At 67.6% G+C, this 57,671-nt stretch carries 45 protein-coding genes and 3 pseudogenes (1 of these 48 running past the window's edge); 24 read left to right on the top strand and 24 right to left on the bottom strand.

All coding sequences use genetic code 11. The features are described from left to right. On the top strand, positions 1 to 2,485 hold the 3' portion of the coding sequence (gene eccCb / locus DL991_RS10285; protein WP_233598771.1) for a type VII secretion protein EccCb. 1,139 nt of this gene lie to the left of the window's left edge; 2,485 of the gene's 3,624 nt are visible here — the last part of the coding sequence; the start codon falls outside the window, past its left edge; its stop codon occupies positions 2,483 to 2,485. A 614-nt stretch (positions 2,486 to 3,099) separates the two neighbouring features. On the opposite strand, the gene DL991_RS10280 is transcribed toward eccCb, so the two are convergent. Further along, entirely contained in the window at positions 3,100 to 6,132 is a 3,033-nt protein-coding gene (locus tag DL991_RS10280; protein WP_125783374.1) for an RICIN domain-containing protein, read from the bottom strand. 654 nt (positions 6,133 to 6,786) lie between these two features. Between DL991_RS10280 and DL991_RS10275 the strand changes: the two genes are divergently transcribed. The 4 genes and pseudogenes from DL991_RS10275 to DL991_RS43955 all read left to right on the top strand — a co-directional run. Then, positions 6,787 to 7,548, top strand: coding sequence for a hypothetical protein (locus DL991_RS10275; RefSeq protein WP_233598769.1), 762 nt, complete (start codon positions 6,787 to 6,789; stop codon positions 7,546 to 7,548). Between the two features lie 153 nt (positions 7,549 to 7,701). Further along, the gene (locus tag DL991_RS43875; protein WP_305016684.1) at positions 7,702 to 11,958 is read left to right on the top strand and encodes a DNA/RNA non-specific endonuclease; all 4,257 of its coding nucleotides are present in this window, start codon (positions 7,702 to 7,704) and stop codon (positions 11,956 to 11,958) included. 106 nt (positions 11,959 to 12,064) lie between these two features. Continuing rightward, entirely contained in the window at positions 12,065 to 12,622 is a 558-nt protein-coding gene (locus DL991_RS10265; RefSeq protein ID WP_125783370.1) for an SMI1/KNR4 family protein, read from the top strand. Between the two features lie 509 nt (positions 12,623 to 13,131). Further along, positions 13,132 to 13,599 (top strand): annotated as a pseudogene (locus tag DL991_RS43955) (IS30 family transposase); the annotation flags it as partial. A gap of 220 nt (positions 13,600 to 13,819) precedes the next feature. On the opposite strand, the gene DL991_RS42510 reads toward DL991_RS43955, so the two are convergent. Both DL991_RS42510 and DL991_RS10255 read right to left on the bottom strand, forming a co-directional pair. Then, positions 13,820 to 14,062: a hypothetical protein gene (locus DL991_RS42510; protein ID WP_148106359.1), complete on the bottom strand. Its 243-nt coding sequence runs from the start codon at positions 14,060 to 14,062 to the stop codon at positions 13,820 to 13,822. Between the two features lie 321 nt (positions 14,063 to 14,383). Further along, entirely contained in the window at positions 14,384 to 15,892 is a 1,509-nt protein-coding gene (locus DL991_RS10255; RefSeq protein ID WP_125783368.1) for a peptide deformylase, read from the bottom strand. 123 nt (positions 15,893 to 16,015) lie between these two features. Here DL991_RS10255 and DL991_RS10250 point away from each other — a divergent pair, with 123 nt between their 5' ends. The 5 genes from DL991_RS10250 (at position 16,016) to DL991_RS10230 (ending at position 19,923) form a co-directional block, all read left to right on the top strand. Continuing rightward, entirely contained in the window at positions 16,016 to 16,384 is a 369-nt protein-coding gene (locus DL991_RS10250; protein WP_125783366.1) for a hypothetical protein, read from the top strand. A gap of 39 nt (positions 16,385 to 16,423) precedes the next feature. Continuing rightward, complete coding sequence (locus DL991_RS10245) at positions 16,424 to 16,999, top strand: dTDP-4-dehydrorhamnose 3,5-epimerase family protein (protein WP_125783364.1); 576 nt, start codon at positions 16,424 to 16,426, stop codon at positions 16,997 to 16,999. 64 nt (positions 17,000 to 17,063) lie between these two features. After that, positions 17,064 to 18,068 (top strand): dTDP-glucose 4,6-dehydratase, encoded by a 1,005-nt coding sequence (gene rfbB, locus DL991_RS10240; protein ID WP_125783362.1) that lies wholly within the window; start codon positions 17,064 to 17,066, stop codon positions 18,066 to 18,068. Then, a complete protein-coding gene (locus DL991_RS10235) occupies positions 18,065 to 19,276 on the top strand; it encodes a DegT/DnrJ/EryC1/StrS aminotransferase family protein (RefSeq protein WP_125783360.1) in 1,212 nt (403 codons plus the stop codon). The genes rfbB and DL991_RS10235 overlap by 4 nt, the downstream gene beginning before the upstream one ends. After that, the gene (locus DL991_RS10230) at positions 19,273 to 19,923 is read left to right on the top strand and encodes a formyltransferase family protein (protein WP_125783358.1); all 651 of its coding nucleotides are present in this window, start codon (positions 19,273 to 19,275) and stop codon (positions 19,921 to 19,923) included. Before DL991_RS10235 ends, DL991_RS10230 begins: the two co-directional genes overlap by 4 nt. A gap of 20 nt (positions 19,924 to 19,943) precedes the next feature. Here DL991_RS10230 and DL991_RS10225 read toward each other — a convergent pair whose 3' ends face one another. Continuing rightward, positions 19,944 to 21,161 carry a glycosyltransferase gene (locus tag DL991_RS10225; RefSeq protein ID WP_125783356.1) on the bottom strand — a complete coding sequence of 406 codons (1,218 nt, stop codon included), beginning with the start codon at positions 21,159 to 21,161 and terminating at the stop codon, positions 19,944 to 19,946. 293 nt (positions 21,162 to 21,454) lie between these two features. Here DL991_RS10225 and DL991_RS10220 point away from each other — a divergent pair, with 293 nt between their 5' ends. The 4 genes and pseudogenes from DL991_RS10220 to DL991_RS10205 all read left to right on the top strand — a co-directional run bounded on the left by DL991_RS10220 (position 21,455) and on the right by DL991_RS10205 (position 24,690). Beyond that, positions 21,455 to 21,937 (top strand): NUDIX domain-containing protein, encoded by a 483-nt coding sequence (locus tag DL991_RS10220; RefSeq protein WP_158634406.1) that lies wholly within the window; start codon positions 21,455 to 21,457, stop codon positions 21,935 to 21,937. A 240-nt stretch (positions 21,938 to 22,177) separates the two neighbouring features. Next, complete coding sequence (locus tag DL991_RS10215) at positions 22,178 to 22,534, top strand: Lsr2 family protein (protein ID WP_125783352.1); 357 nt, start codon at positions 22,178 to 22,180, stop codon at positions 22,532 to 22,534. Between the two features lie 261 nt (positions 22,535 to 22,795). Next, positions 22,796 to 23,641: an NYN domain-containing protein gene (locus tag DL991_RS10210; RefSeq protein ID WP_199753905.1), complete on the top strand. Its 846-nt coding sequence runs from the start codon at positions 22,796 to 22,798 to the stop codon at positions 23,639 to 23,641. A 226-nt stretch (positions 23,642 to 23,867) separates the two neighbouring features. After that, positions 23,868 to 24,690 (top strand): annotated as a pseudogene (locus DL991_RS10205) (SAM-dependent methyltransferase). A gap of 64 nt (positions 24,691 to 24,754) precedes the next feature. On the opposite strand, the gene DL991_RS10200 reads toward DL991_RS10205, so the two are convergent. Together DL991_RS10200 and DL991_RS10195 are read right to left on the bottom strand one after the other, a co-directional pair. Beyond that, the gene (locus DL991_RS10200) at positions 24,755 to 25,321 is read right to left on the bottom strand and encodes a DUF6624 domain-containing protein (RefSeq protein WP_125783350.1); all 567 of its coding nucleotides are present in this window, start codon (positions 25,319 to 25,321) and stop codon (positions 24,755 to 24,757) included. Next, positions 25,257 to 26,048 (bottom strand): trans-aconitate 2-methyltransferase, encoded by a 792-nt coding sequence (locus DL991_RS10195; RefSeq protein ID WP_199753903.1) that lies wholly within the window; start codon positions 26,046 to 26,048, stop codon positions 25,257 to 25,259. Before DL991_RS10195 ends, DL991_RS10200 begins: the two co-directional genes overlap by 65 nt. A 35-nt stretch (positions 26,049 to 26,083) precedes the next feature. Between DL991_RS10195 and DL991_RS10190 the strand changes: the two genes are divergently transcribed. Next, complete coding sequence (locus DL991_RS10190) at positions 26,084 to 27,523, top strand: hypothetical protein (protein ID WP_125783349.1); 1,440 nt, start codon at positions 26,084 to 26,086, stop codon at positions 27,521 to 27,523. Positions 27,524 to 27,534: 11 nt separating this feature from the next. Here the strand turns inward: DL991_RS10190 and DL991_RS10185 are convergent, their stop codons facing one another. Continuing rightward, entirely contained in the window at positions 27,535 to 28,461 is a 927-nt protein-coding gene (locus DL991_RS10185; RefSeq protein WP_125783347.1) for a hypothetical protein, read from the bottom strand. Between the two features lie 268 nt (positions 28,462 to 28,729). Between DL991_RS10185 and DL991_RS10180 the strand changes: the two genes are divergently transcribed. Beyond that, positions 28,730 to 28,993: a hypothetical protein gene (locus DL991_RS10180; protein ID WP_125783345.1), complete on the top strand. Its 264-nt coding sequence runs from the start codon at positions 28,730 to 28,732 to the stop codon at positions 28,991 to 28,993. Here DL991_RS10180 and DL991_RS10175 read toward each other — a convergent pair whose 3' ends face one another. The 3 genes from DL991_RS10175 to DL991_RS42590 all read right to left on the bottom strand — a co-directional run bounded on the left by DL991_RS10175 (position 28,994) and on the right by DL991_RS42590 (position 32,225). Next, a complete protein-coding gene (locus tag DL991_RS10175) occupies positions 28,994 to 29,515 on the bottom strand; it encodes a hypothetical protein (protein WP_125783343.1) in 522 nt (173 codons plus the stop codon). Positions 29,516 to 29,520: 5 nt separating this feature from the next. After that, positions 29,521 to 30,672, bottom strand: a complete 1,152-nt coding sequence (locus DL991_RS43265) for an acyltransferase (protein ID WP_158634405.1) — start codon at positions 30,670 to 30,672, stop codon at positions 29,521 to 29,523. A gap of 1,406 nt (positions 30,673 to 32,078) precedes the next feature. Next, positions 32,079 to 32,225, bottom strand: a complete 147-nt coding sequence (locus DL991_RS42590; protein WP_158634404.1) for a hypothetical protein — start codon at positions 32,223 to 32,225, stop codon at positions 32,079 to 32,081. Positions 32,226 to 32,411: 186 nt separating this feature from the next. Between DL991_RS42590 and DL991_RS10165 the strand changes: the two genes are divergently transcribed. Continuing rightward, positions 32,412 to 33,416, top strand: a complete 1,005-nt coding sequence (locus DL991_RS10165; protein ID WP_158634403.1) for a hypothetical protein — start codon at positions 32,412 to 32,414, stop codon at positions 33,414 to 33,416. A gap of 107 nt (positions 33,417 to 33,523) precedes the next feature. On the opposite strand, the gene DL991_RS10160 is transcribed toward DL991_RS10165, so the two are convergent. After that, the gene (locus DL991_RS10160; RefSeq protein WP_125783336.1) at positions 33,524 to 35,188 is read right to left on the bottom strand and encodes a hypothetical protein; all 1,665 of its coding nucleotides are present in this window, start codon (positions 35,186 to 35,188) and stop codon (positions 33,524 to 33,526) included. 277 nt (positions 35,189 to 35,465) lie between these two features. Here DL991_RS10160 and DL991_RS10155 point away from each other — a divergent pair, with 277 nt between their 5' ends. Continuing rightward, the gene (locus DL991_RS10155; protein ID WP_255433242.1) at positions 35,466 to 38,861 is read left to right on the top strand and encodes an AAA domain-containing protein; all 3,396 of its coding nucleotides are present in this window, start codon (positions 35,466 to 35,468) and stop codon (positions 38,859 to 38,861) included. Next, positions 38,858 to 40,306: a hypothetical protein gene (locus DL991_RS42585; protein ID WP_158634401.1), complete on the top strand. Its 1,449-nt coding sequence runs from the start codon at positions 38,858 to 38,860 to the stop codon at positions 40,304 to 40,306. The genes DL991_RS10155 and DL991_RS42585 overlap by 4 nt, the downstream gene beginning before the upstream one ends. 192 nt (positions 40,307 to 40,498) lie before the next feature. On the opposite strand, the gene DL991_RS10145 is transcribed toward DL991_RS42585, so the two are convergent. The 6 genes and pseudogenes from DL991_RS10145 to DL991_RS10125 all read right to left on the bottom strand — a co-directional run bounded on the left by DL991_RS10145 (position 40,499) and on the right by DL991_RS10125 (position 45,832). Beyond that, positions 40,499 to 41,596, bottom strand: a complete 1,098-nt coding sequence (locus DL991_RS10145) for a hypothetical protein (protein WP_125783332.1) — start codon at positions 41,594 to 41,596, stop codon at positions 40,499 to 40,501. Positions 41,597 to 41,874: 278 nt separating this feature from the next. Next, entirely contained in the window at positions 41,875 to 42,021 is a 147-nt protein-coding gene (locus tag DL991_RS42580; RefSeq protein WP_158634400.1) for a hypothetical protein, read from the bottom strand. Positions 42,022 to 42,268: 247 nt separating this feature from the next. Beyond that, positions 42,269 to 42,898, bottom strand: a complete 630-nt coding sequence (locus DL991_RS10140; RefSeq protein WP_125783331.1) for a hypothetical protein — start codon at positions 42,896 to 42,898, stop codon at positions 42,269 to 42,271. Between the two features lie 108 nt (positions 42,899 to 43,006). Further along, positions 43,007 to 43,360 (bottom strand): hypothetical protein, encoded by a 354-nt coding sequence (locus DL991_RS10135; RefSeq protein ID WP_125783329.1) that lies wholly within the window; start codon positions 43,358 to 43,360, stop codon positions 43,007 to 43,009. A gap of 121 nt (positions 43,361 to 43,481) precedes the next feature. After that, positions 43,482 to 44,679: pseudogene (locus DL991_RS43720) on the bottom strand (IS110 family transposase). 235 nt (positions 44,680 to 44,914) lie between these two features. Beyond that, the gene (locus tag DL991_RS10125) at positions 44,915 to 45,832 is read right to left on the bottom strand and encodes an NUDIX hydrolase (RefSeq protein ID WP_125783327.1); all 918 of its coding nucleotides are present in this window, start codon (positions 45,830 to 45,832) and stop codon (positions 44,915 to 44,917) included. Between the two features lie 864 nt (positions 45,833 to 46,696). On the opposite strand from DL991_RS10125, the gene DL991_RS10120 reads away from it, so the two are divergent. Both DL991_RS10120 and DL991_RS10115 read left to right on the top strand, forming a co-directional pair. After that, entirely contained in the window at positions 46,697 to 46,936 is a 240-nt protein-coding gene (locus DL991_RS10120; protein WP_125783325.1) for a hypothetical protein, read from the top strand. 216 nt (positions 46,937 to 47,152) lie between these two features. Beyond that, positions 47,153 to 47,359, top strand: coding sequence for a hypothetical protein (locus DL991_RS10115; RefSeq protein ID WP_125783323.1), 207 nt, complete (start codon positions 47,153 to 47,155; stop codon positions 47,357 to 47,359). A gap of 562 nt (positions 47,360 to 47,921) precedes the next feature. Here DL991_RS10115 and DL991_RS10110 read toward each other — a convergent pair. From DL991_RS10110 to DL991_RS10095, 4 genes are all read right to left on the bottom strand, one after another. Further along, positions 47,922 to 48,344 carry a hypothetical protein gene (locus DL991_RS10110; protein WP_158634399.1) on the bottom strand — a complete coding sequence of 141 codons (423 nt, stop codon included), beginning with the start codon at positions 48,342 to 48,344 and terminating at the stop codon, positions 47,922 to 47,924. 91 nt (positions 48,345 to 48,435) lie between these two features. Beyond that, a complete protein-coding gene (locus DL991_RS10105) occupies positions 48,436 to 49,185 on the bottom strand; it encodes a GNAT family N-acetyltransferase (RefSeq protein ID WP_125783319.1) in 750 nt (249 codons plus the stop codon). A gap of 160 nt (positions 49,186 to 49,345) precedes the next feature. Then, complete coding sequence (locus DL991_RS10100; protein ID WP_125783317.1) at positions 49,346 to 49,978, bottom strand: hypothetical protein; 633 nt, start codon at positions 49,976 to 49,978, stop codon at positions 49,346 to 49,348. Further along, positions 49,947 to 50,447, bottom strand: coding sequence for a hypothetical protein (locus DL991_RS10095; RefSeq protein WP_125783315.1), 501 nt, complete (start codon positions 50,445 to 50,447; stop codon positions 49,947 to 49,949). The genes DL991_RS10100 and DL991_RS10095 overlap by 32 nt, the downstream gene beginning before the upstream one ends. Before the next feature lie 710 nt (positions 50,448 to 51,157). Between DL991_RS10095 and DL991_RS10090 the strand changes: the two genes are divergently transcribed. The 3 genes from DL991_RS10090 to DL991_RS10080 all read left to right on the top strand — a co-directional run bounded on the left by DL991_RS10090 (position 51,158) and on the right by DL991_RS10080 (position 53,875). Continuing rightward, complete coding sequence (locus DL991_RS10090; RefSeq protein WP_125783313.1) at positions 51,158 to 51,520, top strand: hypothetical protein; 363 nt, start codon at positions 51,158 to 51,160, stop codon at positions 51,518 to 51,520. Further along, entirely contained in the window at positions 51,517 to 53,085 is a 1,569-nt protein-coding gene (locus DL991_RS10085) for a hypothetical protein (protein ID WP_125783311.1), read from the top strand. The genes DL991_RS10090 and DL991_RS10085 overlap by 4 nt, the downstream gene beginning before the upstream one ends. Positions 53,086 to 53,233: 148 nt before the next feature. After that, positions 53,234 to 53,875: a hypothetical protein gene (locus DL991_RS10080; RefSeq protein ID WP_125783309.1), complete on the top strand. Its 642-nt coding sequence runs from the start codon at positions 53,234 to 53,236 to the stop codon at positions 53,873 to 53,875. Between the two features lie 62 nt (positions 53,876 to 53,937). On the opposite strand, the gene DL991_RS10075 is transcribed toward DL991_RS10080, so the two are convergent. From DL991_RS10075 to DL991_RS10065, 3 genes are all read right to left on the bottom strand, one after another. Continuing rightward, positions 53,938 to 55,005, bottom strand: a complete 1,068-nt coding sequence (locus DL991_RS10075; protein ID WP_125783307.1) for a hypothetical protein — start codon at positions 55,003 to 55,005, stop codon at positions 53,938 to 53,940. Between the two features lie 417 nt (positions 55,006 to 55,422). After that, positions 55,423 to 56,166: a hypothetical protein gene (locus tag DL991_RS10070; protein ID WP_125783305.1), complete on the bottom strand. Its 744-nt coding sequence runs from the start codon at positions 56,164 to 56,166 to the stop codon at positions 55,423 to 55,425. Further along, entirely contained in the window at positions 56,163 to 56,627 is a 465-nt protein-coding gene (locus DL991_RS10065) for a hypothetical protein (protein ID WP_148106358.1), read from the bottom strand. Before DL991_RS10065 ends, DL991_RS10070 begins: the two co-directional genes overlap by 4 nt. Positions 56,628 to 57,671 lie beyond the last annotated feature (1,044 nt).

Raw genomic sequence — 57,671 nt, 5'->3', positions numbered from 1 at the left:
GGTCACGCACTCGCCGAGCTCGCTGAACTTCGCGCTGGTGGACTTCACGGGCGCGGCCACCTTCGCCCGGTTGGACAAGCTGCCGCACACCAGTGCGGTGATCACGAATCTCGCCGAGGAACTACACCTGGTCGACCGGATGACCGACGCGATTAACGGCGAGCTCGTCCGCCGCCAGGAGTTGTTACGCGCGGCCGGGAACTTCTCCTCTTTGTCGGACTACAAGAAGGCGCGTGCCGCCGGTGCCCCGCTGCCCGAGGTGCCAACGCTGCTGGTGATTTGCGACGAGTTCGCTGAACTTCTGTCCGCGAGGCCCGATTTCATCGACATGTTCGTACTAATCGGACGCGTCGGCCGGTCGCTCGGCGTGCACCTTCTGCTCGCTTCGCAGCGGCTGGAAGAGGGCGGGCTACGCGGCTTGGAAACCCATCTGTCATACCGGATCGGGCTACGCACGTTCTCCGAGATGGAAAGTCGGGCCGTGCTCGGCGCGTCGGACGCCTTCAGGCTGCCGAGGACGCCGGGGCACGGTTTCCTCAAGATCGGCGCGGACCCGATGGATCGCTTCCGTGCCGCCTACGTTTCCGGGGTGTACAGGCGCAACGTCGGCGCCGGGCCGGCCACCGCCTCTGGGAGGTCGTCTGCTCTGCATGAAGACACGACCGCTTACCTCGCCACAGAGTTCGGCGTTGACAAGGGGAAGGCTGTGTCGGAGGCGGGTACGGACACAGCTGTCGGCGAAACCCTCCTAGATATCCTGGTCAACCGGTTGGAGGGCCAAGGCGCGCCCGCCCACCAGGTGTGGCTGCGGCCGCTGTCCGACTCATCGACGCTGGACCAGCTGTTGCCCGGCCTGATCACCGACCCGCGGCGTGGGCTAACCACAGGTTCGCCCGAGCTGTCCGGGGCGCTGCAGCCGCTGCTCGGCATGGTGGACCGGCCGTTCGAGCAACGGCGCGACCCGCTGACGCTGGACCTGGCCGGCGCGGCCGGGCACGTACTAGTGCTCGGCGCCCCGCAGACCGGCAAGAGCACCACCCTATGCACCCTGATCACCAGCCTCGCGCTCACCCACACTCCCCGCGAGACGCAGTTCTACTGCCTGGACTTCGGCGGTGGCATCCTCGCCTCCATCGGAGGGCTGCCGCACGTCGGCGGAGTTTGCGGAAGGCGGGACACCGGAGCGGTCCGCCGCACTGTCGCTGAGATCGCCGCGGTGCTGGCGCAGCGGGAGCGGTTGTTCCCCGAACACCGGCTTGGCGGGATCGCCACCTACCGGAGACTGCGCAAAGAGGGGCGGTTTGCTGACCAGCCGCACGGGGACGTCTTCCTGGTGGTCGACGGCTGGCAGACCCTACGTGACGACTTCCCGGAACTCGAGGAGACGGTCGGCGACATCGCCGCCCGCGGCTTGCGCTACGGCGTGCACGTAGTGGCTAGCTGTGCCCGCTCGTTCGACCTGCGGATCAACATCAGGGAGCTGTTCGCCAGCAGGCTCGAGCTGAAGATCGGCGACCCGATCGACTCAATCATCGACCGGCGCGCCGCGATGAGCGTGCCCGCGGACGCCCCGGGGCGCGGGATTTCGCCGAGCGGGCACCAGATGCTGATGGCCTTGCCCCGCATCGACGGGGTGCCGGAAGCCAGCAGTCTCGCCGACGGGCTCGCCGCACTTGTCGCGGAGGCCAAGGCGCGCTGGCCGGGCGAACTCGTGCCGTCCGTGCGGCGGCTGCCCGAAGTCGTCCGTCACGAGGAACTACCCGCCACCGATGAGCTGTCCGGGGACGACGCCGGGCTCGCTGTCGGCATCCACGAACGGGACCTGTCTCCGATGCGGCTGAACTTCGCCGCCGACCCGCATTTCCTCGTGTTCGCCGACGCCCAGAGCGGCAAGACGGCGTTCCTGCGCTTGCTGGCCAAGCGGATCCAGCGTGCCTACCGGCCCGAAGAGGCCCGGATCATCGCGGTCGACTACCGCCGGGGACTGCTCGGCGAAGTCGACGACGAATACCTGCTCGGCTACGGCACCAGCGACAAGCACAGCGGCGGCCTGCTCGCCGAGGCGGCCGAGGCGCTACTCAAGCGGCTGCCCGGCCCGGACGTCACACCCAAGCAGCTCCGAGCCAGGAGCTGGTGGCAGGGACCGGAGATCTTCGTGCTGGTGGACGACTACGACATGGTCGCCACCCACAAGGCGCACCCGCTGTTGCCGTTGCTGCCGCTGGTCGTCTACGGCTCGGACATCGGCCTGCACGTGGTGTTGGCGAGGCGCACCGGCGGGGCCGCGCGCGGACTGTTAGAGCCGGTCCTCAGCAGGCTGCGCGAGGTCGGCACGCCCGGCTTGTTGATGTCCGGCGACCGGGACGAGGGCCCACTGCTGGGCGGCATGCGCCCTCAGGTGCTGCCGCCCGGAAGGGGCTGGCTGATCGACCGCCAGAGGCAGAGGGACCTCGTCCAACTCGCCTGGCAGCAACCGAACGAATAGCCAACACACAGCCGATTGCAGTCGTAATCGATTCGACGAAAGCGCGGTCGTCAATGAGGAGTCGCCGACTGGTGAGCTCGCATAGCTCAACTGTCGTGTATTCCCCGTCGCAGTCAACGGGAGTGATCGCCGAGTGCGTAGCGGGCCCACGTGCGCCGCCGACCTCGGCGAGCAGTTCAGCTCGGTTTCCGCTCGCTCTGGGAATCTCGCACGCGGTCACGCTGACCGCCGCACGAGCCGGTTTGACTGGCGACGCCCGCAGCTCCCGCCGCCGACGCGCTCGCGACGCTCACTCCCGACGTCGGTCAAGCCATCACGATGGCCACGTCCACCGACTCGTTCCCCACCTGCCGAGCGGACGGGCCAATGACGGCCTGATTGTCTGGGGTCGGATTCGACAAGCCCCTGTGATCCGGTCACGTCAATGGCGACCACGCGCAGATCTATGCGGCCAGGCACCCTCCTGTGCGGCTGGGCCGTCGAGGACCTGGACGGCTAGTCACCGTCCGCTATAAGGGAGTCATGACCGAGCGCTGGATCTACCACTACAGCCTCTCGCCGGCTTAGCGATCCGGGTGCTGGCTCCATCGCCGTGGAGCCAGCACCCGAGGGTGTTATGGGGTGGTGCTGATCTGGATGGTGCTCCAGCGTTGGTTGGGGTTGCCGAGGTCGGCCCACTGGCCTACGAGGGTCGCGTTGGCGGTGCCGTTACCGAGGCCTTCGGCGACTTTGGCGGAGTAGACACTGCGGAGGGCGAGTGTGCCGTTGGCCGCGGTGGTGAATTCCCATTGCTGGTTGACACCGTTGTGGCAGGTGTATTGGACGATCGATGTTCCGTTGTTGTAGTTGGTGGGCAGGTCGAGGCATTTGCCGGAGTTCTGGTTTTTGAGGGTGTACTTGTTGTTGCCGAGGTGGGTGAGTTTCCAGACTTGTTTGGCGCCGGCGACGCAGTCCCAGAGTTCTGTGCCCGCGCTGTCTCGCAGTGCGTCCTGGCCGACGCCGGCGACCTGGATGCACCGGCCGCCGTTGGCGCTTTTGAGCTCGATGGAGCCGGGTGTCATGGTGACGGTTTTGTAGTCGATGGTGCCGCCGCCGTCGTTGCTCCAGTCGATCCGCCCGTTCTGGAAGTTGCTGCGGCGGCCCTTGGGGAGGGCTTGTTCGTCGGTGGTGGGGTAGCCGAGGTAGGACTTTTCGGAGCCGAGGGCGTCCCATTTGCTGCGGATGTTGCCGTAGACGGGATGGGCGCCGGTGGTGGGGTGCCAGTAGATGGCGACGCCGGTGCTGAAGTTGAGGTATTTGCCGACGCCGTCGGAGGTGGGTGTTTCGTCGCCGACGGGATAGGTGACGAACCCGGCTTCGTAACCGAGTTCGGCGTACTTCTTGTGGATGTCGCCGGTGACGGCGCGGACTCCGTGGAACGTCGTGCGGTAGATGGATCCGGCGGAGAACCGCTGGAAGACACCTCCTTCGGCGGCGAACCCGGTTTCCTGACCGGTGGGGTAGCCCAAGGGGCCGGTTTCGTAGCCGAGGGCGGCGAACTTGGCGTGGATGTCGCCGGTGATGGTGCGGGCGCCGATCGTGGGCATCCAGTAGACAGATCCGCCGGTGAACCGGTTGAACTGGCCGCCAGCGGTGCCGAAGGCGGTTTCGTCGGTGGTGGGGTAGCCCAAAGGTCCTGTCACGCCACCGGATTTGTTCCAGGTGTCGCCGATGACGCCGTGGACTTCGTGGGCGCCGCTGGCCGGGCTCCAGATGATGTACAGGGGGTAGTAGCTTCCCTGGGCGTTGGTGATCTGGAGGATCTGGCCTTTGCCGTCGGCGGTGGCGGTCTGGTCGGTGAGCATCCCGCCGAGGGTGCCGGGTCCGCCGAGGGCGAGGAACTTGTCGAGGACGGGCCCGTTGTAGACGGGGTGGACCTGGGTGTTGGTGTAGCGGGTGAGGTAGAGGCGGCCTTTCTCGTAGGCGCGGTAGCCGAGGTTGTTGGTGTCAAGAACCGGGTCGGCGATGGGTTTGCCAAGGTTGGCGCGGATCTTCTCGTCGCGGGTGTAGCGCAGGTCGAACGGTGTGGGCGGGGCGGGGGTGTCGACTTCCCAGGTGTCGCCGCGCGCGCCTTCGGGGTGGAGGTAGAGCCCGGATCCCTTCGGGCTGAAGAGCAGCACATTGGGGTGGAGGCACCAGGTGGCCTCGGCTCTGAATTCGGGGGTGCCGTCGGTGGGGGCGACGGTCACGTATGCCTCGGTGGGAACGCTGGCCGGCGTCGTTTTCTTCTTGTCCCAGCGGACGTAGTTGTTGGGGCGGGAGACCGACTGCAGTGAGAAGCAGGTGGGGTCGGCCAGCCCGGGTTCGATCTTCCACGCCTGCTCGGGGTGGTTACCCGGTTGCCACTGGGTCAGGGTTGCTCGGCCGTTGGAGTCGGTGAGGTAGGCCTCGTCCATCGTCTTGGTGAGGGTCCGCAGTGACTGGGTCAGGTTCTGGTCCTGGCCGATGCGCAGGAACCGTTCCCGGTCGGTCGGCGATCCGGCCAGTGCCGCGTCGGCGGCGGTGACCAGCGCCGTGTGCACGCGGCTTTTGACTGCGCGGGTGCGGATTTCGGTGATCTGACGCACGTATTCCTCGTCGCGTTTGCGGAGTGCGTTGTCGATGTCGCGCAGGTGTGCGTCTTTGGCGCCGTGGTCGATGAAGGCTTTCCAGTCGGCGGGGTTGCGGCTGCGGACGGCGGCTTCGGCGGCTCCGTGGACCTCGGTGTCACGCGGGGCGCGGCTCCAGATCTCGATGACGAAGTCCTGGTCGCTGAGGTTGATCAGGGCCGTGTCGCCGCGGACCCCCAAGGCGTGCAAGGCGGCGTTGGCTTTGGCCTCGCGGGCGAGCGCGGCGGCTTTCTCCGCTTCGGTCTTGGCTTCGTCTTCGAGGACCAGCCGTTGGAGGTCCTTGCTGTGTTCGTCGTAGATCCCGACGGTGAGGAAGGTCCACTGTGCGTCGGCGGTGCCGCGCAGCGCGGCCCGGGCTGCTTCCTTGACCGCGGTGTCGTTGTGGTTGTCTGCGTTGAGGTCGAGGTGGACGATGAAGTCGTAGACCGACTTCTCCAGGACGGTGTTGTCGGCCGGGATACCGAGCAGACCGGCTGCCTTGGCTTTGGCGGTGCGGTCTTCTTCCTGCCGGGCGCGGCGCTCGGCCACGATGGCCTGGTCCTCGATGTTGGCCGCGGCCATGCCGGTCTTGATGAACGTGGTGCAGGCGTCGTCGCTCTCGCCCAGCGCGGCGACGGCGGCGTCCTTGACTTTGCGGTGTTCGGGTTCGAGTGGCTTCTGCTTGTCCAGGTCGTCGGCCGCGTAGTACATGGCGGCGGTGAAGTTGCGGTCGGTGAGGATCATCAGCTCCGGCCCGGCGACGATGCCGAGAATGGCGGCTGCTTTGCCTTTTTCGGCATCGGTGGACTGCGCCAGAGTGGCCTTCGGCGCAGCCTGTGCCGGTTCCTCGGGAAGGTCAGGCGGCGTGCCGACGATCAGGGGAACGGGGGCCGGTGGTAGTACCGGTTCCGGCGCGGGGGAGCCTGGTGCCGGTGCGCTGGGGGTGGAGCTGGGGGCCGGCGTGGCGGCGGCCGGTGCGGCGGCGAGCACGCTGAACGCCATGACGGCCGCGGTGAACACCGCGGCCGGTCTCCTTGTGTGTGATCGCGGCGGGCGGGATCCCGCCGTCGATCTACCGGAAAGTCTCACAACAATTCCCCCTCTTGATGGAATAGCGATGGATCAAATGGCGTATTACCGCTCAACGAGAACCGCCGTTGTGAAAGGCGGAGAAAACGGCGATCCTGACGAGAACTAGCGCCCTCGGGGAATTGCGGTCAACAGGTCTGGACAACCGAGATTCAGTCGTGATCAAGTACCGGAGAATTACTGTGACCGGAGTCACGTTTTAGTGTGGACCGGTGTCGATCATGTGTCATAGTTTCCCGGCTGCGTGATCGCGCGGCTACTTGGGGGAGTGGGGCCATGTCGAAAATTTCCGCTGTCTGCAGAGCGCTCGCGATCGGCCTAGTGGTCACGCTTTCCTTGGCTGGTAACGCATCCGCGAGCTCGGCCTCCTTGGCGGTTGAGAGGGCGACGGGGATCGAGCAGTCGCCGTGGTATCCGATGGTGCGCCAGGTCGCCCTCTATCACGGGGAGACGCTGGTACGTGCCGCGGCATGGCAGGCCATATGGTCAGATGAAGGGGAATCCGCGCTCCAGAGGTTCGTGTTATCCGGATTCCGGGAAGCGCGGGAACGCGCCCAGCAGAATTCCGCCAGAAATCGTGATTTCGTGCAACGTGTGCTGGCGACATATACCGCCGAATACTCCCCGCGGGTTCACGCCGCCGCGAAACAAGCCTTGCTCGGCACCGATTCGGACCGGGACCGTTTCGTGCGGACCGGTTTCGCCGAGGCGAAAGCGCTCGACACCGCCGCGCGTGAGGCCGACGAGCAGCATCGTCAGGTGATCGCCGAGGCCGAGCGTGACTATGTGCGGCTGCTGGCGGACGCCGACCCTGGCGAGCAGGTCCGGCTGGCCGCGCAGCACGCACTGCGCCCGGGACGCACGGACACCGACATCCGGGAGTTCTACGCCACCGGATGGATGGCCGCGGCGGCGCTGGACGTGGAGATCTTCAGGCTTCGCACCCAGGACGCGGGGATCCTGTACCGCGCGTTGATCCCGCGGCTGGTGGCTGACGCGGAGGCGGCCGAGCTTGAGGCCCGCAACGCGGGGGAGGCCGCGGCGGAGCAGGCCCGTCTGGTCGCCGCCCGGGCCTGGGCCACCACCCGGGAGAAGGCCGAGGAAGCACGTCAGGCGTGGGAGGCCGAGCGGCAGCTCTGCCTCGAGCAGGCCCGGTACTGGCAGGCGGTGAAAGACCGCGCGGCCGCGGAAGCCGACCCGGTCTGGGCGTCGATCGCGACGGGCGCGGAGAAGCAGCGTGGCGGCTGGACGACGGAAACGACGTTCGCCGGCGACGAGGCCGGACGGTGGGCAGGAGCCCGCGATGAGGCCCAGCTGGGCTATGAGCGGATGACCACCCGCCCCTGACCCGGCGGATGTGTTCCGCCTGGCCACGACCCGACCGTGGCCAGGTGTTCTGACACGGACTTCTTTCGATGGTGGGGGTGGATTGTGCGAATGCCGAGACGGATGCGCCGCGCGAGACAAGGGATTCTGACCAATCAGTGGTGCCGGCGAACCGTGGTGGTGACTCTCGCCGCCGCCTTGGTCGCCGGGGGAGCGGGACCGGGCAGCTCAGTCGCCGCCCTCTCCGCACCAGGGGCACCCCATGGTCAGTGGCAGCCACCGGTCGGGCCCGCCGCGACCAGCGAACCCCCGCCGGCGGCACCGGGGCCGGAAGGCGATCCGGAGCAGGAGGCCGTGCTGCGGCAAATGCAGCTGGACCTGCTGGCCGACATCGCCGCGTTCGACGAGGACGAGGAAGTCCGGGCCGCCGCCCGCGACACCCTGCGCAAGACCGAAGCGGGCGACGCCACCGCGATCCCGGTCTTCTTCGACCATGGCCAGCAGGACGCCAAAGCGGCGGCGAGGAAACGCAAAGCCGACGCCGATGCCCATAACCGTGCTGTCATCGAACCGCTGGCGGGCACCGGCGGTCCCGTGTTCAACGCCGCGGTCACCCGTGCACTGGCAGGTAACGCCTACGACCGCGCCGACTTCCTGGCCTTCGGCCGCGACATCGCCGCCGAGCAGGACCGCCGCGAAGGTGCCTATGACAAGGAGCTGAAGAACCGTCGGCGGATGCACGTCCAGGTCGCCGCAGACCGCGGCACCCCCGAGGTGTCCGCGGCGGCGAAGGCGGCGCTCGCCGCCGGGGACACCGCGATCGCGGAATTCCTCAAGACCGGGTACCTCGCCGCGGCCCAGCGCGACGCCGACGCACGGGAGCGGTATCTGGCCGAGCTCGAACAGAAACGCAAGGACGCGGCGGCGGCCTCGGATCTGGCGCAGCGGACCGCGCGGGCGATGCGCGCCCGGACCAACCTGCTCGCCGCGCACGCCGACGGTGTCAAAGCCCTCGAGCGGACCGCGAACGATATGACCTCGGCGGCGAACATCTCCCGCGAGACCGCCCGCCTGCTCGCATCCGATCAGGCCGGGCACACCTACCACCCGGAGCTGTATCAGAGGGCGAAGGACGACGTCGCCCGCGAGGTCGGCCGCGCCGTCACCGACGCCCAAGCCGCCCAGAACGCCGCCACCGGAGCCGGTGTCCAGGTCGACATCCTGCTGCAAAACGGGATGCCGCACGGCACGCAGTGGGCGAAGGTCGTGCAAGGCATGGCCGCCGCCGCGGACGCCGCGAAACGCGCCGCGCAAACCGCCGCGCACGCCATCGACGCGATCCACGCCGACGCCGCCGCCACCGACGCCGCCGAAAAGGCCGAAGCCCACGAAGCGAACGCCCGCCAGTGGCGGCTCAACGCCGAATCCCACGCCGCCGCGGCCGCCCAGCTCGCCCAAGCCGCCAAGGACCAGGCCACCGCCGCAGCCGAGGCCGCCGAACTGGCGCGCCAGGCCCGGGTCGACGCCGAAACCGCGCTGAACAACGCCCGCGCCCATGCCGCGAACGTCAAACAAGCCCGTGTGGACGCCGAACGCGAACGGGACATCGCCGCCGCGAAACGGCAAGAGGCCGAGCACTGGCGTCAGCAGGCCGCCGCGAAACGACAGGAAGCCGAAGCCAAACAACTCCAGGCCGCCCAGCATCGCGACGCCGCGCAACGCGACGCCGCCATCGCCCACCAGAAACGCCTGGACGCCGAAGCCCAGCAGCGGATCGCCGCGGGGAAACGCGGCGACGCCCAAGCCCAGGAACAGATCGCCGCCGACGCCGCCCGTGACGCCCGCGCCCAGGAAAAGACCGCCCAGGCCGCCAATACCAGCGCCCGCAACGAGGAAGCCAACGCGTTCCGGGCACGAGACGAAGCCGCGGCGATCACCCAGTCCGCGGACACCGCGGACAAGAAGGCCGTCGCCCTGGAAGGCCTGGCCCAGCGGATGCAGCAATCCAACGAGGTCGCCCAAGCGGACAAAGACAAGGCATGGGCCGCGGCCCACGCAGCGCGAGCGGACGCCGACAGAGCCCGGGACGCGGCGCAGACCGCCCGTGGCCACGCGGACGACGCTCAAGCAGCGGCGGGCCGGGCCCGTGGCGCCGCGATCGAGGCGGACGCGGCCGCCGGACGGGCACGTGCCCATGCCGACGCTGCCCAAGCCGCCGCCGCGCAGGCCCGCGCCGCCGCTCGCGAAGCCGAGGTCGCGGCCGAGAACGCCCGCGCTGCCGCGAATGAGGCCCAGGCCGCCGCGGCGCGCGCGAACGAGGCCGCTTCCCGCGCCGAGCGGGAAGCCGCCGCGGTCCACGCCGAAGCTCTCCGCGCAAGGGCCTCCGCCGAGGAGGCCACCGCTGCCGAGGCCCGGGCTGCGGAGAACGCGCGCAACGCCGCCAACCTCGCTCAGCAGGCCGCCGTGGAAGCGGCCATCACCTTGGACGCTGCGCACCGCACCCGGGACGAGGCCAACGCCGCCGGCGTCGAGGCAGCCACCGCGGCCATGCAGGCAGGCATCGCCGCCCGGGCCGCGACCGCGTCGGTGCAGTCGGCGTCGGGCATCGCCGCTCCGGCGGACCAGGCCATCGCGATCGTCAGCCCCTTCACCGGCGCGGACATCGACGCCGACTTCATCATCATGGTCGCCAACCGCGCCAAAGACGTCGGCGACACCCAGGTGAAGGCAGCACAAGCCGCCGCCGCGGACGCCGCCGCGCAGGCACAGCGGGCCGCCGACGCCGCCCGCAACGCCGCCGCCGACGTCGCCCCCGCCTACCAGGCAGCGGCCCAAGCGGCCAGTTCCGCGGCCGCCGCTGCCCGCTCCGCCGCGGCGGCGCAACAGTCGGCGGCCGACGCCGCGATCCATGGCGCGGCCGCGCGCAAGGCCGCGGCGGATGCCGCGGTCGTCGACGCCGGCGCCCAAGCTGATGCCCAAGCCGCACGGGCGGCGGCGAACCAGGCCGCAGCTGACGCCGCCCTCGCCGGGCGCCTCGCCGACCAGGCCGAAGCCGACGCCCGCGCGGCCCGCGCAGCTGCCGACTCCGCCACCCGCGCGGCGAACGAGGCCAGCGCCGCTGCTACCCGCGCCGAGCAGGACGCCCTCGCCGCGAAACAAGCAGCCGACCAGGCACAGGCCGACGCCGACGCCGCCCGTGCATCAGCAGACCGAGCAGCGGAACACGCCCGAAACGCCGACGAGGCAGCCACCAACGCCGAGAACTACGCCAAAGACACCGAAACGCGTGCGAACAACGTTGCGCAGGTGTCCCAGGACATCCAGGCTCAGCTGGCTCAGATCCAGGAGCAGCTGCGGTTGGAAAACGAAGCACGGCAACGTCAGGAGGTCGAGCAGGCCATCACCGACGACAGCGAAATCCCCGCGCTCACCTCGGCGGAAGCCGAGGCGCTGCGGACTGAGAAGGGGCAAGCCGCTGTTGACGAGTACAACCGCGCTCGAGCGGACGCCAACAAACCTTTGCTTGACTTCATCGCCGCCGAGGGCGGGCAGATCATCCTGGACATCATCGGCTACAACGACGCCAAACGCTGCTTCACAGAAGGCGACTTCATCTCCTGCGTCATGACCGTCATCAACGCCCTGCCCATCCTCAAGATCGCCTCCGTACTCAGCAAGATCCCCGACGCCGTCTCCGCCGTCGTCCGCATCGTCAAAGGCATCCGCACCTTCAAGGACCTGAAGGTCGCGGGACGCCGGCTGACCAGCGAACTAAGGGACCTGGCTCAGCGGCTGATCAAGTGCAAGACGGTCGCTGCCAACAGCCTCGCCGGACCTGGCTGCGAGGTGCAGACGAAGCCCAAGCGAGACCCCCACGCGCCCCCGGTGAACGACCCGCGGCGGGACCCCTACCCGTTCCCCGGCCCGCTACCCGAGCCTGGCCCCGGCGAGGAGAACAACGACCGGAAATGCCCCGACGGCACCACGGGGTGGGTCGTCAACGACCGCATGCAGAACTTCACCTACAACAACGTGCCCGCAAGCCGTGCCACCGGCGGAACCGCATGCGTCGCCTATGTCGGCCCTCGCCAACCAGGTGAGCCGGACACACCTGTTGGGTACGAAGAAGGGCTGATGCACAGAGGGCATCTCATCGCTTCGATGTTCGGCGGAGTGCACCACGTGCAAAACATTGTCCCGCTGTACGAGTTGGCGAACACGCCCGTTATGCGATATGACATCGAGGAGCCGATCGCGCGGGCGGTACGTGCGGGCGAAAAAGTCTACTACCGGGTCAGTGCCTACTACAAGAACCCCGGAGACGCGGTACCAGCAAGGCTGTACATCAAGGCATGGGGGATGGAAAGCTCGTTCCGGTGTCTCGGAATAGTAGAAAATGTCCCCAACCCGCCACGGACGACCTGTCAATAGTGCGACTCAGACGCGTGCGGCCGCTTTATCATGCCAGGTCGATACTCTAGACTTGGCATGATACGGTCTGAACGAATGTCTCTTCAAAGAAGGAGTCTGCGTTCAGATGACCGATCCTGGTCTCGTTGTCGATCGTATCGCGGTTGCGCTCGGTTGGGATGGCTCCGTATCACCTGAGCTGGAGTGGGAGGCGGTCGAAGAACAGTTGGGAACCCCGTTGCCCGCCGACTACAAGGAATTCATGGGCCGGTTTCCCTCCGGAGTGATACGCGACGTGGTCACGTTCTGGAATCCCGTTCAGAGCGCTGAGCACCTAGCTCAGTGCAAAGCGAGATTTGACGGAATTTTGGTCGGCGCAAGGATAGCTTGGGAACGAGGGTACGATAGTTTTCCGCCGTTTCCCGAGCCCAATGGAGTGATCCCATTTGCTTCCGATGTCGAGGGCGGTGCACTTTTCTGGCTGCCATGGACATCCAATCCTGACAAATGGCATGTGGTGTATCAGAGTCGACACAGTCCCGATGACTGGACGAGGACAAAGCGGTCAATGACAGCGGTAATGCTCGAACTCGTGAGCAGCAGGAGTGAACGTAACATTCTTGGCTGGAACATCTCCGCAAAGGAACGAGCATTGAGGCCATTTAACCTCCCTGCGGGAGCTTGACAGCAGCCCATCTCCGGCGCGATCAGTTACTAAAGGCGCCGAGGAGGTCCGCGCTGCGGAGAACGCCCGCAGCGTGGACTTCGCAGACCTGCCCGTGGAGTACATTTCCCGACGCGTACCGCTAGCGACAGGCACCCGGATGACCGCCGCGGGCGCCCCAGCACGCGGGGCGGCAGGCATCTGAGAATTCATCTTACTTACTCCGCACCTCAGGCTCGGTCTGGTTGCCCAGGATGCAGAACTTGGCTGGTACCGCAGTCAGCCTCTTGCGGTACCGGTACCGGTGCTGGGTGGCTGGCTGTGCAGCACCGTTCTCGATGGTTACGACGATGACCAACGGGCAGGTGGCTTCCACGAGGCGAGGAGTGCCTCGGGGTGTGAGGAGATCGGTGCGGGTGCACCCGTCGGCTTGTGGTCGACTGGTCGTCGACATGCGCAAGGGCCCGTGACCGCAGGGCGGGTTCTAGCGATCCCCGCAACACCCTGAATTTCAGGGAGTTGCGGGGATCGTGGATTTTGGGAGGTTGAAGAGGGAGTTCTTCGAGGCTCTGGATCGGGAGAAGGGCAACATTTCGGGTGCCGCCCGGGTGGTCGGGGTGCCTCGGGGAACGGCTCACACCTGGGCGCGGCGGGCGGGAGTGCGGGGCCCGGGGAAGTCAGGAACGTCCGGGCATCCGGGCCGGGCGGAGTATGACCGGCTTCGCGCGGCCGGTGTGCGGCAGAAGGATGCCGCGGCGCGGGTCGGGGTCAACGAACGCACCGCTCGTGACTGGGATCGCGGGATCCGGAAGATCAATAACTCGCGCCTCCACCCGGATGGGCGCCGGATCGACTACAAGACGGGCGTGACCACCTTTGTTCCCGTGTCCTCACAGCCGTCTGTCGCGGCGGTCGAGGCCACGCTGCATCCCCGGTACTTGACGGTGACCGAACGGGAGCTGATCGCCGACATGTGCCGCCAGGATGAGTCGTTCCGGGCGATCGGGCGGGCGCCTCGACCACGCCGCCGCCATCGCCACCACACCCGAAGACCGCGGCACCGCATTCGCCATGCTTGCCCGTGCGGCCGGCGAAGCACGCCACGAACCACGGTTCACTGTCGCGATCACCGAATGTCGTCGCGTACTTGCCGACACCACACATCACGATGGCATGCTCCTGAACCCGTTCTCCCTGCGGGAGATCCACGCCCGAGGACTACTGGCCCTCGACCGTCCCGCCGACGCGCTGCACGTCCTGTCCCGACCTGCGGCGTCCGACGCCATGGCACCGCAATGGCAGGTAATCGAGCATGTCACGCACGGCGAGACCCTCGCCGAGATGGGGGACCACGCTGGCGCGACCGAGGTACTCGATGATGCGGTTCTCGCCGCTGAACAGCGACGGCTGCCGCATCAACTCCAACGCACCCTCCGGGCAGCTGACAAACACGATCTTCACACGGTCACCGAACACGGATGCAACGCTCTGCAAAGGTTGCGTGCCTTGCTCGCCCCCACTGTCTGATCCGTACGACGCCAAGAACAAACAGATCCATACTTCGCTTCGGTTGCAGTCGCGGTCCCTGATCCGCGGAGCACGTCCGAACATGACCTGCTTGATCTCAGTGCGCAGCGCCCCACCTGCAGCGTCCAGGACGAATTCGACGAGCCGATCAGCGGTGGTCGGCCCGGCAACGTGCAGCCTGGCGGCGGTTATGCAGGGCATCGTTGATCGATAGCGTTACCCGCCCTGGCCCTGTCCGGAGCCGCCAGGTGGGCGTCAGTACTTCCAGGTGGTGCCGGTGCCGCGGTATTGCTCGACGGGGATCGGGTCGATCCCGTTTCGCATGTGGTCGGTGTAGAGGGTGCCGTGCAGGTGATCGATTTCGTGGGCGGCCAGCCGGGCGACACCGCGCTCGAACACGGTGATCTTCGTCTGGCCGTCGGTGGTGGTGTGCTCGACGTGGATCACGTGCGAGCGTGGTACCTGGCCGCGGACGTCGAAGAAGGACAGGCAGCCCTCGTATTGTTCGTCGACATCGCCGCCGGATTCGATGATGGTGGGGTTGAACAGGGAGATCGCTTCGCCGTCCGGGGTACGGACGATGGCTGCGGCGCGGTCGATGCCGATCTGCGGGGCTGCAATGCCCATGCCCTTGCCGAACGTGTGGGCTTGAGCGACTCGTTCGCACGCGGAGTTCAGAGCGGTGACCACGCGGCGGGCGTCCTCGGCCTCGGCCGGGAAGTCGAAGCGGCGGGCGGTGCGGCGTAGCGCGGGGTCGGTGTCCTGGACGATGCCGAGGGATGCCATGACCTCGCTCGGCATCGGTGGTGGGCCGTCGGTCTGCGCGGCGCGGCCGCGGAAGTCCCATTCGAGCCGGTAGCGGGCGTGCAGGGGAGGGTCCTCGCAGGACCACGAGAAGATGTGCCGGTCGCCGGTGTCGTCGCGGCCGATCGCGGTGGCGAACGGCATCGCCTGTGCGGTCATCGAGGTGTGCAGGCCCCAGACCGAGGCGGCGAGTTCGGCGGGGAAGTCCAGGCAGACCGACAGGGTGCGGGTGGGTAAGCGCACCGCGCGTTGGAACCAGTTGCCCCAGTGTTCTTCGCTGACGGTGTATTCGTATTCGATCCAGCAGGATTCCCCGGGATACAGGGGAAAGTGTCCGTGCGCCCCGGAGAAGAGCAACCAGACTTCTTTGAAGGCGTCGCGGTCGTGGTGGGCGGTCCAGTCCATCGGGTTCGCGCGGCCGCGGCCGTGCCAGGCGTGCAGGTCGATCTCGTCCCAGGTCAGCGGGTTTTCGGAGTAGAGCTGGTTGGAGCGTTCGGGGTCGCCCGGGTAGCGGTCGACGGAGATGCGGATCAGGTAGCGGGTGATCGGCTCGGTGCCGTGGTTGACCAGGTGGCGGCGCTGGGTGAGGCGGTAGGCGCCGTCGTCGTAGCGCAGGGTCGCGTCGTCGTGGTCTACCACCAGGCTCCCGGTCCCGGCCGTGGCGTCGGTGACGGGTGATGCAGTGGGGCGGGTCCGGGTGGGGTGGTGGGCCTCGTAGTCGCGGAAGGCGGTGTGCAGGGCGCCGCCGGCGCGGAGGGCGGCTTCGGCGTTCCCGGCGAAGGCTTCCGACGGGCGCTCGGTGCCGGAGAGGACCTTGGAGACGTAGGAGCGGTCGTAGCCCATGGCCTTGGCCAGCGCGGCCCGGGAGAACCCGCGGACGTCGCGCCAGCGTTCGAGTTCGACGGCGAACACGTTCACCTCGGCATCCGGGTTGCCGCCGCTGGTCGTGCCCGTCGTCATCGTCGCCTCCGCCATTCGGGACCGTGAGTGTGCGTGAACGCACCGTGAGTCGCTGCTCAGCCTAGAGGCACACCGCCGGAGTGCGGTGTCCTTCCTGCGGCGGCACGACGAAAAGGGGATGCGATGACGGGCAGCGGGACGCGAGCGAGGGTGGTGATCCGCCTCTACGGCGGGGATGGCCGGCGGCACGCCTATCTCGCCATCGATCTGGCGCATCAGGGTTACTTCCAGGTCCACCCGGTAGGCAACCTGGTGTTCGGCTATCGCCTCGCTCACCTCGCTGAGCTGATCGGTCCGGTGAGCTTTCCTGATCTCGGGAACCGTTTCGAAGTCTGCGAATCGTGCGCGAGCTGGTTACGGAACCAGCCGCATGAAGTCCTGGTTGACAACGAAATCGTGGCGGTACGGGGAACGCTGGACTTTTCCGGAGACCGGCCCGGTCGCGGGCGGCCGCGCTCCGAGCCGGAGGCGAGCGCTTCCCTGGCCGCATGACAATGCCACGTCCTGACTAGTGAAGGAGGCCTGCTCGACATGGCTGCCCACGTCAGCGCGCTGCCGATCCCCGGCGCGTGGAAGATAGAGACCCCTCGTCGTGAGGATGGGCGGGGGAGTTTTCACGAGTGGTTCAGAGACGACATCGTGGGCGCCGCGACGGGGGACAGCTGGCAACCGCGGCAGGCCCACTGGTCACTCTCTGATCGGGGAGTTCTGCGCGGGATCAGCGTCGTGACCGGGACGCCCGGGCAGTCCAAGTACGTCACCTGCGCTCGGGGAGCAGTGCTGGACGTCGTGGTCGACCTGAGGCCGGGTTCCCCGATGTTCGGTCGCTGGCACATGGAGCAGCTGGACGAGGACCACGACGTCTCGCTGTACCTGGGCGAGGGCCTGGGCCACGCGTTCCTGTCCCTCTCCGCGAACTCGATGCTGATGTACCTGGTCTCCCAGCCCCACGATCCGGCCAGCGACGTTCGCATCCAGGCGCTCGGCCCGGACCTCGGTATCTCCTGGCCGGCCGAGATCCCCGTGACGCAGTCACCGAAGGATCTCGCGGCCCCCTCACTGGCCAACGCCGGACGGACCGGGCGACTGCCCGCATACACGCTTTGACGGTTCTGAAAACGTTCCACCACAACAATTTCCGCCGACCGCGTCGAGACAGATTGGACTCGTTATGCACAGGGTGCTCGTGACAGGTGGAGCCGGATTCATCGGCTCGCACCTGGTCGACCGTCTCATTCAGACAGACGAGATCGACCGGGTGACCGTTCTGGACAGTCTCACCTACGCCGGCGACCGGCGTAACCTCGCCGCCGCCCTGGACTCCCCGAAACTGCGGTTCGTCGAGGGCGACATCCGGGACGCCGAGCTGGTCGGTGGTGTCCTGCCCGGCCACTCCGCGGTCGTGCATCTGGCCGCGGAGTCCCATGTGGATCGTTCCCTGCGCGACGTCGGCAACTCGGTCAGCACGAACGTGATGGGCACGCAAACCTTGCTCGACGCCGCGATGCGCTGCGGTGTCCAGAAATTCGTTCACGTGTCCACCGACGAGGTCTACGGTCCGATGCCGACCGGCTCCGCCCGTGAAGACGCTCCACTACGGCCCACGGTCCCGTATGCGGCCAGCAAGGCGGCCAGCGACCTGATGGCCAGCTCGTACTTCGTCAGCTTCGGCGTCCCGGTCTGCATCACCCGCAGCTCCAACAACTACGGCCCCCGCCAGCACCCGGAGAAACTGATCCCGCTGTTCCTGCGCAAGCTCCTCACGAACGAACCCGTCACCGTCCACGGACACGGGCAACACCTGCGGAACTGGCTGCACGTCGAGGACCACTGCCGGGCGATCGAGCTGGTCCTGCGCCGCGGTGTCCCCGGCGAGATCTACAACATCGGCGGCGGCACCGACCTCACCACCCTCGAACTGACCGGCCGGCTCCTGCGGATCGTCGGCATGAGCTGGGACGCGGTGACTACCGTCGCCGACCGCACGGCCAACGACATCCGCTACGCGATGGACTGGAGCAAGATCGCCGAACTCGGCTTCCGGCCCCAGCGTGATCTGGCGTCCGGGCTGGCCGAGACCGTCCACTGGTATCGCGGAAACGTCGATCGATGGCCCACAGCCGATTCCTTGGCGACGCGGACGGACGGCGTCGAGCTGACGGCGGTCGGCGGATGACCGTCGTGACCGCACCGGGCGGACCCCGCGCCAACGCCAGGCCCTTCCTCTACGGCGACGAAATCACCGCCGTCGCCCGCGCGCTCGAAAGCGGCCAGTACGGGCACGGGGCGGAGACCGAGGCTTTCGAACGCGAACTGGCGGCCTACCTGGACGTTCCGGACGTGGTCGCGGTAGCGACCGGCACCGCAGCGTTGCACCTGGCGCTGCTGACAGCTGGGGTCGGGCCGGGGGATGAGGTGGTCGTGCCGTCGCTGACCTTCTGCGCCAGCGTCCAGGCCACCCTCGCCTGCGGCGCCCGCCCCCGGTTCGTCGACGTCGACCCAGCCACCTTGTGCACCACCGCCGAGCACCTCCGCGCCGCGCTCACCCCGGCTACCCGCGCGGTCATGCCGGTCCTCTACGGCGGCCGCGCGATCAACCTGACCAGCGTGCGCCAGCAGCTCGCCGACCAGAGCGTCGCGGTCGTCGAGGACGCGGCGCACGCCTTCGGCTCCTACGCCGGCCCGCGGCGCGTCGGCGCCACCGGCGACCTGACCTGCTTCAGCTTCGACGCGATCAAAGCACTCACCTGCGGAGACGGCGGGGCCGTCGTCCCGCGTACCGTGGGTGAGGCCGCGGTCCTTCGCCGGGCGCGGTCGCTGGGCATCACCAGGTCCCGGGCCGACCGGGGCGCCGCGGTGTCCTACACCGTGGACGGCACCGGGTTCCGCTATCACCTCTCCACACTCCACGCCGCGATCGGCAGGGTCCAGCTCGCCCGCTTCCCCGAGATGGAAACCCGCCGCCGCCGCCTCTGGAACGTCTATGCGGCCGCACTGCGCGACATCGAGAACGTCACTGTGGTCGACCTTGACGTTGCGAACACCGTGCCGTTCACCTGCACAGTCCTCGTTCCCGCGCCACTGCGCGACGAGGTCCACACACGGCTGCGCGCCGCCGAGATCGCCGTGGGCGTGCACTACCCGCTCAACCACCTTCAGCCCGCGTTCAGCCACGTGGCCAGGCCGCTTCCACAGTCGGAGGCGCTGTGGCGGCAGATTCTCTCGCTGCCGTTCCATCCCGCTATGACCGAGAACGACGTGCACACCGTCGCCACCGCCCTGCGCAGAACGCTCCACCTCGCCACCGGCAATACCCCGAGCGGGGCGACTGTGCGTGAGCAGGACCGGGATCACCGCCACCATCCAACGGAGGTAAGGAAGTGAGCCTGCGCCGTGCCGCCGTGCTCGGGAAAGGCAGCCTCGCCGCGCACGCCTGCGATGTGATCACCGCGCTGCCTGACACCGTGCTGGATACCGTCGTCCCCAACGCGCCCGAGCCGGACTGGGACATCAGCCTGTCCAGGGTCGTCGAAAAGAAATGGCCGCAGACACGCGTGATGCGCTCCGGCGACTGGCGCGACCTGGAACCCGGCCGGTGCGACCTTGTGTTCAGCGTGCTCTACGACAAAATCATCGGCCGCAGTCTGATCGACAGCACCCGGCACATCCTCAACTGCCACCCCGGGCGGCTACCCGCCTACCGCGGCGCCCGCCCGGTGAACTGGGCCCTGCACAACCGCGACGCCCTCGCCGGCATCACCATCCATGTCATCGACGTCGGCATCGACTCTGGACCGATTCTGGCCGAAGCGCTGTTCTCCATCTGGCCCGACGTCGACGAGGTCGCCGACGTCTGGGACCGGGCCATGGACCACGGACGCCGGCTCATCTCCGACACCCTGCCCCGGCTCGACAACATCACCACGAGACCCCAAGACGAGACCGGAGCGACCACGCACTACCGGCGAGACAGCCACCTGCTCGGCGACCGCGACGGCTGGACCAGAACCACGCCGGACCCTCACCGTTGAGATCAGGCCCACGAGCACGATCACCGACGCTCGCCCGCGGCATCCAGGACGACATCGACGAGCCGGTCAGCGGCGTCCGGCCGACCCAGTTCGCGTGCCCGGGACGCCATGGCGCGGCGCCGCTGCGGATCGGTCAGCAGCGGCGCCACCGCGTCCCGCAAGTCGGCGGCGGTGACATCGGTACCGAGCAGCGCGGACGCGGCCCCCTGCTCGGCGAGATGCCGCGCGTTGTGGGCCTGCTCGCCGCCAGCCGAGGATGCCAACGGAATGAACACCGCCGGCTTCCCCAATGCGGTCACTTCGGCGATGGTCCCTGCCCCGCTCCGGGACACCACCACATCGGCCAGCGCGAACAGATCAGGCAACTCCGAGCCGACGAAACCGACCGGCAGATACCGGGCGGCCAGATCCGCCGGCAACTCAGCTGCGCGTTCTCGCTGCGTCCCCAGGGAGGCCGTTCCGCACTGGTGCACGACGTTGGCCTGTTCGAGCAGCCACGGCAGGATCGCGGAGACCAGCTCGTTGATCTGCGTGGCGCCCTGCGCCCCGCCGGTCACGTACACCGTGGGCAGAGCCCCATCGAAACCCTGCACGCCGAGTGCCGTCACAGCCCGCTCAGCGTCACCTGTGAGCACTTCCGCGCGCACCGGGTTTCCCGTGGCGACCGCAAGCTTCCGTATCTGGGGCGGCAGGAGCGGCAGGGTCGATTCCGACGACACCGCCACCCGGGCCGCAAACCGCGCCAGCACCCGGTTGGCCAACCCCAGCCGCAGCGTCTGCTCATGAATGACCAACGGACAGCCACACACCCGAGCCGCCACCCCGACCGGCACGGCGACGTACCCGCCGGTCGCCAGCACGACATCAGGCCGGAAACGTGCCACGACCGACCGCGCCTGCAGCACGCCGAGCGGAACCCGGACCATATCCGTCATATTGGCCCGGGACAGCATCTTCAGCGGGTTGCGTGCCCGACGGATCTTGCCGGTCGCGACCGGCTCGAACGGGATCCCCTGATCGGCGGTGACGCGAGCTTCCAACCCGGCCGCGGTTCCGACCCACAGCACCTCCACGGCCCTGCCTTGATCCGCTAGGCGTGCCTGCAGTGTGCGGATGGCGGTCAGCGCCGGATATGTGTGCCCGCCAGTGCCTCCGCCCGTGACCAGCAACCGGAATGGCCGCTGCGCCGTCTGCGTGTCGTGCTGGGCGCCGACTCGCGCGGCACTGTGCTTGTTCATCATCAAAACCCGTGTTTCTCGACCTGCCGGAGAAGGCTCGACCGTGATCCGGCGGAGGCCCCAACTGTCGAGGCGGATTCTTCCACAACCACGCACGGCAGTCGGGCGGCACTCATGCAATCCCGGACGCCGCGACGACAACGTCCACTATGGACCTAACGGCACGAGCTGGAGCGTGGCGCGCGCTCCCAGACGCGTGTCCTCGGCGGAAGGCGCTGTCGACTCATGCGGGCCCTTGGCGGCGAGGGTGTGACAGGCTGGTCTGGACGATCGACAGAGGGGAGACGTGCTTCGTGACGATCACCGAGCAGACAGCGTCGACATTTCTGGTGCAGCACCGCGAGAATCGGTGGTTGATCGGGCTTGTCTGGCACCACCGCCTGGAGATCACCCTCCCGGCCGGTGGGCACCAAGAACCTGGGGAAACGATCGCCGAGACGGCGGTACGCGAAGTGCGCGAAGAGGTAGGGGTGCAGTGCAGGCTCCTGGCGCTTCCACTGCCGCACCGGTTTCCTCACCCGACGATCCCGGCCCCGTGGTGGATCGCCGACGTCCCAGCCGGGCCCGACAACCACACCGATGCTCACCACGTACATCGTGACCACGTGTACGTCGCCGAACCGTACGGCGACTATTCCGACGACGCCGAGTCCGTCGTGCAGTGGTTCGCCGCGGATGAGCTCGCTCATGCAGACGGCGTTTCGGAAGACTCCCGGATTCAAGCTATGGAGATTATCGCGATCCTGCAGCGGCATGCAGAGAGTGATAACAACTAAGTTCAGCGAAGCAGGGATTCACAACAGACGAGGGTCGGAATTGCCGGCCCTCAGCGACGTGGCCGCGTAGTATGCACTGCGCCCCGGTTTGGTTTCTGTGCGCGTTGCCCGACATGGGAGCCTTCGGGTGAGAGGAGTCCAGAAATGGCCACGCGCCGAGTTTCGGAAGCCGTGTGATAGGCAGTCACGACGCGCGCATAGTATTCTGTGCTTCGAAATCTCATTCTGGAGGGACGTGGCGTGGCTCAGAAAGTTTCGGTAAGTCTTGTCGACGACATTGATGGCACGGAAGCGGAGGAGACCGTGGAGTTCGGTCTCGACGGCGTGACGTACCACATTGACCTGTCCGCGGACAACGCGGAAGAACTCCGTGACATCGTCGGACAGTACGTCGAACACGGACGCCGGGCCGGGGGACGCAAGCGCAAGGCCATGGTGGGCACGGCTGCGCTGTCGCCGGTATCCAAGGCGCCGACTGCGGCCGACCGTGAGCAGAACCAGGCTATTCGCGCGTGGGCCCGCAGGAACAAGTACGACGTGTCCGATCGTGGACGGATCCCGTCGGAAATCGTCGAGGCATACAACAAAAAACACTAGCTGTGGCGCGGCGGAGGGGCGCATCGATGGATGCCCCTCCGCCGACGTCGGTGACGATCCGCGGGGTGTCCGGATCGGACGGTCGCCTGGCTGGGAACCTGTTCTGCCGCCGCGCGTGTCGTGTGGAGGACGCTCGACCAGGTGAACTCGCCACAGACTAGGCGGTGTTGACCGCGCGTCCGCCTATCGTCGGTGGCTGTGACGCAGTGTGGGAGCAGTTCTCCGGGCGGCAGGGCTCATGACGGGCTGGAAGCGGTCCGATTGGTCCGTGAGGCCGAGGCGGCCCGGCGGAGTGTGTTCGGCCGGTGGGATCCGCCCGGACATCGTGCTCAGCAGGCGGCGTTGCTTATCGATTTTGAGAACGTGGTTCTGGGGGCCGGTTCGACCTTGCCTGACCGGTATGAGCCGGTGCCGGCGGCGGCGCTGGCGTGGTTGTGCCGGGCGTATGGGCCGACCACGACCCGCCGGGCCTATGCCGACTGGGCCGATCCGCGGTTCGGCCGCTACCAGCAGATGTTGGAGCGCAGCGGGGTCGACCTGGTGCAGCTGGGACACGGCCCGTCCCGCAAGAACGGCGCGGACATCCGGATGACGGTGGACGCGATGGAGACGCTGATCGTGCACCCGTCGGTCGACGCGTTCGTCTTGGCCAGCGGCGACAGCGACTTCTCCCCGCTGGTGTCGAAATTGCGGGAGTTCGGCAAGTACGTGATCGGCGTCGGCGCGGAGACCTCCGCCAGCGCGCGCCTGGTGTCAGTGTGCTCCGAATACCAGCTGTGGGGGTCCATCGTCGAGGAAACAGCACCGCGGCCAGAGGCACCTCACACGGCATCTCACCCCGTACACCGGCTGGCAGACGCGGAGGCGTTGGTGGTGGCCGCGATGCAGGAGAGCCCGACGTCGGCCCCTACAGCCTCATGGCTGAAGTCGAAGATGCGGGCACTTGACCCCGCGTTCGCCGAGGCCGACTTCGGCTGTGCCAGCTTCCGGGAACTATTGGGCCAGTTGGAACATCGTGTCCGAGCGGTCGGCCGGTCTGGCGGCGATATCACGCTCAGCTTGATCGAGCCTGCCGAACCACTCATGGCGAGCTCGACTACAGGATGACCACAGCCACCCGGGCGACACGGCAACACCGATCAGGTCATCACACGTTCAGACTTTGGACGGACGGCATCGGCGACTTTCCGGATCCGCGCGATGCGCGACCATGCCTCGCGCCGCCGGGCCACCTCGGCTCCTCGTAGCGATCCGGACCTGACGTCGTTCCCGAAGCCGGTAGTGTGCCGGTACCCGACGCTCCACCGGATGACGCTTGGGGTAGACGATGAGCATGGATGAAGCCACCCGTGTGGCTGCCTCGGTGGACAAGGTCTCGGTGGGGCGGGTGTATGGCTACCTGCTCGGCGGGACACAACTACGCCGCCGATCAAGCCTTTGCGGAGCAGCAGCTCGCAGTGCTGCCCGAGATCCGGGACTTCGCCCGCGCGAACCGCACGTTCCTGGGCCGCGCGGTGCGGTTCATGGTCGACCAGGGGATCCGGCAGTTCGTCGACATCGGCTCCGGGCTCCCAACGCAGGGCAACGCACGAGGTCGCCGAGGAGGTCGCACGGGGCGAATGCCGGGTCGTCTACATCGACAACGAGCCGATCGCCCGAGCGCACGCGCAGATTCTGCTCGAGCAGACCGCGGGCCCGAACCGGCACGCTGCACTGGACGCCGACTTCTTCGACCGGCGCCTGCTGATGGGACCCGGGTGCTCGATACGGGCCTGATCGACCGGACCCGGTCGATCGGGCTGCTGCTTGTAGCCCTGTAGCATTTCATGCGCGACGACCAGAACCTGCACGCCGCACTCGGTTTCCACCGCGCGATGCTGCCGCCGGGAAGCTTCCCGGCCGTGTCGCACATTCATGTCGCGCCCGAGGACGTCGAGACGCAGAACGCGGGCAAACGCGTGGCGCAGGAGTACGGGCGCCGGACCAACCACACGGCGATCATGCGCTCACGAGAACAGATCGGTGAGTTCTTCGGGGACCTGGAGCTGGTCGAGCCCGGGCTGGTGTGGCTGCCTCAATGGCGACCCGACACCTCGAACGCCGCCAAGGAGGCCGCACGGTCGCGCGGTCTGGCCGGAGTGGCCCGCACCCACTGAAAGACCCAGTGCCCCGGGTTGGGCCGGGCCACAGGCCATGTCTCGGCGCCGCGGGGCGGGGCGGTCACGGAGCGGGCAGGCCGCGCGCGGCGTTGATGGTGTCGTAGCTGGGATAGGCCGCGGCGAGCACCGCCTCGGTGAGTGGCTCCACCCCGATCGACACGCGCCGCGCGTTCACGCCCGGCGCGTCATCGAGCGGGTACAGCCGGCACCCTTTGCCCGGGAAGCACAAGGACTGTGTGCCCCAGCGCTGCGGGCGTCGTGTGTCGGTGGCGACGCGGTCGGCGAGATAGGCGTGATCGCGAACCGCGACCTCGTCGTCGGGATCGACGCCCGCGGCGAGCAGAGGAAGCCACCGCGCCCGATCCTCCGCGGGGGCGTGCTGGGCGAGCAGCCATGCCGCGTGCGCGGCATCCGACCCCACCAGCCTCGTACCTGGCCAGCCGACACGGTCGACCACCGTGGCCAGGAACGCGGTGTTGACGGCGTCGACCTCGCTGACGCGCTGCCACTGCCCAGCAGTGGGGGAGTCGGGATCCAGCGCCCGTCGAGCTGCCTTGTCGGTTTCAGCGCGACGTAGGGACTCCTCGCTGAGCACCGCCAGTTCGACGGCTGGGAGGTTCTCTGCCATCCGCGACGCTCCTCGACTGGTCTGGCCGGAGTTCGGCTTCCACGATCAGGGTGCCGAGCTTCGTTGGGTCCGGAGCCGGTTCGACACGTGAGTGGATGTTTTCGAAGCCGTTGTCACGCAGCAACTTCGTCCATGTCTCCGGTTCGTAGGACCATCGGTACACCCACTGTGGTTCGGCACTGAACTTGGCTCCATACATGCCTTGTATGCCGTAGGCACCCGGTACAGGGGGAGCGTGGGAGAACACCAGCTTCCCGCCGGGTGTCAGGTGATCCCGCACGAGCGGCAACAGCACGGCAGGATCGAGAAACCACAGCGCGCCCCAGACCGAGTAGATCGCATCCCAGGTCCGATCCGACCTGGCAAGAAACTCCACCACGTCGCCCTGTTCGAAGCGGGCTCCCGCAACGTGCCCCCAGCGGCGACGCGCGTGCACGCACTGCGTGCCGGAGGTGTCCACCCCCGTCGCGTCGACGCCCCGCATGGCCAGCGCCGCGACCGCGTCACCTCGTCCGCACCCTAATTCGAGAGCTGAGAGCGGGTCGCCGAGCACCTCGATACCGGGACCGTGGGACGAATACTGGGTCCACCCGAACGGGTCGATTGGCACCTCGTCAGTGTCGGCGTTGGCCGTGCGAGCCGCGTAGCGGTCCCAGTAGGCCGTGCTCATCGGTTCGAGCCGGCGAGCCTGGCGAGCCCACCCGGACATACTGCGGTAATCGCCCATTGCACCAGTGTCCAGGAACTGCGTGGTCTATCGACGTGCAGTGGACGGCGACACCGCGCGTCGAGGGTGGCTGCCGTCGACGCGCAAACCTGCATGAGCTCGCACGGTACTGGCTCACGAGGGCCGCTACTCAGGCCGCTCGGCATTTCGTGCCGGGGCGAGCCTGCCAGTATGGGGTGATGTGGGAGAGGGAGATCGCGCCGCTCGGTCTGGTGATCACTGCGACGCGTCGGGTGGTGTCGATCGCGCAAGAAAGCAGGATGGATCCCCACAGTCGGGATCATCAGATCGTAAAGGTGTTGGAGGATCTGCATCGGGCTGGCGGGACCTGGGATGCGGTGATCGCCTGGGCGCAGGTGATCGCGACTCTGTCGTCAGCGGGCCGGTCGCCGCACGCGACCAAGCCTGGTGGGACCCCGCCGGGAGTTTCCCTGGTCAAGCCTGACGAGGACCCTCGTGCGGTGTGGCCGGTGAAGGCGGCCGCGCTGATCGACACCGCGCACGAGGGGAAGCTGCACCGGCAGCACCCGTTGATCGGCGACGTGTCGACCTTGGCTGGACCGGAACAGTGGGCTTTGGTGTGGCGGCTCCGGGAGCTGCTCCTGCAGCCGCTGGGTGACGGCGGACGGGACACCGCGGACCTGACAGCCGCGGCCGCGGCTGGAGACACCGACCGCTACACCGCCCTGGTCGACGACCTGATCGCCAGGGACCGGCTCCTGGGACTCGTGCAGTGGTGGACCGCGATCGCGGCCAGCACGGTCGCGGCCGCGACGGACATCGTGCCCGTCGAATCCTGTCTGCACAGCTATGTGCAGGAAACCGTCGTCGATGGACAGTTGGAGGCATTGGCCGCGTTCGTGACCGTCCTGCAAACCGCGACCCGCGAGCAGCTCCTCGAGGACGTGTACCCGCTGGCTCGTCACGTCTATGAGGTCATGGACGCCATCGGTGGCCGCCGCCATCTCATCGCGGCCCTGGTGATTCACGCCCCGCACTTCCGGGCCGAGGAAGGTGGCTGGTGCCGGCGCGCGGCGACGATCACAGCTGCCGCGGCCAGCGACCACCACGCTCAGGCACAGGCCTACCTGGACAGCCTGATCCGCGTCGGTGGTCGTCCTGCGCTGATGTCGGTCGCCGGGGCGTGGATGGACATCCTGGCTGAACGACTGCATTACCTCGACCGCGTGACCTTGGCGGTCGTCGATCCGCACGGTGTTCCCACCGGCATGGTCGACGGACTCCACCGGCTCGACCCCTCCCGCGAGGAACAGCACGTCCTGAGTCGCCTGCGTGACGCCGCCATGCGGATCCGTACCGGCGTTCCGGGCGCGCTGGACGACCTCGGCCCGGCGATCGCGGGCGCCACCGAGGACGGCATGGCCGCCGTCATCCAGCTCGCCCTCCTGGTCGGCCATATCGTTCGGACCGCACCGAAGGATCGTGGCCCCGATTCGCTGGTCACCACGCGCTGACCGGCAGACGGTCAGGCAAGTTTCGTTTCGTCGACCTCCACCACGAGCGGATCGTGATCGGTGCAGTGGCCAACGAGTTCGGCCCCGAGTACATCGAGGCCGATCACTGCGTCATCCGGGAAATGGTGAGTGGCGTACCAGCGATCGATCCGGCGCGGAGGATGCTTGTCACCGGGAAACCGGCCGGTCGTGGGCTTCCACGGCACATTCGCGATCCGGGCGCAGTCGCGGAACCGGCCGGGTCCCTCCAGACGGAGCGCGGCGCTGCGATCGAGTCGGCCGTACTCGTCGAACTGGTAGGCGTGATCGGGATGCCAGGCGATTCCGTGATAGGGGTCGGGGTCGTAGTCAGTTTCGCCGCCATCGTTCAGCATGACCTTGGTGGCGCCCACACCGTTCCAGTCGGCGGCGACAAGACCGGCGATCTCATCGCCGTTCATGGCCCGCATGACCTGTCCGGCGTCAGCCCATCCCCACCCGATGCCGGGATCGACATGGGACAGCTGCCCGTTCCCGACCCGTAGCTTCTTGCCGTCCAGGTCGAACACCGCAGTGACGAACGAGTGCCACATCCCCGCTGGAACACGCTCGAACCTCCCGATTTTCCCTGTCACCGGCGTGATCGTGGCCTTGCCCGCACGGGCCCCCGCACGCCACAGCAATGCGGCGTGGTGGTTGCCGCCGCCCAAGGCGCACATCACCTCGCCGTCGATATCGCAGCGCAGACCCACAGCGTGGGCGAGCCGCTGGACACGGAGCTTGGCCAAGTCGCGTTTGCCGGGATCCCCCGGGTTCTTCGGCGGATGCGCGACGATCTCTTGGACAGCGACAATGTCCGCGTCGGTACGGCGGATCATCTCTTCAACGTGCGCGAACCGAGCTTCGTCCGCCGGATCGCCGTAGAGTTTGAACGCGTTTACCGATGCCAATCTGATCACGCGGGCACGGTAGCGGCCACAGGCGTGGCCCGCCGCTCTGGGACCTACCCGAGGGTCCTTGGCGAGAGTTCTATCTCTCTCGAGGCCTGACCGGCGGTCCGCGACAGCGACTTTCGGGACGAAGATGCCGTTGAAGGCCACCTTGGTGGAAGCCAGACGCTCCGCGCCACGGCGCGCGTGAGCGACCAACCGCGCCCGACGACCCGTAGCGCTCGAGACAAGGCATCGCAGTCATCGGGGAAGTGCTCGCAGGTACACAGCCGCCCTGATGATCTGGCAGATGGTAACCAACGGCAGTGAACTGCGAGGCTGGTTGCTGCTAACCGTGCGTGGCGAGTACAAGCAGCTGGTCACCGTGATCGATGCCGTCCTCACAGCCCGCGTCGAGCCCGGCCATCCAGCCCGCAAGCGTGGCAACACCTCACCCATCACAGCGCCGGATGCTGCCGCACACACCTGGGAAGATTCTATCGTCTACCTCGCGCTATGCAGGCTGCTGAACTGGGCGCAGCGCCCACATGAGACGGCGTGATCAGCCCCGGGCTGGGATGACATCTCTCCTGGAGATCAGGCGGGCCAGGTGCCGCGCTGCCCGGGAGTGCCGGATCCCGACGGTGTCCCAGCAGTCGATGAGCCGTCCCGCGTCGTCTGCGCTCATCGACAGATCCAGGTAGTCGCGCAGGGCGGTGATCGCGTCGTCGCGGGTCCTGCGGCCGTCGACCACGTCCCGCCCCAAGCGCTCGATTGCGTCAGAGTTCGTGCTGATGGTCAACAGCCGCAGGCCGTGCATGACCCACTCGTCAGGCGACACCGCGGCGAACCCGCTCACAGGGCCAACAAGGTCCTCGAACGCCGCGGCATAGTCGGGAAGGTCGTAGTTCCAATGGTCGATCGCCTCGCCCGCGCCGACCGGTGTGAGGCCGCCGTCGGCCTTGTCGAGCAGTTCGCCGATGGCCGTCTCGCGGGCGACATCGCCGCGCGTGACGGCCTCGCCGAGCCGGTCGGCCAAGGCTTGCAGCTCGTCGTCGGTGAGGTTGTGAGCCGGTGCGGTCATACCGGTCACTGTGACAGATCCAGGGGCGTCCGGGGGAGTACCCGGGGCCTGGCGCCGACGATCAGGCTGCCGGGCGGATAGTCGCCGGACACAACGACAGTGCCCGCGCCGACGCGGCTGTGCTCTCCGATCCGTGCTCCCGCCAGGATGATAGCCCCGGCCCCGATCCAGGATCCGGCGCCGATCTCGACCGGCGCGGCCTGCAGCGGCAGCTGGTGCCCGATCGGCACCCCGGGATCGACATCGACGTGGTTGTGGTCGAAGAACAGCGCGCCAGGACCGACGAACACGTCGGCCCCCAGCCGGATGCTCTCCATGGCGTGGAGCTCGCAGCGGCGGCCGAGGACGACGCCGTCGCCGAGCCGGATCACCACCGGTCCCGGCGTGTCATCCCCGGGAAACCCAGCCGACAGTGTCACGTGTTCGTTGATCAGGCAGCGGGCGCCGAGCGCGATCCGATGACTGCCGTCAAGGACACCCTGGGGGAACGCCAGCATCGTGTCCCCGCCGAACTCGGCGAACCCGTCGGACTCAGGGGAGGCACGGATAATCGCTGCCTGGGTCCGCTGCTCGCGCCACCAGGTACGAAGCGCGGCCGGCTCGGTGGGCAGACGTGGCGCGGACGACGTGCCGTCGGCATCCGGAGCGGGGATCTCGATGCGCGGTCCAGGGTGTTCGGCGGGCGGGCCGCCGACGATGGAGCGGATCCGAGTCAGGGTGCTGGGGCCGATGTTGCGAATCCGGAGCAGCACCGAGTCAGGGCACGCCGCGACCTCTTCGGCGTGGGCGAACCCGGCGTGGGTGAGCTGCTTGTGGCCACGGGCGCCGCCCTCGCGCTGAGGAATCGCCTCGAACGCCGACTGATACTGCTCCAGCGGAGTACGCGACTCGGGCAGCGGCAGCAGCGACCAGCCCGCGATCGCGCCTCTGCCATAGAGGGCGCGCAGCTGCTCGGCCATCTCACTCGCCCCGATGACGTGCAGGACCCGGGCGGGCTCCACCCGGATCACCCGCGCCATGCCCCACGGTGAGGTCACCGACCCCGCGACCGCGAACGGGTAATCCCCGGGAACCTGGAACTCGCCGAGTTCCGCCGCGATCCGGCGCGCCTCGGCTTCCGGCGTCGGATCGGACCCCGATCCTGGTGATGTCAGCACAGCAACATCCTGCCCGGTATCACCCGTTTCGGCAGGCAACCCTCCGTTACCGGGCGGCGGCGCTGATCGCCATCGTTCAGGCTGCCGGTCCGCCATATTCTCACGTGTACTGCTCGGTCGGGGGACTGCAGCCGTACGAGCTCCTCGTCCGACCTCGGTCGGGACAGCGATACTGTCCTCGGACAGTTCCAGGATTTGCGTCGTGTAGCGCCAGTTGTTTCCGGGATCGCCGGCGTCGCAACACGGCTAGGGCGTCACTGCGGCCGCCGCTGACGCACCCGTTCCTATCGACCAGTCCCTGGGGAGTTCAACGGCGACACCGCCAAGATGCTGCGGCTTGCAACCCCGCAGTGCCAGTTGCCGCGCCGAGTACGGAGAGGGTTACTACCGGATCGGCGACTACCGCCACGACGGCAATCCCCGACATACCCACGAGCAGAAAGACCAGCGCCCAGCCAGGGCCAGGTACGAGCTGGAAAAGCCATCGCCACGCGGGCGGGTCGTCGGGGACAGCGCCCTGAATTCTGGTTGACGGGGGCGTCTTGTCGGTCATGGCGCACAGGATGCCCGAGTGGTACAGGAGATGATACAAAAAGCACCCACAGTTTTCGCGACGTCAATTCGCTCCTGATAACTCGTCTGCCCAGGTGAGATACGGCGAGCATCACTCGATCGTGGGTATTTTGGTTCACGGAACGGGTAACGGCGGCGCGTCGTCATCCCAACCCATGCAGTGACGGCGCTGATAACCTGCTTACGCGGCTGGCCGAACAAATCGGTGAGACCGGCAACGTCGACTCCCACCTCGAGCAAGTCCCGTCTCAGCCGGAGGGGGTGTCGCTACGGCCGCAAAACCGACAAGTCCCCGTCGGCCGCGTGGAGCTGGGCGAGTCTTCTGTTGACCGGTACGTGCGGGACCCGGCGGACTCTGCCAATCAGAACGGCTGAGCGGCGCACGAACCGCCGTACACCTCGAGGCCTGAAGCCATGGCCGGTAAGCGGCGGGGACGCCCATGCCGAGTACCGCAGGATTCCGCGGTACGTGCGAACACCGCCCTCCAGTGCAGATCCAGGTGGCCCCAGGCGTGCCTGCAGCGCGACTGAACGAGCAGGGACCGCGTCAGGTGACCATCACCAAGGTGCCAGTGTAGGACCGCTACCGGAACATGTCGGCGGCCTGCAAGGATTGTCTGTGCACGATGCGATGATCCGCGTGCCCGAGACTCGCTTGGGCTGGGTGGGTACCCAGCTGGGTGGCGGTGCCACATCAGCACCGCCACCCAGCGCTCGCTGGACTGGGCAGGTGTCGGAGCAGCTCGGCCCGTGATCGGAACCCAGTAAGTCAGCTACTTCGCCGAAGTGCCGCTCTCAGCCGGTAGCTGTCTGATGCGATTGGACACGGGGTGTCAGGTGATGGCGGCGTCGACGTGGAAGGAGAGGTTGTGGTGATGGCGAAGACGGCGCGGCTCGCTCGGCCGATATGGCTTCGGCCGTACATCGTCGGCGGTGTCGTTGGCGATGACGGCGCCGACGAGATCCACCGCCGTGCCCAAGCTGACACGCTGACCCGAGCCGACATGCGGACCCTTCTGCTGGCGCCGCCGGCGATGACGAATTCTGGTGTGCGCCGTTTCGTGATCGAGAGCCTCGCGCGGAGGCCGGAACACGCCGCCGCAGTCCTGTCCGCGCACTGCGCGCAGATCGGCTCTCCAATCTGGCGAGCCACGTCACGAAAGGTCATGACTGCGGCCGGGGAACACTTCGTCGCACAGGCCTCGATCACCGTCGACGCCGTGACCGTCGCAGGAGACGAGCGGCGCGCCCTCGACTCGAACAGCGCGGCGGACGCCGCCCACGTCAGCTTGCTGGCCCGTCTCGCGAATCTGCCACAGCCGGTAGACCCAGCGATCCGCCATGTCGACGTTGCACTGCCTGATCGCGTCCCTTGGAGGGACGCGGTCCGGTCACCGGTCTCGGTCAACCCGCAGCCATCGCTCGGACAGCGGCTGTCCTCGTTGGATTCCAACGAGTTCTTCGGAGTGCTAGTCGCGGTGGCCGATGAGGGCGAGGCGCCGAGGGAGGTGATCGAGCAATGCGAGATTCGCTCCCAGCTGGGATTGCTGGACGGCAGAGAGATCCCCATTCTGTTTTTCGCGACCCGCGGAACACAGTGGGACCGTGCGCGGCTCGCGGTGCTGCACCTGCTCCAGCAGTCCGCCGACGACCATCTGATCCCCACCGTGCTGTACGACCGTTTCGACGAACTCGGCTTGTGGCGTGACCCGGTCCGCTACGAGCGGGTTCGGGTGATCGGCGGTGCGCACGCGTTCGAGGTCGACGCCAGGTATGAGGTCGACGGCGCGGAGCACCAGATCGGACCGTGCCCCGGTGCGGACGAGTGGGATGCCCGCAGGCACGCTCAGGTCCGGATTCTCGCGCATCTCGCCGGTATGACCAACGCTCCGCTGGCCCCGCTGGAGCGGCTCCCGATCCCGCATGTGCCCGGCACGTACGCGTGGCAGTCGCTGCGGGCGGCCGAAACCTGGGACGCCATCACAGACCTGGACATCCGGGCCACAGAGTCCGGTCCACCGTTCGTGGCCACCGCCCGGTGCCGCCTGCGCGGGACACTCATCGACACTACCTTCGCTGGCCCCAGCGCTGACCTGGCGTTGGAGCGGGCGGCGCAGATCTTGCTCATGAATCTCAACCAATACGCCTTCCGCTTGTCCCGCGGCACCTAGCCTTCGTCGGAGACGACGGTCGCGCGCCTGAGGATGACTGCCTCAGCTGGTGATATCAGCGTTGTCCACGTGCGCACGCCGCGACCGTGGACAACGCTCGCAACGTCCTACATCACCGGTGACGTGCCGCCGGGACTGGGGAACGGCGTTCTGCGCCCGATGACGGTCGAGCCAGGCGCCGGACGAATGTCCACGGGGATGGCACTGTCCTTGGCGGTGATCGCCTCCGCGACCTCCGTGGCGTTGGCGATTTGTGCCCGGGTAAACGCGACGTAGAGCGGCTCCGTCGGCACCTGAACCTGGCCGATGGGCAGTGACAAGCCGACTATCTCGAATTCGATCCGTCCGCCGTGCCCACTCTCGAGCAGGTCCATGTAAAGGCGGGCCTCCTCTACGGTGCTGATCTGATGGCACACCGTGGAGTTCAGCGGCATGGCGACCTCGTCGCCGCGCAGCAGGCCGGCCAGCAACGCGATGTTGCGTTCGTCGTGGGCTGACCAGTGAGCAGGCAGAGGAAGCGCGATGTCGAGCTCGTCGCGGACGACAATGAAGTCCTGCAACGCGCGAGAGATCGGCGCGAAGTTCCCGGTGGGTTCGCGGAGTCCGGCGTCGAGGTCGATCTGTTCCGTACCCAGCGTCAGGGCCATGCCGGGTGTGTGATCGAGGGAATCCAGGGCATTCACCGTGCGCAGCAGCGCTTCGGGGTCGACCGCGGCGGCATGCTGGGTATCGGTGGGGCCGTACTGGAGCAGCACGCCGACATTCGTGCCGGCCTCCAGCTGTCCGGGACGGTCGACGCGCAAGCGGACGCGCAGCATGCCGGTGGAGTCGGCGCCGTGGACGTACATGCCCCGGGAGCCCTCGGTGGCGTAGTGCAGCGTCAGATGCAGCGGGCGACCACGTGCGCCTTCGTGGGTTCGGGCGCGCAGCGTGGCCGCGCGCGGGAATCCGGCGGTGACCCGCTGGTCCGGCAACACCATCGCCACCTGCTGCCACGGGAGGTTCAGTGCGCTGATCGCCTCGTTCTCCACCCGGGTAATGCATCCGGGTTCGATGACCGTGCCACTGCCGTAATGCAGCGCGGCGGCCACGTCGCCGGTCACGGCTGATCCAGCCGGGTCGTCGGGCACATCGAGGTGGACCTCGATGTGCTGGGGAGGAATGCCCTCCTGCAAGCGGACGGACACCTCGTTCCGGCCTCCGCGGGAGGCGAAGTCCACGCCCCAGATCGGCGACAACTCGTCGGCGCGCGTGCTCAGGACGGTCAGGCGCTTGAGCAGATCAGGCACGCCACCGGTCATCGCGGCTTGTTCCTGATGCAGCTCGCGCAGCAGGTCGACGACCTCCTGGTGCGGGGTGGACAGGATGAAGCGGGCGATGCCCGGATACTTGGCCAGCTTGGCTTCGAGCCAGCGGACCTCCAGAAATTGCAGGTCGATCGAGTCGCGATACCTGGCTTTCAGATCGTCGAACCACTCCCAGTCCTTCGGCGTCGGATGGACCGGCGCGACGAGGACCCACGAGGCGATATCGTTCTCGGACGCTCGCTTCAGCGAGCGGGATGCCTGCGCCCGCTGGGAATTCCCCAGCTTCGTCCAGCTTTTGAACTCCACAGCGCGTCGGATGTCTTCGAACCAGGCATCACAGCCGCCGTCGCCCCCGGCTCCGTTGATCGTGCGCACCCGGTCGCCGTACTCGGCGTGCATGAGCAGGTCGAACAGTTGCTCGGCCTTCTTCGGCGACTCGGCCAGTTCATCCCAGGGGATCCGCACGGCCGTCATCTTCCCCGCACGGTCACGCTCCTACGCGGACGGCACACCGAAGACGATGGAACAAACCCGTACGGGGCGGGAAACGATTGTTCTGGTGTCAGGACGATCTGTGGGCGCGGGCAGCACCGGAAGTACGCGACGCAGCGGTAAACGACAGCGTGCTGATCGATTCGCTCGGTCGGCGCGTTGACCCGTGCGGCCGGCTCATGGCGGGTAAAGTGCCTCGGCCGAGGTCCGGGAGAGGGGCGAATTGCTGCGCGCGGTAGCCGACCGATACGTGATCTTGCCTGAACCCGTCCGTGAGGGCGGCGCGTCAACGGTGGTGAAAGCCACCGACCACCTGACCGGCCACCAGGTCGCGGTGAAACTGATCCCGCGGGCCGATGCCGATCAGACCCACCGTGTGTTCTTCCGCCGCGAGGTCGAGGCTCTGCAGCGGCTGAACCACCCGAACATCGTCTCGCTGACCGACCACGGCGAAGACGATGGCGAGAACGCGTTCTATCTCGTGTTCCCGTGGCTGCAGGAGACACTGCGGGACGCCCTGCCGCCGGCCGAGGACATCGGGTGGGACGACTTCGCCGACCGGTGGGCGCTGCCGTTGGCCGACGCGCTGGCACACGCGCATGAACGTGACGTGGTGCACCGCGACGTCAAACCGGCCAACATCCTCGTCGGGGCCGAGGGGCAGCCGATGCTCGCCGATTTCGGCATCAGCAAAATCCGCAGCAGGCTTATCACCGAGGTGACCGTGGCCGAGTTCGCCTCCCGTCCGTATGCGCCGCCGGAGCTGGATGAGATGACCAGCGCCGCACAGGACACGTGGGGACTGGCGACGACGATCCTGCGGTGCCTCAGCACCGGCCCGTTCGAGGACTACCCGCACATCACCGCGGCGCTGAAGCAGCTCAATGTGCCGCCGGAGATCGGCGCGCTGCTGCAGCGGTGCACTAGCCGCAACCGGGCGAACCGGCTCCCGAACGCGGTCGTCCTGCGTGGTGAACTGCGCGAGATCCGCGATCGGCGCAATCGCAAATGGTTGACCCAGCGGGCGGCTCAGCTGGTGATCCAGGAGAAGGCCGCCCGCCGGTTGGCGCCGCCTCCGTTCGATCAGGACGCCGACGCGATCGAAGCGGCCCTGCGGACGGAGTTTGCGCGCGGAAGCCACCTCGCGCGTGTCGTCGACCACAAGACAGGCACCCGGCAGTCGGACACGTTCGATCTGGTGGGGGAGCAGCGGCGTCTGCGGCTGGCGATCGCGCCCGGGAGCAGTCCCGCGTTCGTGGTGGCCCGGGAGATCGCCTCGGATGAGAAGGGGCTGGACTGGGTTCGCCGGAACGGCTGGCCGGTGGCGGACGAGGTGCTGTGGACCTCGCGTCGCCTGCCGCCGGTGGACGCGCGCCGGGCGATGGAGATGATCCTGGCGGCTCTGGACGAGCACTACGTGCGTGTCGAGGACGAGGAGCGGCGGCGCGACGAGAACCATGCTTTTGACGTGTGGCTGGACCTGCTGGACGCCAAGGACGACCTCGAACGGGTCCGTTCCGGCCCGCTGCGGTTCCGTAACGCCACAGTGCAGGGCAAGCGGGTTCGGTTCAGCCTGGACACGGCGCCGGACACGGACATCGTCGGGCAGGACCGGCTGTGCCGTGCCCTGGACTCCGACGCGCCACCGGGAGGGGCGGGAGTGGTGGTGGCGCAGGAGGGCAAGACCGTCATCCTCGCCTACCCCCAGCGGCCGACGAATGTCACCAGCGTCGGGGATCTTGTGCTCGACACGCGGGCGAGCCGGGCGGCGTTGCGGCGGCAGCGCGAGGCGGTGCTGAACGTGCGGTCCGGAATCGCGGTGCGGCCCCAGCTGCGGGACGTGCTGGTCGATCCACGGCGCATCGCCACGCCGAGGACCGTTGTCGAACCCGCCTGGTTCAACGCCGACCTGGACGAGGACAAGCGCACCGGCGTGACCAAAGCCTTGGGCAGTCCGGACTTTATTCTGCTCGAGGGACCACCGGGCACGGGCAAGACCGGGTTTATCACCGAACTGGTGCGCCAGGAGCTGCACCGCAACCCGCAGGCGAGGATCCTGCTGGTGAGCCAGACCCATGTCGCCGTGGACAACGCCTTGGTGCGGCTGGCCGATTCCGGGACGGAGGACCTGGTCCGGCTCGGCAGGACCGGGGACGAGCGAATCGCCGAGCAGGCCCAGCGTCATTTGCTCGATCACCGGATGCCGCTGTGGGTCGCCGAGATCCGCACGAACGCCGAGCTGCACCTCGCGCGGCTCGCGGCGGACGCCTCCGTTGCGGAGAACGACGTCCACGGGGCGGGCGCGCTGATGGAACTACTCGCCGCGCTCAGCGAGCTGTCCTCGGCCCAGGCGACACTCGGAGACCTCGCCGGCACGCGGACCCGCCGGGGCCCTGCCTCGTCGTCCGATCCGGACGAGAACGACGCGATGTCCGATGCCGACACCGTGCGGGAGCAGGTCGCGCGGCAGACCGCGCGGATCACGGGTCTGCGCGAACGTGCGGGCTCACTGCTCGGAGCCGACCGGCTCGACCCGATGCTGCCCCCGGACGGGGAGCTGACTGTCAGCGCGATGCGTGCCGCGGTCGCGGCGCTCACCCAGGAGATCCCTGGATTGGAGACACTGGTCGACATCCTTAGCCTGCAGGGCGAGTGGTTCCAGCGGATCGAGTCCAGCCGGGATCTGGAAGGGGTCCTGCTGCAGCAGGCCCGGGTGGTCGCCGGGACCTGTCTCGGGTTCCTGGCCCATCCCGCGGTCCGCGAGCTGGAGTTCGACCTGTGCATTCTCGACGAGGCGTCCAAGGCCACCGCCACGGAAACCCTGGTCCCGCTGGCCCGCTCCAAGCGATGGGTGCTCGTCGGTGACCCCAAGCAGCTCCCGCCGATGCACGAAGAGGTCCTCCAGCACGACGACCTCATGGCCCGCCACGAGCTGCAGCGCGCCGAGGTCGAACGCACCCTGTTCCAGGAGTTGCTGGCCACCGCCCCGGACGAGACCCGGCACCAGCTCACCCACCAGTACCGCATGCACCGCGGCATCGGAGATCTGGTCTCGGCTTGCTTCTACGACGGCGCCCTGCGCTCGGCGGCGACACCGGAACTCACCGGCTGGGAGCGGCTGTATCACCCGGTCACCTGGCTCGACACCACCCCGGCGGAGCCCCGGCGCGAGGAGCGGCGCGGAACCAGCCTGGTCAACCCCTACGAGATTCAGGTGATCAAGCGGGCCCTGTCCGACCTCCGTGCCGCGCTGGCCGAGGGCACCCTGCGGACCGCGGAAGGACAGCCGCTGCGCGTGCTCGTCCTCACCGCCTACCGCAAGCAAAGCGAGGAACTGCAGCACGCGGTCGCCGGGCTCGGCTCCCCGCAGCTGAACATCGAGGTCAACACCGTCGACGCCGTCCAGGGCCGCGAAGCCGACGTGACGTTCTTCTCGGTCGTGCGCAGCAACACCCGCGGCGATCTCGGGTTCCTCGGGCAACGGCACTGGCGCCGCATCAACGTCGCGCTGTCCCGTGCCCGGTTCGGGCTGGTCATCGTCGGCGACGCCACGTTCTGCCAGAAAGCCCCCGGACCGCTGCGCGATGTCCTGACCCACCTGCGCAAGCACCCCGACACCTGCCGGATAGGAGCGGCCCGAGCATGACCGACGCCACCACAATCGCCGCACGCCGCTACAGCGAACTGCACCCCGGCTACCACCTCGTCACCGCGCAGCCCGCGGCGATCCCGTTCTCCTGGCTTACCCTCGAAGTCCTGGCACAGCAACGCAAACCGCTGCCCGTAGTGGACGAGTTCGTCCTGCGGCTCTGCCGGCAGGGAGTGGACACGATCAATGAGGTCGCCGGCGTGCTAGGCATCGGCGACGACGCCGTCCGCACCGCCGTCGCACGCCGGCTGTCCGATGAGCATCTGGACTACCGCCCCGACCCGCACCCCGAGCATCACGGCACCCGCCGGATCAGCCTGACTCGATCCGGCACCGTCGCCGCCGAGGACCTGCAGACCACCTCGCCGCAGCGCGTCACACACCCGCAAGGGTTCGACCGGCTCCTGTGGGCCCCGACGGCCACCAGGAAGTTCGAGCTGATCGGACGCAAGGACGCCGCCGCGGACGGGATGGTGATCCTGCCCGCCAAACGCACCCGCGACGTGACCACCGATGAGGTCACTCCCCGCGCGATCAACCGTCTTCTCGGCCCAGCGCACCACCAGGTCACCGGCGCCGGAGCGTACCGGCCGAGCGGCAGCGAGCTGGTCGACGTGCTCGCGGTCGACGCCGTCACCCGCCAATACCTTCATTACATGCCCGCCGTGATCCTCGTGTTCACCGCCGCCGGTTTCGCCGACGTGCGCCTGACCGTCGTGGTCGACGACATCGTCAGCACACCGCACGATCAGGCATTGGCCGAAGCCGGTGGCGTCGGCGCCGTGAGGATCAGCGTCGAACCCTCCGTCGGGGAACCCGCCCTGCCTCCGCAACTGGCCGCCCAGCGCACGCCCCACGACACGGTCCGCGGCCTGCAACGGCGCGCTGACACCACCCCAGCGGCGACCGAACCCGGCACCGTCCTCGCAGCCGATGACGAGGACGCCGCCACCGCGCGCGCGGAACTGGCCGCCCTCACCGTGCGCAGCGTTCCGTCTTTCGAACACCCGGAACTGCTCGCCGCCGCCGTGGCCAGTGCACGCCGCCGGTTCCTGCTCGTCGCCCCGGTCCTGCGCGCCGCAGTCGTCACCGACGGCCTGGAGTCCCAGTTGGAGGTGATGCTGAGGCGACGGGACCTGGTCGCCCGGATCGCCTACGGGCTCGGCCACCCTGATCGTGACCACGACCACGACGCGCTCGATCGCCTCCAGCGCCTCGCCGACACACACGACAACCTCACCCTCGTGCGCGTGGATACCGCCATGGCGCACGACCTGATCTTCGACGACACCTGGATCAACACCAGCTTCGACTGGCTGTCCTACCGCGGCCCGAACCGGGTCTACCGGCAGGAAGAAGGCACCCTCGTGCGCTCGGCCGACGCAGTCGACGACAGGTACCACCAGTGCGTATCCGCCATCGACCTGACGATTGTCACGTAGCGGCGCGCGAGAGGTCGGCCGCCGGGCCGGTGTGATTCAGGCGGCGTGGGGAACGCCGAGTCGGCGAAAGCGACCAGGGCAAGCCTTCGCGCAGCAATCCCGTGTCGGCAAGCGGCGACGATCATCGACCAGGCGCGCCACACCGACGCGCTGCGTGCGACCGCCACGGGTAGCATCCTGAGGTTCTCGGGTTCAGCCGCCCACGGTGATGCCGCGAGACTGCTTGATGCCGTCGAGCAGGTGGGCGTACTGCGGGGTCATCGTCGCCGCGTCGGCGAAACACGGCCGGTTGAACCGATTGGTCCCGTATACCGTCAGCCCGTGGGGCGCGCCGTCGAGCGGTACCTGGGTTCCGTCGGCGCATATCCGGTGCGCGGGTTCGGACGAGCGGGGATCGAGAATTGACTTGAGATACCCCTCGACGTCGGTGTCGTTCTCGCGGTGCCAGACGATGGTGTAGCCGTCGAGCGTGGTGACCTGCTCGCCGGTGCGTCGCGCTTCACGGCGCGCACGCTCGCGGCGTTCCGTGTCGTGGTCTTCCGCGCGGGCGCGGGCCGCGAACTCTGTGCCGGGCACGACCACGACCTCGTCGGCTTCTTCGCTGTCGTGGGGGAACAGCCAGACCTCGTCGGGCCATGCGCCGTGACGTCGGGCGGCCGCTGGGGAAGCGGTGGGGTCCTCGTGCCAGAGCCACAGCTGGGAATTCTCGCCGATAGCGTCCCGCCGGAAACGCGGCGCCCGCCGCGGGTTGCGGTCCAGCACGAGGACTTCCACCGGCAGGGCTGAGCGCCGACGCTGCCGGTCGCGGCGTAACGCGGCCAGGTGCGAGCGCATCTCCTGCTCGGCGACCGTGCGGTTGGCGAACCTGGACACGGACCGTGGCTGGCCGTACTGCAGTTCAGCGCGCACGTGGCCGCGTTCCCAGTCTTGGGAGAGCCAGATACCCCATACTGGCGGGCCTTCCAGCGGGGCTTCCGCGCACGCCGGGCACCACCCGTCCGGGTGCGTGTAGAACTGCTCCGGCGGGTCGAGCAGGAGGCCGGGCCCGGTGAAGACCATCCCCATCGTGAGCCTGAACATTTCGGCCGCGACGTGGCCGTTGTACTCATCCCACACGAGCGTCACACCGCCGTCTTCGTGGGGTGTCACCACGACTCGGTCGTGGTCGAGCAGGTGCGCGACCGGCTCGACACGGGTGAGGCGTGCGCGGCTGTAGGCGACGAGCATGCGGCAGGCGCCGCCGGGAACTGCGGCCAGGGTCTGTTGGTAGAGGTCGTCCAGTGTGGACACGTTCATCTCCGCTCTCGTGAGGCTGGGCACGACGAGGAGCGCACAGGTGTGCGCTCGGGTGTGTCGTTGCGATCCTCAGCCCGAGATGAGCGGGGCTGCTGCGGTGAAAAGCTTACGCCAGCGCAGTCTACTAGCTAGCAGGGCGACGTGGGAATACGGACCCAACGCCACAGTTCAGTTGCCGCGTCGTGTGCGCGATCCTGCCCCGGCACCGCTCGCACGGGCGGCAGGCGCCCGGTGGAACACTGACCGCCGGCAGCATCCTCTGCGACACGATGTCAGTCGCGAGGGGGAAGTGGGACCTCGTTCAAGGCGTTGAACAAGGCGATTTCGCTGAGGGTCGGCTGTGTGCTGGTTCCGATTTCCCAAGGACCGATATCGAGAGCCTTGAAGTCGACATCGTCCCAGTCGGGGCCGCTGCTCATGGTGTACTCCAATCAGAGAGACAATTGCGTCGCAGGAATTCCACTACGTCGAGCCATGCTTTACATGAACGCTAAAGTCATTATACAGCAACGAAGTTGCTGTCGGTGTGCAGTCTGGACGAATGTTCGGGAGGGGCCGACTGCGTTTTCGGCTAGGTGTCACATCCGGAGCAGGAGTGTTCACTGTGTTATCCACGCACCTTTCCGGCCTGGCATGCGTCGCTTCCAGATTGGGACATGTGGGTTCTCATGCGGTGGAGTCAATCAGGACGGTTCCGCCGGACACGGGGCTGATCGTGAGCCCCGCAGTGTCGATGACGTACTCGGCTTCGTCTCGGTCGGTGTTGCAGGCCTGCAGGCGTTCGGGTTCGACGAGGGCTGTCCAGATCGCGCCCGGCAGACGGTTGCCGAAGCCGCCGGCGGCGTAGGTGCGGGCAATGTGGCGGGATTCGGTCCAGGACCAGTCGTCGCGGCGGTCGGCGACCGATCCCCGGTACAGCCGAAGCGGCTGGGTGGGGCGCGGGACGCGGCGCCCGTCTTCGGTGTAGCCGGCGGCGGTGAACAGCGTCCGCCAGCGGTCACGGCTGAGTGCGAGGTCGGGTCGTTCGGCGTGTGACCAGGCGAGCCCGACGAAGCCGCTCAGCGCGTGGTCGGTGATGAGGCGGTGCCGGTGCAGGGTGTCGAGCAGGACGGGCATGTCATCGCCGGGCACCCGGTAGACGGCGACGGCGAGCTGGTCCGTGGTCAACGTGACGCCCCGCTTGATCAGATGGGTGGCCAAGGCGACGACGTCGAAAATGACCGGGATGCCGAGGTCGTCGGACGGTTCGTTCGACGGCTCTGCGGAGTCGTGGAGCTGAATCTCGTCGTCAGGCATGAGCGCTCTCCCCAGGGCAGGTGGGCTGGAACAAGGAGGCGTGGGCCGCCCATCGTCGTGGCGAACCGGGCGTTCGGGGCGGGTACCGGCTCGTTGTGGCCAGTGCGGCTAGAGGTAGATCGCGTAGTTCATCACCGCGTCGCCAACCAGTTCGCCGCGACCGATGACGCCGTCGGTGTCGCCCTGCTGGTGCGCCTCGTGGAAGGAGGTCTGGCACTCGTCTAGTTGGGTTCGCAGTTGGGTGGAGGTCGTGCTGCCTGGAGGTGCGGTGGCCAGGGTGGCGAGGTGATGGACCGAGTCGATCGCGGCCGTCACGCCGGCGGCGATCTGGTCGGTGTCTCCGAACTTGATCGCCTGACGCAGGAGGTGGACCGCCTGCTCTGTCGCGAAGCGTTCGGCCCGGACCGCCAGCAGGTGCTTCAGTTCGCCCGCGGGATAGTCCGGTTGGTCAGCGGCCACCATGCGCGCCAGGGTACTGCCAGGCGTTCGCCAGTCTTCGCGCGGCGGCGACACGTCCGGATGGGCTGTGTTCGTGTGGGGCGCGTGCATTGGCGAGTGCAGGGGGGCGTCCCTATGGAAGTTGTCAAGCCGCTTGGGGTTCGGGGTGCTGGTAGTGGGTCTTGTTGCGAAGCATGGCGAATAGCACGTCGCGGCGTCGTCGGGCGACGCAGATGAGGGCGGCGTTGTGTTTTCTTGCCTTCGGCTCTTTGCGGTCGTAGTAGGCCCGGCTGGTTGGGTCGGACAAAGGCGGCGAAGGCGGCGAGGAAGAACGCGCGTTTGAGCTTGCGGTTGCCTGTTCTGGCCGGGTGTTCGCCGCGGATGCTACTGCCGGATCGGTGCGTGACCGGAGCGATCCCGGCGTAGGCGGCGAGGTGTCCGGAGGATTTGAAGCCGGAGGCGTCGCCGATCTCGAGGAGGATGCGGGCGGCGGTCCTGACGCCGATGCCGGGCATCCAGGACAGGACCTGGGCAAGAGGGTGCGCATCAAGGATCTCCTCGACCTCGGTTGCGACGGTTTCCGTTGCAGCAGAACGGTTTTCAGGCTGTCAGCGAGTCTGGGCAGGATCCTGTCAGCGGCAGCGGGTGCCCGCGACGGTGACGGTCTGCTCGTCGAGCGCGGCGAGGATGTCCTCGACCAGTTTCGCGCCCATGCGCGGGGCGTGTGGTCGCGATCGAGGCGAGTTTGCGGCGGCCAGCTTTGCGGATGCCGATCGGGCCGCCGCAGCGGGACAGGATTTCCAGCACCGCCAGGTGGGAGGCTTTGGGGCCGAGGACGCGTTCGAGGGCGGAGTGGATGCCGGTGAGCAGTCCGCGGATGCGGTTGCTGATCCGGGTGGCCTCGGCGGCGAGGTCGTCGTCGAACCCGACGAGCACGTCGAGCTCGGCCAGGGCCTCGTCGTCGACGTTGAGCTGGCGCAGCGTGTGCGGCAGGGTGCGGGCGGCGTCGGCGATGACATAGGCGTCGCGGGCGTCGGTCTTGGCGTTGCCCGGGTAGAGGTCGGCGATCCGGCGCATCGCCAGACCTGGCAGGTAGGCCACCTTGTAACCGCAGGCACGGGCGACCGCGACCGGCCGATCGTGGCGGGCTGGTCGACCACGACCACGACCACGACCACGACCAGGACCGGGCCGTGAGCGGCGAGTTTGTCGAACATCGCCCGAAGCTTGGGTTCGCTGTTCGGCAGCGGCGCGTCGTGCAGCCGCTTCCCGTTCGGGTCCAGGCCGACCGCGTGGTGCTCGCCTTTGCCGACGTCGAACCCGAGATAGACGGAGCAGGGCAGTCCGCGCCACCGCAGATAACGGTGCCACGCAATTCGTCGACTTCGAAGCGCACCCCGGCCAACGGTCCAGCAGTAAGCCCCCCCGCCTGTCGGGCCGCCGATCGTCGGTGGACGTCAAGACTGCAGAATCCTTGTCGTCCGACACCCTCGTCGGGCCTGTGGGTGTCAGGTGCCAGCCCGGAGCTTCCGGGCTGGCACTCTGCAGTTCGTTGCCTGGCCGACAGCGGGGGCGTGGTCAGCCGAGCGCGGCTCGAAGAGCGGCTCGGTGATCGGGCCAGAGGCCTGGGACCCCATGCTCGAGCAGATGATCGCCGTCATGCCAGGCCACTGTGGGGCGCGCGTGCAGCGGGGACGGTGACGTGGGGAGATCGACACGAAGTGTGTAGGTCGTGGTCCACGCGTTGATGGTGTGCGGTGAGGAGATCGGCCGGATCGCGCGCACGATCCGGACGGTCGCGTCACCGGGGACCACGAGTCCAGTTTCCTCGGCCAATTTCCGTGCGCCGGCGGCGATGAGGCCGTCAAGTGTGGGCAGCCGGTCGCCGGCACGCCATCGTGACGCCGTGCGCCCGAAGTCCGAGGGAATCGCATAGCCGCCCGGTAGAGCCGGGATCGTCCCATCGGCGGTGGCGCGGGTGATGAGCAGAACGCGTCCGGTTGGCGAGGTCACAACAACGTCGACGACGGGGTTGTCGCCGTAGAAGTGGAAGAACCCGATCCCGGTCGGCAGGCCGATGCGGGGATCGGCGATTAGCTGCTGATGGTGGGGGTGCAGGGGACGACCGTGCTGATCCCGCACCCAGCCCTGTGCCGTGAAGTGCCGGCGCAGGCCGTCGTCGAGCTGGATCGGCGAGTCTGACGCCGTCACGAAATCCGGATCGGTGGCCGCCGGTTCTACGCAAGTGCGGTTGGGATGCCCCGACGCGTCGAAGCCGGAGGGAAGAATTGCGCACTCGTCACCGACGGCGGGCCGGTATCCAGGACTGGTCTCGAACAGTCGAAGGCCGTATCCCGGCTGTACGGTACCGCTCACGTAGCCCGCGATCTCCGTGAGCGTCTCAGCCGGATATCCGCGGTCGCCGAAGGCGTGTCCCCAGCAGTCGGCGTCGGGTACGAGCTGGGCGTCGCGGTCCAGGATTGGGAAAACGGTCATGATCGACATCATCGGATCGCCGCCGGTGGCATTCCAGGACAGCGAGTGGCCAGAACCAGGACAGATTGCCGCGCGGGGTCGGACGAGCGCAAGCTGCGCGTCGGGCCGGCGGCGTTGCTCGATGCCGCTGCAGCGGACACATCACGTCGTCGTCGGCGGGTTGCAGGCCGCGAGGGTCTCAGCCGTTCAAACCGGCTCCGCACGCCGGAAGCCAGTCGTCCACGACTGCGGCGTCTCCGGCTCATCGAGTGTGGTTCCGCCGCGGTGGTGTGTCAGCCGGCGCCGGAACGGCGCGAGTGGCTCGCGCGCGGTGTCACGTGTGTAACAGGAGCGTGAACAGCGCCGGTGGCTCATCTGACATGGCCATGATCTCCACCGTCGCACTCGCGGCCAGTCAGTGCCTGAGGCTGTGCGAGCGAATCGACCACGCCTCGACGCTCCGATGTCGGCAGGTGCGGGACCCTGTTGACGGCCTCGGCGATCGCGGGAGGGCCGCGGATCTTGAGCCATATCCCGTCACCACATTGCTGGCGAGTCGCTGCCGCGCAAAGCTAGAGCTACGCCAATGATGCGGGTTGCCTATCCTCTCGCCGTGTGCGCTTTCTGCTCGCGCGGGTGGGCGGCGTGGGCGGGCTGACCTGAATGGCCGTCACTCGAGGGACCGGCACCCCCGTCGCCTCAGCAGTGTCGCGGACTGTGCTTCCCTGCATGGTCAAGGCCGTTACGGCGTCCACCAGCGCTGTTTCGTAGGCGGCCTCCGCGCGCCGCAGGCGGTCCAGCAGTCCGCTCGCCGCGACCTGCGGGATCTGCGGTGACAACTGGGCCGGGGATGGGCTGGCCCAGCCAGCGAGACCGCGGGTCGCGGTGTGCGCGTGCTGCGCGTTCGACGGTGACCTGCTCGACGCCGAACCCGGCAAGCTGGCATTCGACCTCGACCGGGCCAACTCTGAGAATCTGGCCGTACCGGCGGGGTGGGCCGGGGTCGAGGCGTTGCTGTGCTGCCTCGGCGGCCCTGAGCTACCAGACTGGCTGGAGGAGGACTGGCGGAACGCCGGAACCATCTACCGACCGCAGGAATCGTGGAGTAGCGCGGACCAGATTTGAGTCTGGCTCCCGCCGGCTGGCCAGCGCCCGGCGGCCCTGGCCGGGCTCGGGTGCGGAGCCTCACTCGGGCGCGTAGTCGCCGCAGTCGACCAGGCGCATCCCGATGGACGTGAACTCTTCCATGCCTACCTCGCCCAGGAACTGGAGGTCGAGGGCGAGGACGATTGGGAAGAGGACCGGGTTCCGGCGGACATCGTCGAGCGGTTCTGGCCCGCCGTGGTGGCCTACACAGTCGGCCTGCTCACACAGCAGGCCGAACGACCGGGGCAGCGAAGCCCCTGGCACGTACTCGAGTCGCTGGAGCTGTCCGGCTGGGTCGAGGTCCTCGCGCCCGACCTGGACGCCTATCCGGTGGAAACTCTGCTGCACGGCGGAATCATCACCATTCGCGATCTGCTCGACCCGGCCACTTCCCCGGCGTAGCAGGCAGCGCAACAGCAAAAGTCTCACAGCCACGGGTTCAGCCGATGGTCGAGTACACGCTGGGCGATCTGGGCGGCGTCCGCCCCGAGGGTGTCCCGAAGACATCCCTGGACGCGGTCGCGCACAGGCTGAGTTACTCCCGCCGCGCCGGCGGGCGAGTGACGTACGTCCACGGTCACTCGGCTGGCGGGTTGATCGTGTCGAGTGACCCGCGAGAGACGGTCAGCGCCAGTTTTCTGCGATGTCCAGCTCGGCGACCGCGGGCAGGTGGTCGCCGAGCCCTGGCCTCGTCGAAGACGGGGTCGGCGGAGGCTGGTCGCTGGTCAGTCGAGGGGATCGGCTGTGGTGCCGGGACGCGAGCTGACGGGGCCGGGAAGGCGCGTGAGCGCTACTTGTATAAGGTCTGGACCTTCGTGAAGGTGATGTCGTCTGTCGCGGTGGTGTCCGGGTTGAACCGGAAGACGACGTTGTCCGCGCCCCCGGCGCGCATCGTGAAGGTCGACGTCATCGTCGCCGATTTGCCCGCAACGAGCTGCTCCGGCAGGCCGGTGAAGTCGCCCTTCTACACGGCCGAGTTCGTCGCCTTGGCGTGGTTGCGGCCGTAGAGCAACTCTGCCCGGACATTGCCCTTCGCCGTGGGGAAGATGAACGTCGCGTTGCCGGTATTCGTGATCTCGGTAGTGATGGTGACCAGGACGCTCTCGGTCGGGCCGGAGTCGTAGCCTTTCGAATCCACGGTCTCGGACTTCCCGGAGATGATCCGGACCTTCAAGCCGTTGGGCAAGGTGGCGGCTTCGGCTGCCGGGGTCTCCGGCTCGGCGACTTTGTCGACGCAGAAATCCGTGTGAGCACTGGCAAAAGTCGGCTCGGCACACTGCGCGGGATCGAGGCCAGCAGCGTCCGGCGCGGCAGAACTGTCGCACGCGGCCAGGACGAGGGCGCCGGCCGCTACGAAGAGGCCGACCGAGAGTCTTCTGTTGGGCACAGCGGCCCACTGTACGTCAGCATGCTCCCACCGCAGGGCCCACGAGCGGCGCTGCTCACCCTGACGCACCACCTGGCGCTGCCTTGTCCGTTCAACCTTCGCGGGGCCGGGTGCGGACGAAGAACCGCTCGCCCTGGTCAGGTTGAATTCCGCCGGGGATCCCGAACACGACCCACAGGTCGAGACCTTCATCCGGCTCCTGAACATGGAAACCCTGGCGCTGGTAGAACGCGGCCAGGTCGGGGCGGTCTGGGCGGATCTGGCCGTAGACGAAGACGTACCCGTGCGCGAAGAAGATCTTCTTGATCCGGCTCAGCAGCGCGGCGCCGAGTCCGCTGCCCTGATGCGCCTCGGCCACCGCCAGCACGGCCACTTTCGCCAGCCCCAGGATGCCGACGAGCATGAGCTTGCGGACCTCCGGCGCCGCGGCGTTCATCCGCTCGGCGTGAGTCATGAACTGCTCGGTCACATTGGGGGGCGGCAGGGCGATCACGGTGCCGACCACTCCGTGCTCGCGGTGCTCAGCCACCAACACAAGGGAGGCGGCCGCGAACGCCTGATCCGGGCCCTGGTCGGTAAAGGCCTGCGCGACCGCACGGGAAAACCCCGGCTGGCCGTGCTCGCGGCCGCGAGCACGGCCAGCGCGGTGGGCGCGACCCATCACCCCGGCCCGGATCGCGTCGGCCATCGCCGGAGTCAGCTCGATCCCGGCGGCCGGAGCCAGCTCGGCGATCGCCGGGGTGTCCCTGGCGGTGGCCAGCCGGATCTTCACCCCCGCCGTGCCGCTGGGCCAGCCCCTGATCAGCTTCTGTTCGGTCAACCCCGACGAATCAGCACGCACCCGGCCGATGCTGCCAGTGCGCACCGACAGAACCGGTGAAGCGTGTCGGGTGAGCCGGCGAGGTTCACCAACCTGACGTATTCGCTACAGATCGGAAAGGGGGAGATGAAGTGCGGCGATCCGGACTTCTCCACCGGCGCCTGCCAGCTGGCCCTCCCAGTCAGCCGTGGGTGGAATTCTCAAACTGCCGGTTCAGGCCACGGCAAGGCGAAAGGCAGGAGCCACACAGCACTTGGTCGCCGGGGCTGAACGTGGGCCCGAGGGCGGTTTGCAGGGTTTCCAGGTCAATGCCCCAGCTGGTAATTCGAGCATCCGGCAGCCGGGGACGGCCGACAAGGGCGACGTCGATGATTTCCGCGTCGGTGATCACCGAAAGGCAGCGCTGTCCGTCGTAGGCGCGCCCCGGTAGGTGAGCGCAGTCCTCGGGATCCTGGTTGCAGATCGAGCAGTGCGATGCGATGACCCGGATGCGGGGGCTGAGGCCGACCCGTAGGTGCGCGAGTTCGACCGGGCATTCCTGCCGGTAGGTGCCATCGCGGAACGGCAGGACGCAGGCACTCGGGTAGTGCTGCCGGAGCAGGCGCCCGAGTTGATCGAGCGCTGTGTGGGCGGCGGCGAAGTCGTCGCGGTGTGCGTCCTCGAGGTGGTCCATCGCCGAGCGCAGCACGGCGCGAGCTTCCACGAGCTGCTGCAGGTGGCCGGGATCCGGTACGGTGCGGGACAGGGCCGCCCGCACCGTGGTCAGACCGGCGTGCAGACGTTCATGCCCCGGGGAGGTGGTGGGGTCCGTCATGGCCTTCCTCGTCCGGGTTGAGGCGATCGAGAGCGGTGAAGACGTCGTCGGGAGATCCGTCGATCTTCAGATGCTTCTGGTGGCCGTCGGGGTCCGTCACGGTGATCTCCACGTGCAAGACCGTGTTCGGCCTGTCTGCGTCGTCGTCGCCCCGTTTGGTCAGCTTCTTGATCACGTCGTTGATCAGGGCCACGGTCACGCCGCCGACGACACCGACGGCTAGGTTCATCACCGGCAGCCAGATGTCGAACGCGTCGTGGGTGTAGTACTCCCGGTCGGCGCGGTCGTCTTCGAAATCCACCACGAGGCCGTGCTCGCGCAGCAACTTGGCCACATGGATCGCTTCGTACGGGTACATGGCGGGGAGCGTGTCGCGGGGCATGCTGGGCATCGACGGGATTCCGCGTCGGATCAGCACGTCGGGCTCGGCCGTCCGCGCGGGATCGTGGTGAGGTACCTCGTCAGTCACAGCCCGCGACAGTAGCGACGAAGTCGCCGTTCCTGCACCGCGACACCCGGGCGATCGCCGGATTCACCACGTCGTCGTCGCGCGGAACCCTCGCGCCCGCGGGGGCATCTCCGGCACCCGCGGGAACCGGCGTGCACGCCACGACCGTGCGGTACGCCCCGACCGCCCCCTGCCGGACGCCAGTCGGACCGCGGCCGCTCGGTACGCTCGCAGTCCAGCCTTCGGGGTCCCGGGGGACTGGACTACGCCCCGCCGGTTTTCTGCTGAGGTAGCGGCGTGGTTGTCCTTCGTCGTCACGATCACGGAGCCCGGATTGGAGCCCGCCGCGATGAGCACTCCTGACGACGGCACCGCGTCCGGGCCGCGCCCCATGCCGCATCGCGAGTTTCCCTGTGGTCCGTGCCCGGCCGTGCCGACAACTGCGACAAGCCTGAGACGCACTTTCCCACCGCACGCTGGACTGCGATGGCCGCGACCGTTCGGGACCCTGACGCTGGGCGGCAGCCAGGGGTCGCCGCCCCGCCTTCGGCTGGACAGCAGCGGGCGTAGTCAGCGGAGGTGTCGTCACGTTGTTGGCGTCGGTCATGCTCCTTCGTCGTCATCCGCCTCGCCGCCGCTACAGCAGACGGGCGGATTCGGACGCCCTGAGAATCCTTCCCGGAGGTTTCAACAGGCGTAGGACGCCAGATGAACTCCACTACGCTGCGGCCATGACTCTGCGAGGCCGGGCTGGTCAGACGATCAGCCATCAGCGCTGCGAAGAACCGCATCGTTCCCGGGGTGACTCCCTCGTCACCGAGGAGGATCGCTGGGTGTGCATCGTCCGGACGGTGTGGGAGGGTGTGGCCACCTACCCCGGTGATCCCTACACCACCGGAGTCACTCCCACGGGCGCGGAGGCCTTCACGACGGTCACGACAGCCGACCCCGAGCAGGGCACGCAGCGAAACCCTCAGCGCATCGTGCAGCTGGTCCGCCACGACACGGCCGGATTCCGGGAGCGCCTCACCGCGGCGCTCCCGGCCGACGCGACTCAAAGCCGAAAGGCCGCTGACGGGGGACGGGCGTCATGACGAAGAGCGCAAATGTGACGACTGGCCGGAAGAAGCGGCCGACCTCGGCCGAGATCGGTCTTGATGTCGCGGTCCGGGACAAGTTGCGGGCCGTGGTATTCGACGCGAACTGCTTCGGATACGGCCGGCCGGACCTCGATCTGCTGACGTCCTTCGCCGGGCACCTGGCACGTATCGGCATTGCGGCCTGGATACCCGAGCCGGTGGCCTGGGAATGGGCAGAGCACCTCGCGCAGGACTGGACCACAGCGGCCACCGCGGTGAGCACGCCGAACCGGAGGCTAAAAAAAGCCCACCTTGGCCGATTCCAGACTGAGTTCGTCGACAAGGACGCGGTGGCCGCGGCGTTCCTGGATCAGCTCGCCGCGGTTCCCAATGTGGAGGTCATCGCGCTGTCGCCCGAGCACGCGCTGGCCGGGTTGAAGGACCAGGTGTTGCAGCTGCCGCCGGCGAAACGCAAGGGCCCCGAAGACGAACGAGTGAAAACCGGTGCGTCCGACAGCGCGTGGCTGCGCGAGGTTCTGGCGCGAGTGGGTAACGCCTCGGAACAGCTGTTGTTCGTCACCGAGGACCACGACATCACGGATGCGCTGACAGCGTGGAAGCACACGACCGCGTTGCTTTGTACGCGCAGGAACCTTCTTCCGACGCTGTTCACCGTCAAGGTCGATTCCGGCGACGCCGCGGGGATCGTGCTGCGGCACGTGGCCGAGCGCCTTCCTGCCGAGCAGGGAACGGGTCTGCTCGACCTCGGCGCAGTAGGTGACCTCGCTCAGGCAGTGATGCCTCACCTGCCGCCGGACGTCGATCGCGTGGACTCGGTCGCCCTGACACGCATCATCGGGGTAGCGGGGATCTTTTCCGTGCTGGTGGAAGAGGACGACGCCGGCGCCGCTGCCGCACTGGACGCGACCGCACTCGAATCCGAGGATTCCGGCCCGGCACAAGCGGGACGCCGAGACGATCAGGTCGGCCGGGAGACCCCGCATCTCGCGGTGGCGACGCTAATGCTGCTGGCCGAAGCACGCGCTACCACCGTCACCGAGCTGCATCACCAGCAGCACCTCACCGATACCCGCACCGTGCCCGAGTTGCTGCTGCGCGCCGACGTGTTCGTTGACCTGTCCGCAGGCAAGGTCGTCGACATCCAGCCCGACAGCACGATCGCACTGCATCCCGGTGACGCCTACGACGACGATCGTGACGCGCTCTCCAGTGTCGTGGAGGAGCTCAGGGACGTCATCCCGGGGCTCGAGTTCCCCGACGGCTGGCCTTTCGACGACGACGGCGACTTTCAGCGGGAGATCAACAGTCACACGGTCGACGTCGAGTACCGCGCCGACGACGCCGGCGAATGGTCAATCCAGGTCACCATCGACGACGCGAAGACCGCGGAACTCAGCTGCTGGTATGACGTCGGGTCCCGAGTGTGGGACGGGCGCGAGGGGTTCGACATGCCCGGCGCCTACCCGATCCGCACTGATATCGCTGACTCGCCGAATCCGATTTGGGCCTTCTCCTGGTGGATCATCCGACAGGTTTACGGTCGTCCCGCCGCTGAATAGACGCCCCGCCGGCCCGTCCATGCCGCCGAGGGCCCCGGAATCACCTCCCACCACGTACTGAGAATCCGGAGCGCACATGGCACCCAGCTCTCTCCAGCTCTCGCCTCAGCTTCAGACATGCGTAGAGCGATACGCGAAATCGCTGGTCGTGCCGTCGAAGCTGATGGCGCTTCATCCGAGGCGGCAAGGTAACCCGGGCAACGCAGGCGCTCTGGCGCCCGCCATTTCGCTTGGCGTCATCTCGGCGTTCGAAGGCTTCACCGAAGACTTTCTGGCGACCGCCTTCTACTTGCAGGGGCAGAGCTTCGGCCAGATCGCGCAAAAGGTCAACATCAACAACCCCGACATCGACAGCGCGGAAACACTGGTCGTCAACAACTTCTCGCACCTGAAGGCATTGGTCGGAGTCGGCGTGTCCATCGACATCCGCAAGATCCCAGCACACCCCGGAAAGCAAGGCTGGACGCAGCACAACCTGAACTGGGTACAGCTCAAGCAGGAAGCTGCGGGCTGGATGCAAGTCCGCCACTGCTTGACCCACGGCTTGGTCAGCGGAGCGGGCCCCGAAGTCTGGCCCGGACCCGTAAAACAGGGCAAGCCTCCCGCTTCAACGGTGTTGAGGCCTAAACCGAACAGCAAGCACTCACTGAACCTCTACGGCGCCATCAGTTGCGCACGTGTCTACTTCACTGGGGCCCGGCACCTAGCCGATCTTGTCGCGAACACCCTGAACCAGCAGTTGGACTGGAGAAGCTGTCCTGAATTTCCCCTGCTCGCCAACCCGACATAGCCCCCCGGCGGGGACCTCGGTACAGGTTGTCTGCAGCGGCAATGCCGCTCGGCGTCGCTGGTTCAGGGTGTTGGTGGGTGTTGTCGGTTCACGACTTTCGCGGCTTGGAGTCGACGTCCGGTGCTGGGGCTGACCAGTGCGGCCAGGTCGCCTTGGGGGGCGATGGTGTCGGGGTTGTACCCGTTGAAGGTGGCGACGCGAGGCGGCTTCGCGGATGTCCACTGGCCACTCGGTTGGGTGATCAGGTCCGGTTGGTCGCGGCGTGCGCGCCAGAGTTCCGAGCAGGCGAGGAAGGTGCCGATCACGGCGTAGTTCACCGATTCGACGACGCCGGTGAGGGTGGACTGGGAGTCCTCGGTGAGCAGCATGGTGTCGATGTCGTTCGCGAGATGGAACCCGAGCGTCGCGGCGTGGTCGGGTTGTCGTGGCAGCGGCCGGGCCACTTTGCCGTTGGAGCCGAAGATGCTCATCTTGATGCGGGAGGCGCGGTGGACGCGGTCGTTGCGGCTGTAGCGTGTCCAGTCCAGCCAGCCGTCAGGGCCTGCCTGCAGGAGTGAGGACCGGGTGGCACGCAGGAGGTTTCCCTGCGGGTCGTCTGGGGCGAGTGCCTTCTCCGTCAAGTTCAGCTTCTTGCGGGTCTTCAGGCCGGGGTAGCCGGCTCCTTCGTCCAGCGGTTCTAGGCAGGCCATGTCTGCCATCACGATGCTTTTGTCCAGGCCGCCGATGCCGATCACGACCCCGGCAAGGGTGTCGAGGATCGACCCGGTGGCGCGGAGAACACCGGCTTCGTGTGCATGTATCCGTGCCTCTCGCCGAGCTTCGAGGTCGGTGCGCTGCAGGTAGTTGGGGAGGTGCCCGGTCTCCTTCAGACACTTGATCACGGCGTGATCCTCGCCGTATCGGTTCTCGCGAAGATCGGCCAAGTGGACCGCCGCGGAACGGAGATTCTCGTCGACCGCGCTGACCAGGCCGTATAGGTAGTCCATGATCCCGGTGATCGCGACACGGTCCAAGCCGTAGTCGTGCCACCAGGTGAACCCGCCGCGATCGGTGTCGAAGTCAGCTTCAAGCAGGCTGGCCAGTTCCTCCGTCGCCCGGAGAGCCTTCAGCACGGGTTGGTCATAGCCCATGACGTCATCCCTCCAGTCGTTCGCAGACTCGTCGGCAGAACTGTAAGCCCGGCGAACACGCGCCTCGTAACGGATTTCCGCGAAGGGGGTCGGTGACCGAAAGGTGCGAGCACCTGACCCGCGACGACCTTCACTCGTTCGGGTACGCCGGGCGTGCCGGCGCCGGCGCTGGGCCGCGACGACTTCAGGTGATCGGTCGAGGTCGGACCAAGGGTTGGCCGGATCCTATCTGGTGGCGGCAGCGGTGTTGGGCGATGGCGCGGCGCGAGCCGGCCCTGTCCGGGGTCGAGCAGTTCGGCGATCGCCCGGTGTAGCGGGGACCGGGGCTGATTCGGCACGGTCGCGATCAGGTCTGCATCGAGGCGACTGCCATCTCTCACAGGTGCGCCGGCCAGGCCCTTCGTGTCGGCGATGTCGTCAGGGCTGGGAGGGGTCGAGGACCAGGATAAGACGGGCGCTGCGGAGTGACACTGGCCGGCGGGTGCGGGAGGGTTTCGGTGGTGGTGTGGGTTCGCTGGTGATGACTCGCAGTTTCGGAGGGCTGCTCTGGGCGGGCTCGCGTTCTGGCCTCGGCTCCCAGTGTGGGTCGAGTTCGTGCCACAGCTGCGGCCAGTCGATTTCCGGGAAGTGGCGGGCGAGCGCGCCGCCGGTGTTCGCGTAGGGCTGGGGCACGATGTCGGGTTTGCCGCGGACGTGTTCCGCGGTGAAGGTTGTCCACCAGTCGATGTGGCGGGTGCAGGCCTCGCACCACTGCCGTTGGCCGGTTGTCCAGTCGGTGAGCATGGTGCTTCGGGTTGAGCTGCGATCGCATCGTCCTTTCCGGGGCATCGGCGCCTGGCAGACTCGCTTGGCGGCTGGGGGTTGGTAGCGGCGGATGTCCTTGCGTAGTAGCTCCCGGATCGGGTCGAGGCGTCGCTCGGCGTACCAGACGGTCAAGTCCTGGTCGCTCCATCCAGGCGCTGTCACCGGGCCGCCTGACGTGCGCTGCGGTCCGAGCGCCAGGTCCTGGATGCCGCCCAGCGTCACTTGGTCGTGCATGCCGCCGTCGAGGATCGTGGCGATCGCCGCGCCGGCGCTGAGCAGTGCGCCGGTCACGCGTGGGTCGGCCGCCAGTCGCTGAACTCGCTGGCCAAGTGCGAGATCCTGTTCGCGTGTGGTCATGGCCGCTCGCGGCCCACGTCGAGCGGACGCGGGATCGCCGCGCGGCGGGGTCGTGGTGATCGTCGTCCGGTGACGCGCCAGGCCGGCGGGTGGGTTCGGTTGAAGGTCTCGGTGAAACTACTGAGGGCTTGCTTGGCGGCGCGGTCGTCGGGCGCCTGGCCGGTGCTGCGTTCGGCCCAGTAGACCAGCGCGTTGATGGTCTGCCGGATAGTGTCGGGCCGGTACTTCGGGTAGGCGTCGGTGTCCTGGTCGTAGGAGTCGTCCCAGCGGGCGATCTGGTCGTCGACGTACTCGAGCAACTTGGCGGTCGTGATCGCGTTCGTGCCGGCCTGGTAGCCGCGAAGGTGGCACCAGTGCTGGTAGTGCGCGAGGCGCGCGCGGTAGCAGCTGAGGGTCTTGTCGGAGTACCGACGCAGCATCGACGGGCGAAGTTCCATCTCGGAACGCGAGAACCTGGGCACACGCCCAGAATGCCAGGAATGTGACCTCACGTCATGCCGCAAACCAGTGTTCGAGTATGGCGCTGCAGGCTCGAAACGCGCCACGCAATATGTGGGTGATACCCGTAGGTATCACCCACATATTGCATGGCTAAAAGTCAGTAGCGAAGTCGGGTGAAGGTCTGGTGTGTCGATCCTGTCCAGGGGTGCCTCCCAGGTCAGTCCAGGTAACGACCGTAGACATCGGACCTTTCGGCCGATTGCTCACCTGTTGCCATCCGTTTCGAGGTGGAGGGATGAACTTCCCTGCGTCCAGTGATCAATTTATTTTGACAACCGCGTGACCGTTTTCAATAACCACGGTACCGCACTTTTCGGCTGCTTAATAGAAACAGGCGATGTCGCGCTCAGAATCGTTGCCTCGGTAGGCATCGCGAAGGGCAAATTGTGGAACTGTAGTGCGCGCGCTGTCAATGTCACCGCATCGGCGAACGGTTGCGCCGTGAGGTTGCGTCCTGCTTATCCGGGTCCGTTTCTGTGTAGGGCGCTGGGCCCTGTGGGGGCCGGAGGACGTTCAGTTCGGTTCGGCACTAACCGGTTCTGACCAGCTCGAATGCGCAGTGGCCCCTCGACGTCCATCGTGGGCCCCGGCTGCCGTGGGCGTTGTGATCGGCTGACTGCGCAGCCGCATCTGCGGGAAGGCTAAGGCTTGTGGTCCCGGCCTCCTCAGGAGCGTCCCGTTCGGCCAAACGGATGCCGGGCCTGGCTCGCTCCGGGGCAGGCATGCTTCATGCGCGGACCGGCTCCGCGAGGCTCGGCTGGGAGTTGCCGGAGCACGTGCAGCCCGGCGCCGGTTCTGCGTCCGCTCGGCGCACCCGGCGCGCTGGGGGAGTGGGCGGCCGCACACCGTCCGCCACCTGGTGGCACCGGGTCGGCGGGCTCCACCAATGGTAGGAATGCCTGGTGACCGAACCGAATTTGATCGAAGCAGCCGCCGAAGAGGCAGTCACGCTCACCAGTGAACTGATCCGCATCGACACGACCAACACGGGTGATCCNGACACG

This window comes from Amycolatopsis sp. WAC 01375, assembly GCF_003947325.1.
Classification (GTDB): domain Bacteria; phylum Actinomycetota; class Actinomycetes; order Mycobacteriales; family Pseudonocardiaceae; genus Amycolatopsis.
The sequence above is the reverse complement of the archived record's forward strand: the minus strand, read 5'-3'. Positions and strand labels throughout refer to the sequence as shown.

What these genes read in the sequence shown, in the direction of transcription:
- DL991_RS10265 (WP_125783370.1), top strand. Translation starts at nt 12,065, where the DNA reads ATGACCGATCCTGGTCTCGTTGTCGATCGTATCGCGGTTGCGCTCGGT.
- DL991_RS10255 (WP_125783368.1), bottom strand. Translation starts at nt 15,892, where the DNA reads ATGACGACGGGCACGACCAGCGGCGGCAACCCGGATGCCGAGGTGAAC.
- DL991_RS10250 (WP_125783366.1), top strand. Translation starts at nt 16,016, where the DNA reads ATGACGGGCAGCGGGACGCGAGCGAGGGTGGTGATCCGCCTCTACGGC.
- DL991_RS10245 (WP_125783364.1), top strand. Translation starts at nt 16,424, where the DNA reads ATGGCTGCCCACGTCAGCGCGCTGCCGATCCCCGGCGCGTGGAAGATA.
- rfbB (WP_125783362.1), top strand. Translation starts at nt 17,064, where the DNA reads ATGCACAGGGTGCTCGTGACAGGTGGAGCCGGATTCATCGGCTCGCAC.
- DL991_RS10235 (WP_125783360.1), top strand. Translation starts at nt 18,065, where the DNA reads ATGACCGTCGTGACCGCACCGGGCGGACCCCGCGCCAACGCCAGGCCC.
- DL991_RS10225 (WP_125783356.1), bottom strand. Translation starts at nt 21,161, where the DNA reads ATGAACAAGCACAGTGCCGCGCGAGTCGGCGCCCAGCACGACACGCAG.
- DL991_RS10200 (WP_125783350.1), bottom strand. Translation starts at nt 25,321, where the DNA reads ATGGCAGAGAACCTCCCAGCCGTCGAACTGGCGGTGCTCAGCGAGGAG.
- DL991_RS10195 (WP_199753903.1), bottom strand. Translation starts at nt 26,048, where the DNA reads ATGGGCGATTACCGCAGTATGTCCGGGTGGGCTCGCCAGGCTCGCCGG.
- DL991_RS10180 (WP_125783345.1), top strand. Translation starts at nt 28,730, where the DNA reads ATGATCTGGCAGATGGTAACCAACGGCAGTGAACTGCGAGGCTGGTTG.
- DL991_RS10175 (WP_125783343.1), bottom strand. Translation starts at nt 29,515, where the DNA reads ATGACCGCACCGGCTCACAACCTCACCGACGACGAGCTGCAAGCCTTG.
- DL991_RS10165 (WP_158634403.1), top strand. Translation starts at nt 32,412, where the DNA reads ATGACTGCGGCCGGGGAACACTTCGTCGCACAGGCCTCGATCACCGTC.
- DL991_RS42585 (WP_158634401.1), top strand. Translation starts at nt 38,858, where the DNA reads ATGACCGACGCCACCACAATCGCCGCACGCCGCTACAGCGAACTGCAC.
- DL991_RS42580 (WP_158634400.1), bottom strand. Translation starts at nt 42,021, where the DNA reads ATGAGCAGCGGCCCCGACTGGGACGATGTCGACTTCAAGGCTCTCGAT.
- DL991_RS10140 (WP_125783331.1), bottom strand. Translation starts at nt 42,898, where the DNA reads ATGCCTGACGACGAGATTCAGCTCCACGACTCCGCAGAGCCGTCGAAC.
- DL991_RS10135 (WP_125783329.1), bottom strand. Translation starts at nt 43,360, where the DNA reads ATGGTGGCCGCTGACCAACCGGACTATCCCGCGGGCGAACTGAAGCAC.
- DL991_RS10125 (WP_125783327.1), bottom strand. Translation starts at nt 45,832, where the DNA reads ATGACCGTTTTCCCAATCCTGGACCGCGACGCCCAGCTCGTACCCGAC.
- DL991_RS10100 (WP_125783317.1), bottom strand. Translation starts at nt 49,978, where the DNA reads ATGACGGACCCCACCACCTCCCCGGGGCATGAACGTCTGCACGCCGGT.
- DL991_RS10090 (WP_125783313.1), top strand. Translation starts at nt 51,158, where the DNA reads ATGACTCTGCGAGGCCGGGCTGGTCAGACGATCAGCCATCAGCGCTGC.
- DL991_RS10085 (WP_125783311.1), top strand. Translation starts at nt 51,517, where the DNA reads ATGACGAAGAGCGCAAATGTGACGACTGGCCGGAAGAAGCGGCCGACC.
- DL991_RS10075 (WP_125783307.1), bottom strand. Translation starts at nt 55,005, where the DNA reads ATGGGCTATGACCAACCCGTGCTGAAGGCTCTCCGGGCGACGGAGGAA.
- DL991_RS10070 (WP_125783305.1), bottom strand. Translation starts at nt 56,166, where the DNA reads ATGACCACACGCGAACAGGATCTCGCACTTGGCCAGCGAGTTCAGCGA.